The 57,671-nt window shown below is 61.4% G+C and carries 52 protein-coding genes (2 of these 52 cut by a window edge); 18 read left to right on the forward strand and 34 right to left on the reverse strand.

The window, feature by feature from the left end; all coding sequences use genetic code 11:
- The 11 genes from tssB to O5O48_RS16180 all read left to right on the forward strand — a co-directional run.
- Positions 1-76, forward strand: partial view of a type VI secretion system contractile sheath small subunit gene (gene tssB / locus O5O48_RS16130; protein WP_228246242.1) — the end only. 419 nt of this gene lie to the left of the window's left edge; 76 of the gene's 495 nt are visible here — the last part of the coding sequence; the start codon falls outside the window, past its left edge; the stop codon is at positions 74-76.
- A 23-nt stretch (positions 77-99) separates the two neighbouring features.
- On the forward strand, positions 100-1,575 hold the full coding sequence (gene tssC, locus O5O48_RS16135; protein ID WP_228246241.1) for a type VI secretion system contractile sheath large subunit: 1,476 nt from the start codon (positions 100-102) through the stop codon (positions 1,573-1,575).
- Positions 1,575-2,012: a type VI secretion system baseplate subunit TssE gene (tssE, locus tag O5O48_RS16140; protein ID WP_269687602.1), complete on the forward strand. Its 438-nt coding sequence runs from the start codon at positions 1,575-1,577 to the stop codon at positions 2,010-2,012. Before tssC ends, tssE begins: the two co-directional genes overlap by 1 nt.
- Positions 2,013-2,019: 7 nt before the next feature.
- Entirely contained in the window at positions 2,020-3,795 is a 1,776-nt protein-coding gene (gene tssF / locus O5O48_RS16145; RefSeq protein ID WP_269687603.1) for a type VI secretion system baseplate subunit TssF, read from the forward strand.
- Entirely contained in the window at positions 3,759-4,781 is a 1,023-nt protein-coding gene (tssG, locus tag O5O48_RS16150; protein WP_269687604.1) for a type VI secretion system baseplate subunit TssG, read from the forward strand. Before tssF ends, tssG begins: the two co-directional genes overlap by 37 nt.
- Entirely contained in the window at positions 4,768-7,275 is a 2,508-nt protein-coding gene (gene tssH / locus O5O48_RS16155; protein WP_269687605.1) for a type VI secretion system ATPase TssH, read from the forward strand. The genes tssG and tssH overlap by 14 nt, the downstream gene beginning before the upstream one ends.
- 1 nt (position 7,276) lies before the next feature.
- Entirely contained in the window at positions 7,277-8,809 is a 1,533-nt protein-coding gene (locus tag O5O48_RS16160; protein ID WP_269688719.1) for a sigma-54 interaction domain-containing protein, read from the forward strand.
- Between the two features lie 59 nt (positions 8,810-8,868).
- On the forward strand, positions 8,869-9,714 hold the full coding sequence (locus O5O48_RS16165) for a DMT family transporter (protein ID WP_269687606.1): 846 nt from the start codon (positions 8,869-8,871) through the stop codon (positions 9,712-9,714).
- A 104-nt stretch (positions 9,715-9,818) separates the two neighbouring features.
- Entirely contained in the window at positions 9,819-12,212 is a 2,394-nt protein-coding gene (locus tag O5O48_RS16170; protein ID WP_269687607.1) for a fatty acid cis/trans isomerase, read from the forward strand.
- A gap of 115 nt (positions 12,213-12,327) precedes the next feature.
- The gene (locus O5O48_RS16175) at positions 12,328-13,455 is read left to right on the forward strand and encodes a YbaY family lipoprotein (RefSeq protein WP_269687608.1); all 1,128 of its coding nucleotides are present in this window, start codon (positions 12,328-12,330) and stop codon (positions 13,453-13,455) included.
- A 102-nt stretch (positions 13,456-13,557) separates the two neighbouring features.
- Entirely contained in the window at positions 13,558-13,899 is a 342-nt protein-coding gene (locus tag O5O48_RS16180) for a zinc ribbon domain-containing protein YjdM (protein WP_088275314.1), read from the forward strand.
- A 6-nt stretch (positions 13,900-13,905) separates the two neighbouring features.
- Here O5O48_RS16180 and O5O48_RS16185 read toward each other — a convergent pair whose 3' ends face one another.
- From O5O48_RS16185 to O5O48_RS16205, 5 genes are all read right to left on the reverse strand, one after another.
- Positions 13,906-14,907, reverse strand: a complete 1,002-nt coding sequence (locus tag O5O48_RS16185) for a hypothetical protein (protein ID WP_269687609.1) — start codon at positions 14,905-14,907, stop codon at positions 13,906-13,908.
- A gap of 78 nt (positions 14,908-14,985) precedes the next feature.
- The gene (locus tag O5O48_RS16190) at positions 14,986-15,450 is read right to left on the reverse strand and encodes a DUF3429 domain-containing protein (RefSeq protein WP_088275318.1); all 465 of its coding nucleotides are present in this window, start codon (positions 15,448-15,450) and stop codon (positions 14,986-14,988) included.
- A 41-nt stretch (positions 15,451-15,491) separates the two neighbouring features.
- On the reverse strand, positions 15,492-17,501 hold the full coding sequence (locus O5O48_RS16195; protein WP_269687610.1) for a transglutaminase TgpA family protein: 2,010 nt from the start codon (positions 17,499-17,501) through the stop codon (positions 15,492-15,494).
- Entirely contained in the window at positions 17,498-18,499 is a 1,002-nt protein-coding gene (locus O5O48_RS16200) for a DUF58 domain-containing protein (protein WP_373315097.1), read from the reverse strand. Before O5O48_RS16200 ends, O5O48_RS16195 begins: the two co-directional genes overlap by 4 nt.
- On the reverse strand, positions 18,469-19,386 hold the full coding sequence (locus O5O48_RS16205) for an AAA family ATPase (RefSeq protein WP_269687611.1): 918 nt from the start codon (positions 19,384-19,386) through the stop codon (positions 18,469-18,471). The genes O5O48_RS16200 and O5O48_RS16205 overlap by 31 nt, the downstream gene beginning before the upstream one ends.
- 118 nt (positions 19,387-19,504) lie before the next feature.
- On the opposite strand from O5O48_RS16205, the gene O5O48_RS16210 reads away from it, so the two are divergent.
- Positions 19,505-20,416 (forward strand): alpha/beta hydrolase, encoded by a 912-nt coding sequence (locus O5O48_RS16210; RefSeq protein WP_269687612.1) that lies wholly within the window; start codon positions 19,505-19,507, stop codon positions 20,414-20,416.
- 157 nt (positions 20,417-20,573) lie between these two features.
- Here O5O48_RS16210 and O5O48_RS16215 read toward each other — a convergent pair whose 3' ends face one another.
- Genes O5O48_RS16215 through O5O48_RS16250 form a run of 8 tightly spaced genes read right to left on the reverse strand, consistent with a single transcriptional unit; the run spans position 20,574 to position 26,215 of the window.
- The gene (locus O5O48_RS16215) at positions 20,574-21,161 is read right to left on the reverse strand and encodes a HupE/UreJ family protein (protein ID WP_269687613.1); all 588 of its coding nucleotides are present in this window, start codon (positions 21,159-21,161) and stop codon (positions 20,574-20,576) included.
- 1 nt (position 21,162) lies between these two features.
- Positions 21,163-21,807: an urease accessory protein UreG gene (gene ureG / locus O5O48_RS16220; RefSeq protein ID WP_233049441.1), complete on the reverse strand. Its 645-nt coding sequence runs from the start codon at positions 21,805-21,807 to the stop codon at positions 21,163-21,165.
- Between the two features lie 13 nt (positions 21,808-21,820).
- Entirely contained in the window at positions 21,821-22,510 is a 690-nt protein-coding gene (locus O5O48_RS16225) for an urease accessory protein UreF (protein WP_269687614.1), read from the reverse strand.
- Positions 22,503-22,991, reverse strand: coding sequence for an urease accessory protein UreE (ureE, locus tag O5O48_RS16230; RefSeq protein WP_269687615.1), 489 nt, complete (start codon positions 22,989-22,991; stop codon positions 22,503-22,505). The genes O5O48_RS16225 and ureE overlap by 8 nt, the downstream gene beginning before the upstream one ends.
- Positions 22,992-23,001: 10 nt before the next feature.
- On the reverse strand, positions 23,002-24,702 hold the full coding sequence (ureC, locus tag O5O48_RS16235) for an urease subunit alpha (protein WP_269687616.1): 1,701 nt from the start codon (positions 24,700-24,702) through the stop codon (positions 23,002-23,004).
- 21 nt (positions 24,703-24,723) lie between these two features.
- Positions 24,724-25,029: an urease subunit beta gene (locus O5O48_RS16240; protein WP_088275339.1), complete on the reverse strand. Its 306-nt coding sequence runs from the start codon at positions 25,027-25,029 to the stop codon at positions 24,724-24,726.
- Between the two features lie 10 nt (positions 25,030-25,039).
- Positions 25,040-25,342: an urease subunit gamma gene (gene ureA, locus O5O48_RS16245; protein ID WP_088275341.1), complete on the reverse strand. Its 303-nt coding sequence runs from the start codon at positions 25,340-25,342 to the stop codon at positions 25,040-25,042.
- 15 nt (positions 25,343-25,357) lie between these two features.
- Entirely contained in the window at positions 25,358-26,215 is an 858-nt protein-coding gene (locus O5O48_RS16250) for an urease accessory protein UreD (RefSeq protein ID WP_269687617.1), read from the reverse strand.
- A gap of 288 nt (positions 26,216-26,503) precedes the next feature.
- On the opposite strand from O5O48_RS16250, the gene rnk reads away from it, so the two are divergent.
- Complete coding sequence (gene rnk / locus O5O48_RS16255) at positions 26,504-26,911, forward strand: nucleoside diphosphate kinase regulator (RefSeq protein WP_228246225.1); 408 nt, start codon at positions 26,504-26,506, stop codon at positions 26,909-26,911.
- 32 nt (positions 26,912-26,943) lie between these two features.
- On the opposite strand, the gene rmuC is transcribed toward rnk, so the two are convergent.
- A complete protein-coding gene (gene rmuC / locus O5O48_RS16260; RefSeq protein ID WP_228246224.1) occupies positions 26,944-28,518 on the reverse strand; it encodes a DNA recombination protein RmuC in 1,575 nt (524 codons plus the stop codon).
- 57 nt (positions 28,519-28,575) lie between these two features.
- Positions 28,576-30,048 carry a helicase HerA-like domain-containing protein gene (locus O5O48_RS16265; RefSeq protein WP_269687618.1) on the reverse strand — a complete coding sequence of 491 codons (1,473 nt, stop codon included), beginning with the start codon at positions 30,046-30,048 and terminating at the stop codon, positions 28,576-28,578.
- 246 nt (positions 30,049-30,294) lie between these two features.
- Here O5O48_RS16265 and O5O48_RS16270 point away from each other — a divergent pair, with 246 nt between their 5' ends.
- Positions 30,295-32,094, forward strand: coding sequence for a DUF1302 domain-containing protein (locus O5O48_RS16270; RefSeq protein WP_434006947.1), 1,800 nt, complete (start codon positions 30,295-30,297; stop codon positions 32,092-32,094).
- A gap of 18 nt (positions 32,095-32,112) precedes the next feature.
- On the forward strand, positions 32,113-33,486 hold the full coding sequence (locus O5O48_RS16275; RefSeq protein WP_269687619.1) for a DUF1329 domain-containing protein: 1,374 nt from the start codon (positions 32,113-32,115) through the stop codon (positions 33,484-33,486).
- 200 nt (positions 33,487-33,686) lie between these two features.
- On the opposite strand, the gene O5O48_RS16280 is transcribed toward O5O48_RS16275, so the two are convergent.
- The 3 genes from O5O48_RS16280 to O5O48_RS16290 all read right to left on the reverse strand — a co-directional run bounded on the left by O5O48_RS16280 (position 33,687) and on the right by O5O48_RS16290 (position 39,521).
- Complete coding sequence (locus O5O48_RS16280) at positions 33,687-36,392, reverse strand: LuxR C-terminal-related transcriptional regulator (protein WP_269687620.1); 2,706 nt, start codon at positions 36,390-36,392, stop codon at positions 33,687-33,689.
- A gap of 208 nt (positions 36,393-36,600) precedes the next feature.
- Entirely contained in the window at positions 36,601-38,673 is a 2,073-nt protein-coding gene (locus O5O48_RS16285) for a PQQ-dependent dehydrogenase, methanol/ethanol family (protein ID WP_269687621.1), read from the reverse strand.
- Positions 38,674-38,726: 53 nt separating this feature from the next.
- Positions 38,727-39,521, reverse strand: a complete 795-nt coding sequence (locus O5O48_RS16290; RefSeq protein ID WP_269687622.1) for an alpha/beta fold hydrolase — start codon at positions 39,519-39,521, stop codon at positions 38,727-38,729.
- A 91-nt stretch (positions 39,522-39,612) separates the two neighbouring features.
- On the opposite strand from O5O48_RS16290, the gene O5O48_RS16295 reads away from it, so the two are divergent.
- On the forward strand, positions 39,613-39,807 hold the full coding sequence (locus O5O48_RS16295; protein ID WP_269687623.1) for a hypothetical protein: 195 nt from the start codon (positions 39,613-39,615) through the stop codon (positions 39,805-39,807).
- Positions 39,808-39,963: 156 nt separating this feature from the next.
- On the opposite strand, the gene O5O48_RS16300 is transcribed toward O5O48_RS16295, so the two are convergent.
- The 5 genes from O5O48_RS16300 to O5O48_RS16320 form a co-directional block, all read right to left on the reverse strand.
- Positions 39,964-40,662 (reverse strand): TSCPD domain-containing protein, encoded by a 699-nt coding sequence (locus tag O5O48_RS16300; protein WP_088275359.1) that lies wholly within the window; start codon positions 40,660-40,662, stop codon positions 39,964-39,966.
- Between the two features lie 82 nt (positions 40,663-40,744).
- Positions 40,745-42,898 (reverse strand): adenosylcobalamin-dependent ribonucleoside-diphosphate reductase, encoded by a 2,154-nt coding sequence (locus O5O48_RS16305; protein ID WP_088275361.1) that lies wholly within the window; start codon positions 42,896-42,898, stop codon positions 40,745-40,747.
- A 255-nt stretch (positions 42,899-43,153) separates the two neighbouring features.
- Entirely contained in the window at positions 43,154-43,735 is a 582-nt protein-coding gene (locus tag O5O48_RS16310) for a DUF1285 domain-containing protein (RefSeq protein ID WP_269687624.1), read from the reverse strand.
- A 22-nt stretch (positions 43,736-43,757) separates the two neighbouring features.
- Positions 43,758-44,354: a DUF4823 domain-containing protein gene (locus O5O48_RS16315; RefSeq protein ID WP_233049428.1), complete on the reverse strand. Its 597-nt coding sequence runs from the start codon at positions 44,352-44,354 to the stop codon at positions 43,758-43,760.
- An 8-nt stretch (positions 44,355-44,362) separates the two neighbouring features.
- A complete protein-coding gene (locus O5O48_RS16320) occupies positions 44,363-45,262 on the reverse strand; it encodes a radical SAM protein (protein ID WP_269687625.1) in 900 nt (299 codons plus the stop codon).
- Between the two features lie 208 nt (positions 45,263-45,470).
- On the opposite strand from O5O48_RS16320, the gene O5O48_RS16325 reads away from it, so the two are divergent.
- Positions 45,471-47,129 carry a carboxylesterase/lipase family protein gene (locus O5O48_RS16325; protein ID WP_269687626.1) on the forward strand — a complete coding sequence of 553 codons (1,659 nt, stop codon included), beginning with the start codon at positions 45,471-45,473 and terminating at the stop codon, positions 47,127-47,129.
- Here the strand turns inward: O5O48_RS16325 and O5O48_RS16330 are convergent.
- Together O5O48_RS16330 and O5O48_RS16335 are read right to left on the reverse strand one after the other, a co-directional pair.
- Positions 47,096-48,142 (reverse strand): amidohydrolase family protein, encoded by a 1,047-nt coding sequence (locus O5O48_RS16330; protein WP_269688721.1) that lies wholly within the window; start codon positions 48,140-48,142, stop codon positions 47,096-47,098. The two genes, O5O48_RS16325 and O5O48_RS16330, sit on opposite strands and share 34 nt — an antisense overlap.
- Positions 48,143-48,249: 107 nt before the next feature.
- Complete coding sequence (locus O5O48_RS16335) at positions 48,250-48,888, reverse strand: TetR/AcrR family transcriptional regulator (protein ID WP_088275433.1); 639 nt, start codon at positions 48,886-48,888, stop codon at positions 48,250-48,252.
- 188 nt (positions 48,889-49,076) lie between these two features.
- On the opposite strand from O5O48_RS16335, the gene O5O48_RS16340 reads away from it, so the two are divergent.
- The gene (locus tag O5O48_RS16340) at positions 49,077-50,240 is read left to right on the forward strand and encodes an aminotransferase class V-fold PLP-dependent enzyme (RefSeq protein ID WP_269687627.1); all 1,164 of its coding nucleotides are present in this window, start codon (positions 49,077-49,079) and stop codon (positions 50,238-50,240) included.
- A 208-nt stretch (positions 50,241-50,448) separates the two neighbouring features.
- On the opposite strand, the gene O5O48_RS16345 is transcribed toward O5O48_RS16340, so the two are convergent.
- The 9 genes from O5O48_RS16345 to fabG all read right to left on the reverse strand — a co-directional run.
- Entirely contained in the window at positions 50,449-51,228 is a 780-nt protein-coding gene (locus tag O5O48_RS16345) for a TatD family hydrolase (RefSeq protein WP_269687628.1), read from the reverse strand.
- A gap of 5 nt (positions 51,229-51,233) precedes the next feature.
- Positions 51,234-51,590 carry a PilZ domain-containing protein gene (locus tag O5O48_RS16350; RefSeq protein WP_088275375.1) on the reverse strand — a complete coding sequence of 119 codons (357 nt, stop codon included), beginning with the start codon at positions 51,588-51,590 and terminating at the stop codon, positions 51,234-51,236.
- Positions 51,591-51,626: 36 nt separating this feature from the next.
- On the reverse strand, positions 51,627-52,622 hold the full coding sequence (locus O5O48_RS16355) for a DNA polymerase III subunit delta' (protein ID WP_269687629.1): 996 nt from the start codon (positions 52,620-52,622) through the stop codon (positions 51,627-51,629).
- Complete coding sequence (tmk, locus tag O5O48_RS16360; protein ID WP_269687630.1) at positions 52,615-53,247, reverse strand: dTMP kinase; 633 nt, start codon at positions 53,245-53,247, stop codon at positions 52,615-52,617. The genes O5O48_RS16355 and tmk overlap by 8 nt, the downstream gene beginning before the upstream one ends.
- Complete coding sequence (mltG, locus tag O5O48_RS16365; RefSeq protein WP_434006966.1) at positions 53,244-54,269, reverse strand: endolytic transglycosylase MltG; 1,026 nt, start codon at positions 54,267-54,269, stop codon at positions 53,244-53,246. The genes tmk and mltG overlap by 4 nt, the downstream gene beginning before the upstream one ends.
- A gap of 29 nt (positions 54,270-54,298) precedes the next feature.
- Complete coding sequence (gene pabC, locus O5O48_RS16370; protein WP_269687631.1) at positions 54,299-55,111, reverse strand: aminodeoxychorismate lyase; 813 nt, start codon at positions 55,109-55,111, stop codon at positions 54,299-54,301.
- 14 nt (positions 55,112-55,125) lie between these two features.
- Complete coding sequence (gene fabF, locus O5O48_RS16375; RefSeq protein WP_088275382.1) at positions 55,126-56,367, reverse strand: beta-ketoacyl-ACP synthase II; 1,242 nt, start codon at positions 56,365-56,367, stop codon at positions 55,126-55,128.
- 198 nt (positions 56,368-56,565) lie between these two features.
- The gene (acpP, locus tag O5O48_RS16380; protein ID WP_088275384.1) at positions 56,566-56,802 is read right to left on the reverse strand and encodes an acyl carrier protein; all 237 of its coding nucleotides are present in this window, start codon (positions 56,800-56,802) and stop codon (positions 56,566-56,568) included.
- Between the two features lie 173 nt (positions 56,803-56,975).
- Positions 56,976-57,671, reverse strand: the 3' portion of a protein-coding gene (fabG, locus tag O5O48_RS16385; protein WP_088275437.1) for a 3-oxoacyl-ACP reductase FabG. Its footprint extends 45 nt past the window's final position; the window shows 696 of its 741 coding nt (coding positions 46-741); its start codon lies beyond the right edge, outside the window; it ends in the stop codon at positions 56,976-56,978.

Below are 57,671 nucleotides of genomic sequence, written 5' to 3' on the forward strand. Positions count from 1 at the left end.
AATTGAAGCGCTGCTGCGCGACGACCATTCACGTGAACAGATCCTGACCGAACTCGGCCTCCCTCCGACCCCGTGACGCACCCTACAGGAGCCCTCTCCATGCAAAGCCAATCCACCGCTCGGGCAAACAAGCCGGTGACCAACGGCAGTCTGCTCGACCGCGTTATCGCCGAAACCCAGCTGCCCCGGGAGGACGAGTCCTATGCGATCGCCCGCCGGGGCGTGGGCGCCTTCATCAGCGAACTGCTGAAACCACACAACCGCCAGGAGCCAGTCAAGAAGGCACTGGTCGATCGGATGATCGCAGAAATCGACAGCAAGCTGAGCCGTCAGGTTGACGCCATCCTGCACCATCCCGACTTTCAGCAGTTGGAGTCGGCCTGGCGCGGCCTGAAGCTGCTGGTTGCACGCACCGACTTTCGGGAGAACATCCGCATCGAGCTGATCAATGCCTCCAGAGATGATCTGCTGGATGACTTTGAAGACAGCCCGGAACTTGTGCAGTCCGGTCTTTACAAACACGTATACACGGCCGAGTACGGGCAGTTTGGTGGGCAGCCGGTCGGCGCCATGATCGCCAACTACCAGTTTGGTCCGGGTACGCGGGATATTCGCCTGCTGCAACAGGTGGCCGGCGTGGCCGCCATGGCACACGCCCCGTTCATCGCAGCAGCCGGCCCCGCCTTCTTCGGACTCGAGAGCTTCCACGGCCTGCCCGACCTGAAAGACATGCAGGACCATTTCGAGGGCCCGCTTTTCAGCAAGTGGCAGGGGTTCAGGGAGAGCGAGGATGCACGCTATGTCGGTCTGACGCTGCCCCGTTTCCTGCTGCGCACACCCTACGACCCTGAAGACAATCCGGTCCGCAGCTTTGCCTACCGCGAAACGGTCAGCGACAGCCATGAGGACTACCTGTGGGGCAATGCTGCATTCGCCTTCGCCAGCCGCCTGACCGACAGTTTCGCTCGCTATCGCTGGTGCCCCAACATCATCGGTCCGCAGAGCGGTGGCGCCGTTGACGATTTGCCATTGCATCATTTCTCCAGCATGGGCGAGATTGAAACCAAGATCCCCACCGAAGTGCTGGTCTCGGACCGTCGAGAATACGAGCTGGCAGAAGCAGGTTTTATTGCCCTGACCATGCGCAAGGGCAGCGACAATGCGGCGTTCTTCTCCGCAAACTCGGCACAGAAACCCCGCTACTTCGGCAACAGCGCCGAGGGCAAGGCAGCCGAACTCAACTTCAGGCTGGGTACGCAACTGCCTTACCTGTTCATCATCAACCGCCTGGCCCACTATCTGAAAGTGCTGCAACGCGAGCAGATCGGCGCCTGGAAAGAGCGCACCGACCTGGAGTTGGAACTGAACCGCTGGATTCGCCAGTACGTTGCTGACCAGGACAACCCGAGCGCAGAGGTGCGCGGGCGCCGACCACTGCGGGCAGCCTCCATCGGCGTCGAGGATGTTGCCGGCCAGCCGGGCTGGTATCGGGTCAGTCTCAGCGTTCGCCCTCACTTCAAGTACATGGGCGCCGACTTCACGCTGTCGCTGGTCGGCAAGCTGGATCGCGAATGATGACCAGACCCGGATACGGCTCCTTACTGGAGCGCCTCAGCGGCAGCGACCGGTCCCGCTCCGGTCTGCCAGGCGCCGAGGCCGCCAGTGCCTCGGTGATGGCCCAGCTGGCGCGCATGCTCAGCACCCGCGCCGGCAGCGTACAGATGCTGCCCGACTACGGCCTACCCGAACTGAACGATATGCGACTGACGCTGCATGACACCCGGCAGCAGGCACGCGCAACGATAGAGCGCTTCATCAGCCGTTACGAGCCGCGTCTGCGCGAGGTGCGGGTCAGCTGTCAGCATGATGCTAGTGACCCGCTGCGCCTGGCCTTCATCATCAACGCCCGGCTCAACTTGCCGGAGCTGCAGCAGCCAGTCACCTTCAGTGTGCAACTCGACGGCCAGGGCAAGGCTGCAGTGACCCTGCAGCGAGACGACTCCGACATCTGAATCCACCATGACCTTCAATCACTACTTTCAGAGCGAGCTGAGCGCACTGCGTGAGCAGGGACGGCGGTTTGCCGAACATCACCCCGCGCTGGCGCCCTACCTCGCCGGCACCAGCACCGACCCGGATGTAGAGCGGCTGCTTGAGGGCGTTGCCTTTCTTACCGGGCGCCTGAGGCAAAAACTCGATGACGAGCTGCCCGAACTGACCCACTCGCTCATGCATCTGCTTTGGCCCAACTGCATGCGCCCCATGCCGGCACTGGCCATGCTGCAATTCGAACCGTTGCAACGACCGCTCAAGGCACTACCCATTGCACGCGGCACCGGGGTGGAGTCGCGCCCTGCCGACGGTATTCGGTGCCGCTTTCGCACAACCAGTGCGGTGACCTTGCTGCCCGTCGAACTGGCAGGCTGCCGTTACCAGAGCCATGCTACCGGCGCACGCTTGACCCTGACACTGCAGATGACCTGCGAAGGCAGCCTGACAGACCTCGATCTGCGCCGACTGCGCTTGCACCTGAGCGGCAATGCCTATTCAAGCCGTCAGCTGTACCTGCACCTGTGCCGCCATCTGGACGCCATTACCCTGCAGCCGCTCGATGCAGCAGGGCAACCGCTGACTCAACAACCATCACTCACCCTGCCCGCCGACCACCTGCAGCCCTGCGGTTTTGCGACTGAGGAAACCCTGCTGCCGGATACCGATCAGGGGTTCAGCGGCTATCGGCACCTGCAGGACTACTTTGCCTTCGCCGAGAAGTTTCTGTTTGTCGAGCTGAGCGGCCTTGAGCGCGAGGTCACGCCGGACAAACCTCTAATGCAGCAGGCACGCGGGCTGCGCATCGAATTCGACCTGCACCATCCGGACTGCCGCCAACTGACGCCAGACACCGATATGGTGAAGCTTTACTGCACACCTGTCGTCAACCTGTTCAGCCACGACGCCAGCCCGGTCAGACTCGATGGCCGACAGGATCGTTACCTGCTGCGCCCTGCGGGCCTTGCACCAGCCCAGTGCGGCGTCTTTTCGGTCGATCGGGTAACCGGCTGGAAGCCGGGCGGCATGGGTTACCGGACCTACGTTCCGTTCGAATCCTTCGAGCACGACCACACACTCGCAGGCCCCGATGCATCGCCGCACTACAGCTTGCGACAACTGCCGGCTCTGGATGGCGAACATCTGGAAACCCACCTTTGCTTCGGCCTCCAGCAGCAGGATCAGCAGGAAACCCTGTCCATTGAGCTGACCTGCACCAATCAGCAGTGGCCTGGCAAGCTGGCCCAGGGCGATATCTGCCATCCCTGCGAGGGCACGCCCGAGTTTGTGCAGTTTCGCAATATCGGGCGCATTACCCCAAGCTATGCACCGGCGCTGCACCGCCAGGGGTTGTGGCAGTTGATCAGCAGCATGGCGCTCAACTACCAGACGCTGGAGAACATCAGTGCCCTGCGCGAAGCACTCAGCTGTCACGACCTGCCAAGGCACTGCGACCAGAACGCAGCCAGGGTCAGCGAGCGCCGTCTGAACGCGCTGCGCTCGGTGCGGCACCGTCAGACCGACCGTCTGTTTCGAGGGCTGCCGATACGCGGCGTGCAGTCGGAACTGGAGATTGACGCAGAGGGCTGTAACGGCTCCGGGGAACTCTTTCTGTTTGGCTCGGTGCTGAACGAATTTTTCGCGCAGCATGCCGGCATCAACACGTTTCACGCCCTCTCCATCATCAGCTTGCAGGGAGAACGCTACCAATGGGTACCGCGTCTGGGTCACCAGCCCCTGTTCTGATTCGCCTGCAACGGGACATCCAGCATTACAGCCTGTATCAGGCACTGCTATGCCTGCTGGATCAACTGCAGCAGAGCTATCCCGGCGAGACGCCGGAAGCGCACTACCGACGTATCCGTTTTTGTGCCAACCCGGGATTGGGGTTCGCTGCAAGGGACATCGAACAACTGCAGATTGAACACGACGAGCACGGCCTGCATTTCGTCCTGCAGCTGAACCTGATCGCCCTCAGCGGTGCCAGTTCACCCCTGCCTGCCCACCAGGTTGAGCTGGCGCTGGGTGATGATCCGGGCTGCGGCAACGTCAGGGCCCTGTTCGACCTGTGCAATAACCGTCTGCAACGGCTGCTGTTGCCGATCTGGCAGAAGTATCGCTACTACAGCCGCTTTCGCAGCGGCGCCAGCGACCGGTTGTCCGGCAGCCTGCTGGCTCTGGCCGGCTTGCACAATGCGCCCGATAGCGGCCCCCTGCAGGCCCACCGTCTGCTGCCCTGTCTGGGGCTGATCAGCGGCAAGGCTCAGTCGGCCGACAGTATCGCGGCGGTGCTGCGTCAGTACTTCCGCTCTCCCTCAATCACACTGGAACAATGCCTGCCCAGACAGGTTTCCATCCCGGACGAGCAACGCTCGGCGCTCGGCCGCAACAACAGTACTCTCGGTAATGAGCTGATCCTGGGCAGCCATATCATGTCCATCGCCGGTGCATTTCGAGTGCATCTGACGCAGCTCGACTGGAACGACTTCCACCGATTCCTGCCACCCGGACAGGATCACCAGACACTGCATAACCTGCTCGCCTTTCTGCTGCGCACGCCGCTGCAGTACGACCTGCGACTGCAGCTGCAGGCCAGCGAGGTGCGGGCCCTGCAGCTGGGCAGCCGCAACACCTGCCGACTCGGCTGGACAACCTGGCTGGGCAGCCCGGCCGGCGATCCCGCCATTCTTCTCTGTTCCACGACCAAGGACGGTCTGCATGATTGCAATTGATATTCACCAACTTGTCAGCCTGCTCGATAGCGAGGTACACAGCGCCCTTGAGCGCGCCGCCGAACAGTGTCTGCAACGCGGCAGCGCCAACGTGGAGCCGGAAGACCTGATCCGGGCCCTGCTGCAACAGCGCGGCAGCCTGCTGCATCAGGTGCTTGCTGTCAGCGAGATTGACGCCGATGCACTGCTTGCCAGCTGCCATCCACCAACCCAATACCAGCAGAGCGGCCGCAATCCGAGCTTGTCCAGCATGCTGGTCAACTGGCTGCAACAGGCACTACTGGTCGCCACCACCGAGCTGCAGCAGCAACGAATAAACCTGCACGCACTGCTGCTTGGCTGGCTGCGCAACCCTTTGCTGCACCCTGATCCCCTGGCGCCGCTCAACATTGATCAACTGCAGCAGTTGGCCAACGCGCAAGACACCAGCCCTCAGGCCGACACATCACTGCTCAAGTCCTACACCCACGACCTGACAGAACAGGCGGAGGAAGGCGCTCTGGACCCGGTCCTTGGGCGCGAGCGCGAGATCAGGCAACTGGTCGACATTCTCTGCCGACGTCGCAAAAGCAACCCGATCATCATCGGCGATGCCGGGGTTGGCAAAAGCGCACTGGTCGAGGGGCTGGCACAGCGGCTGGTCGCCGGCGGTGTCCCGGATGCGCTGCGCGGCTGGCGACTGCTCAGTCTTGATCTGGGTCTTCTGCAGGCAGGGGCCGGTATGCGCGGTGAGCTCGAACGACGCCTGCAAGGCATACTGGCAGCCGCTGCCGACCCTGATAACCGGGTCATTCTGTTCATCGATGAAGCCCATACGCTGATCGGCCATGGCGGTGATGCCGGTACTGCCGATACCGCCAACCTGCTAAAACCCGCCCTGGCGCGCGGCACGCTCAAGGCCATCGCCGCCACCACCTGGAGCGAGTATCGGCGTCATATCGAAAAGGACCCGGCTCTTGCACGCCGCTTCCAGCCCTTGCAACTGCGCGAGCCCAGCCCATCCGACGCGATAAGCCTGCTGCGCGGACTGGCGCCTCGCTATGCCGAAAGCCACGGACTGCATGTAAGAGACGAGGCGGTTGTGGCGGCGGTCGAGCTGGCAGTCCGCTATCTGGCCGACCGCCAACTGCCTGACAAAGCCCTGGATCTGCTCGATACCGCATGCGCGAGAACGCGGGTAAACCTTGCAGCCGTGCCCGCCGCGCTGGACCACCTGAAGGCACAACAGGCTGACCAGGCACGCCAGCGCGAATCGATCGAGCGCGACCGACAACTCGGACTGCCAACCGACCCTTCCCTGCTTGAACATCTGAACCAGCAACATCAGGCCGGCACCGATACCCTGCAAAATCTGCAGCAGCAGTGGACCGCACAGCGGGAGCTGGCGCTGCAACTGGTCGGCTTGCGTCATCAGCGCGAGGCGCCGCATGCCGAACTGCGCCAGGCGCTGCAAGACCTGCAACAGACGCCGCAACCGCAACTGGTCTGCGCCGAGGTCGATCGCAATGCGATTGTCGAAGTAGTACATGAGTGGACAGGCATCCCGACCGCACAACTGAGCGGGCACTACCACGAACGCATCACCCGTTTCGGGGAACGCCTGCATGAGCGGCTGCATGGTCAGCCCGAGGCGGTAGAGCAACTGAATCGCAGCCTGCGTGCCAGCGCACTGGGCCTGTCCCGCCCGGACCGTCCTGCCGGCGTATTTCTGCTCACCGGTCCGAGCGGCGTAGGCAAGACGGCAACCGCGGAGGCCATTGCCGACCTGTTGTATGGCGGAGACGCGTTTCTTACTGTGATCAACATGGGTGAGTATCAGGAGCGCCATAGCCTGGCCCGGCTGATCGGCGCTCCGCCCGGCTACGTGGGCTACGGTGAAGGCGGCCAGTTGACCGAAGCGGTACGTCGCCGCCCTTACTCGGTGATCCTGCTGGACGAGGTCGAGAAGGCCGATCCGCAGTTGCTCAATCTGTTCTATCAGATCTTCGACAAGGGCCTGGCGAACGACGGTGAGGGTCGTGAAATCGACTTTCGCAACACGCTGATTCTGCTTACCTCCAATCTTGGCAGTGAGCACATTGAACGACTCTGTCGCGACGCTGAACGCCCTACCCCTGAGCAACTGGTCGAAGCCATCCACCCCCATCTGAACGCGCATTTCAAACCGGCGCTACTCGCCCGCATGCGTGTTTTGCCCTACTACCCGCTTGCAGCGCAAAGCCTGCAATCCATCGCCAGTCAGCGCCTTCGCGCGCTGCAGCAGCGTATGCAGGCGCGTGCGATTGGGTGCCGGTTCGATCCCCGGCTGCCTTCACTGATTGCCGAGGCGTGCAGCAATACGGGTGGCGCTCGTCATATTGAGCGCTGGCTTGAAGAGCGTCTGATAAGCCCCATCGCAGATAGGCTGCTGCAGAGCGACGAGCCGAACCACTGTGCACTGAACCTGTACGCCCGGGTTGACAACGAAGGAGAGGTGACCTGTGAGCTCGCGTGAAATGCTGCCGTTCAATGCGGCAGCTGCCGTACCCGATGTGACAAGCGTACTGACCGGACTGAGCGCGCTCGCGCAGTGCCAGAGCGCCGCCGAGCTGCAGCAAAAGCTGGTCGGATGGCTCGCAGAGCTGGGCAACTGCGCGCTGGTTCAGCTGTATCTGCTCGACGCCAGCCATAGCCGGCTGCCGCTGTGTTGCCAGTGGCTGGACGGCCAGCTCGGTGGCGAGCACGGCGAGGATGGCCTGACGGCACCGTTGCTTGCCTACAGCCTGAGCCAGAACACCCCGCTGCAACTGGACGAACTGGATCGCAGCCTGCATGCAACCCCCTTCCTGCCGGCGAGTTCGGCTGCCTGGCGCAGCCTGCTGTGTCAGCCCATTCTGGATCGCAGACAGCAAGTGGGCGGGCTGCTGGTGCTGGCCAGCCGGGCACGGGGTCTCGGCAGAGCACTAACCCTGCCGCTGGACATGGTCGGCAATATTGCGTTGGCGCAACTGCACGCAATGCAACAGGCCGAGCTGGCGCTGCAGGCACCCGATCTGCCACTGCCCGAGCCGGCAACAGCCAGCAAGCTCGGCAGTTTCGGGCTGATCGGTGAGAGCCCCGCCATGCAGCAGGTCTACCGACTGATCAGCAAGGTACTGCACAACCCCGTCACGGTGCTGCTCGGCGGCGAGACCGGTACCGGCAAGGAGCTGGTCGCCCGCGCCATCCACGATTACGGCTCACGCCGCAGCCAGCCCTTTATTGCTCAAAACTGCAGCGCGCTGCCCGAGCAGCTGCTGGAAAGCGAACTGTTCGGCTACCGCAAGGGGGCCTTCACCGGCGCCAACCAGGACCGGGAAGGGCTGTTCGACGCGGCCAATGGCGGGACCTTGTTTCTGGACGAAATCGGCGACATGCCGCTGGCCCTGCAAGCCAAGCTGCTGCGGGTGCTGCAGGAGGGCGAAGTGCGACCGCTTGGCAGCAACCAGAGCCATCGTGTCGACGTCCGTATCGTCGCCGCCACCCACCAGGATCTGTTCAGTCAGGTCGAGCAGGGAGGGTTTCGTGAGGACCTTTACTACCGCTTGAGCCATTTCCCGATTAGCCTGCCGCCGCTGCGCGAGCGCGGCAGCGATATCCGACAGCTTGCCTTGCAGTTTACCCAAGAGACCTGTGCCTTCCTGCAGCGCTCGCACTGCCGCTGGTCAGACACCGCGCTGGCCTACCTCGCGACTCAGCGTTTCCCTGGCAATGTGCGGGAACTCAAGGGATTGATCGCCCGGGCTCTTTTGCTGTGCGACGGCAACCTGCTGCTGCCGGAGCACCTGGACCTGCCCAACACGCCACCCCAGGCTCACCGACTGACGCTGCGCGAACAACTGGAGGCGGTAGAGCGCAACCTGCTCAACGAAGCCCTGCATCAGCACAACGGCAATCAGACCCTGACCGCCCGGATGCTCGGTTTGCCCAGACGGACCCTGCTCTACCGCATGCAGCGGCTCGGCGTAGCGCTGCGGCCACGATCACAGGCTCAATGCCTACCAAAATAGTATTGCACCGTGGGTGTATTCAACGTCTCATGACCTCTGAACCTCGCCATGGAGTAACCATGCAACTGCCCAAGGCAACCCTGCTGACCGCGCTCGCCATGCTGGCTTTTGCCGGCAACTCGGTGCTGTGCCGGCTGGCGCTGGACACAACCGCCATCGACCCGGCCAGTTTCACCAGTCTGCGGCTGATCTCCGGCGCCGCTGTGCTGTGGCTGCTGGTAACGCTGCGCGGCGGCGGCGCCTTCAGCCACGGTAGCTGGCCCTCTGCGCTGGCGCTGTTTGCCTATGCCGCAGGCTTTTCCTGGGCGTATATCCACCTGGATGCGGGCCTGGGCGCGCTGCTGCTGTTCGCCGCGGTACAAGTCACCATGATCGGGACGGGCGTTGCGCGCGGTGAGCGGCTGACGTTGCCGCAGCAGGTGGGTATGACGCTGGCGCTCCTGGGCCTCATTGCCCTGCTGCTGCCCGGTTCCAGCGCCCCGCCCTTGCCAGCAGCGCTGAGCATGCTGGCTGCCGGTATTGCCTGGGGCATTTACTCGCTGCGCGGGCGCGGTGCCAGCAACCCTACCGCGGTGACTGCGGGCAACTTTCTGCGCGCGGCACCGCTGGCCATTCTCCTCAGCCTGGCGCTGCTGCAGAGCCAGAACCTGGACAGCCAGGGGGTGCTCTATGCGCTGGCCTCCGGCGCTGTTACCTCGGGATTGGGCTACGCTATCTGGTACGCCGCACTGCCGCATCTGCGCGCCAGTGTCGCGGCAACCGTACAGCTGAGTGTGCCGGTCATTACCACGCTCGGCGGCGCGCTGTTACTGGCCGAACCGCTGACCCTGAGGCTGCTGCTCGCATCAGCGATGATCCTCGGCGGTATCGCGCTGGTGTTGCGAAAACAGGTGACCAGAGGCTGAACTTAAGGGCATGGCCGTCGTCACAATGCCTGGCATAGAACGTACTGCCTGATGCAAGATGGGCAACCGCCCCGCCCTGTCGCCTGCCTCCGAGGAAGGATTCCATGCAACTACTGTCCCGCCGTGCGACCTGGCGCATCGCATCCGTTACCCTGCTGCTGACCGTCCTGGTTATCGCCTGCAGCGCCGTTCAGACCTACCCGCACGCCGAACCGGTGGTGGCGACGCACCAGAGTTTCGACTATCAGCGCGACATCAGGCCGATTCTGGAAACCAGGTGCATGGCCTGTCACGGCTGCTACGACGCCCCCTGCCAGCTCAAACTGACCAGCGCCGAGGGCATTGAACGCGGTGCGTCCAAGAAGCAGGTCTACGACGGCACGCGAATTGACGACGCCGAGCCGACTCGACTGGGTATTGATGCCGACAGCACCGAAGCCTGGCGGCAAAAGGGGTTTTTCTCGGTATTGCATGACGCCAACGCCGGCGCAGCCCAGCAACTCGACGGATCACTGCTTTACCGCATGATCGAACTTGGCCACCGCAACCCGTTCCCGGCCGACAGCACACTGCCGGAAGCGATCAAGATCGGCACCAAACACACCTTCAGTTGCCCTTCCCCCGGCACCTTTGACGACTACGCCGAAGAGAACCCGCACGGCGGAATGCCCTATGCCACCAGCGGCCTGAGCGATGAGGAATTTGCCACCCTCAGTCGCTGGATCAGTGAAGGCGCGGTCACTGCGCCACAGCCCTGGAACCCATCGGCGCAGGAACAGGCAAGCATCGAGCGCTGGGAAACCTTCTTCAACCAGCGGGGTGCCCGAGAGCAACTGGTCTCACGCTACCTGTTCGAGCACCTGTTTATCGCCCATCTGCACTTCCCCGACATCGCCGGCAGCAGCTTCTATGAGCTGGTGCGCTCCGCAACGCCGCCGGGCCAGCCTGCCGAGCCACTGGCCACAGTGCGCCCCAATGACGATCCGGGCCAGCCGTTCTACTATCGCTTGCGCCCGCTGCGCGAAACGCTGGTCGAAAAGACCCACATCACCTATGCGCTGGATGCTCAGCGCATGGATCGCTGGCAGGAACTGTTCCTGCAGAACGACTGGGCCGTTGCCACCCCGCCCGGTTACGCCTACGCAGAACGCTCCAACCCGTTTATCACCTTTACCGCCATTCCGGCCAGGGCGCGCTATCAGTTCATGCTCGATTCGGCGGAGTACTTCGTTCGCTCCTTTATTCGCGGCCCGGTGTGCCGCGGCCAGATCGCTACCGATGTCATTCGCGACCAGTTCTGGACCGTGTTCGAAGATCCGCAGCAGGAGGCCTACGTCAATGATCCGCTCTATCGCAGCCTGACCACGCCACTGCTCGGCCTGCCCGGGCAGGACAGCGATCTCTCCGCGCTGGGTGCGGCGTGGCTGGAGTACAGCAGCAAACGCAATCAGTATCTGACCCTGCGGCACGACTATTATGCCGAGCGCAAACCCGCCGGGGCCGATATGGCCGAGATCTGGGACGGCGACGGCCACAACCGGGACGCGCTGCTGACCATCTTCCGCCACCACGACAGCGCATCGGTGCGCCGCGGGCTATGGGGCCAGGTGCCGGAGACCATCTGGGTCATGGACTACCCGCTGCTTGAGCGGACCTACTATGAGCTGGTCGTCAACTTCAACGTGTTCGGCAGCCTGTCGCACCAGGCTCAGACCCGGCTGTATTTTGACCTGATTCGCAATGGCGCCGAGCACAATTTCCTGCGTTTTGTCCCGGCACAGGCCCGCAAGGCTCTCTACGAGCAGTGGTATCAGGGCCATGCGCTGCTCAAGGACCGCATTGCCTACGCCGATGTCAGCCTCGATACCCCGGTCGCCATCCGCTACACAGAGGAAGATACCCGCAGCAACCCCGCTGTCATGGCCGCCTTCACCCGACACCTGATGGCCCGTGCAGATAGGGTAGACAGCGGCCCGGACACCCTGAACCGTTGCCCGCAGAACACCTGTCAACGTCCGGAGCTGAGCGACCAGCAGCGCCACATCGATCAGCTCCTGCGCCCGCTCGGGCAGGGCACCGCTGCCAGCGTTCCGGTCATTGCACTGCTGCCGGAGGTCAGTTTCATGCGTATCCATGATGGTAAGCAGCGCTGGGTATACACCCTTGTCCACAACCGCGCCCACAGCAACGTCGCCTTCATGTTCGGTGAAGACGCCCGTCTGCAGCCGGAACGTGACACGCTCACACTGATGCGCGGCACGCTCGGCAGCTATCCCAACTTCAGCTTCGACATTCCCCTGCAGCAACTGCCGGATTTTGTCGCCGCCTTGCGTGCCACACGCGACGAAGCAGGGCTGGGCGCGGTCGCCGCCCGCTGGGGTGTGCGTCGCACCAGCCCCCACTTCTGGGACATCATGGCGGACTTCAGACGCTATGTTGAGGAAACCGATCCGTCCCAGGCAGGTCTATTCGACATCAATCGCTACCAGAACCTGTAAACCCGACATTCCACGCAGCCCCACGGCTGCGTGGATGCGGACAACCGCAAAAACGGGTTTACACTGAGGACACGGCCGGTCGACGAAAACACGGCCACACAGAAGAGGATTCTCCATGCTGCTTTCCCCGTCACGTCTGCTGCTTGCTGCAGCCTTCGGCTGGCTGCTGGCGGGCTGCGCCCATAACGCCGCCCCGGAAGACGACAGCACGCCCGCCACCAAGGCAGAACAGCAAGTAGTGCCACAGACCCGGCAGGTGAGCGGAGCGATAAGCTACCGCGAGCGTATTGCCCTGCCGCCGGGCAGCGTCGCCCACGTCCGACTGCTGGATGTGTCACGCGCTGACGCCCCGGCCACCGTGCTGGCCGAACAGAAAACCACGCTGATCGGCATGTCGGTTCCGGTGCCGTTCGAGCTCAAGGTGGAACCCCGCATGTTTCTGCAGCAGGCGACCTACACCGTGTCCGGCCAGATTCGCGGGACCGACGCAAAGCTGCTGTGGACTACCGACACCCACTACCCCATTGACCTCAGTCAGGCGATCAACGACCTGGGCACCCTGATGATGATCAAGGTCAGCGGGCGGGTGCCTGACGACGCCGAGGTGATTGATGTCAGCACCCTGCTGCCACTGCAGGCACGGGGTAACGAGCCCGGCTGGATGCTGACCATCGACAGCGAACGGATGCGCCTGACCCGTCAGGACAGCAGCGCCGCCCAACTTACACCGACGCCGACAGCAACCCGTCAGGGCGACACCATACGCCTTGATGCCGGGACGACACATCAGATGGTTGTCGAGATAACCCCGGCGCTGTGCCACGACAGCATGACCGGCATGCCATACCCCTACCGGGTTCGGGTTCAGCGCGAAGCGACGGAGCTGACCGGCTGCGGCGGTGCGCCGGAAGCCCTGCTGACCAAACACACCTGGAAAGTGCAGCATATCGATGACAAGGCAGTGCAAAGCGACACCCCGGTAACCCTCAGCTTCACCGCGGACGGGCGTATGGGTGGTCAGGGTGCCTGCAACGGCTTTTCCTCCGGCTATCAATTAACCGGAGAGAACCTCACCACCAGCGCGATTGCAGCCACCCAGAAAGCCTGCATGGATGAGCTGATGGCTCAGGATCAGGCGTTGTTCGACGTGTTGCAGCAGCTGTCGCGCTTCGATATCGATGCGCAGGGCCATCTTCTGCTGATAACGGCAGATGGCCGCAAGATCGTCGCTGAAGCCCTATAACATCAGCTGCAGCATGGACAGTCAGGCCGCTATCGGGCATTATGCCGGGCGCCAATGACCCTGTACTCCGCAGGGTCAATCCCGCCATACCGAGGTACCCGCATGAGTGATCTGCCCCAATGCCCTGCCTGTCAGTCCCCCTACACCTACCAGGACGGCTTGATGTTCATCTGCCCGGAATGCGCCCATGAATGGTCGGCAGAGACAGCAGACGCACAAGCCTCCAACGACTCGGGTATCAGGGATGCAAACGGCAATCCGCTGCAGGACGGCGACACAGTGACCGTTATCAAGGACCTCAAGGTCAAGGGCTCATCGCTGGTGGTCAAGGTCGGCACCAAGGTCAAGAATATTCGCCTGGTCGATGGTGATCACGACATCGCCTGCAAGATCGACGGTATCGGCGCGATGAACCTCAAGTCAGAGTTCGTCAAAAAGGTCTGAGGCCGGTCAGCGGCGAAAGCGTACGTACTGACGTAACGGGCTTTCGCCGCGCCAGACAAACCCTTCCCAGTAATAGTGCATGAACGAAATCAGCAGGATTGCGATCCCGATGAAGGCATGCTGCTGATAGCTGTTAAGAAGCCAGGCAATCAGGATCGACGCTGCAGGCAGCACCACGAACGGCGTCATACCGGCAGATGGCAGCCAGCGATACAGCCAGCCTGCTGACGTTCTCACCTGCCGGTTGCGGTCATGGGTGATGTAAACGCTGAATGCCGTCAGGTCATGTATCAGGCGCGGCATCAGGATCACCAGCAAGGTGTACCCCAACTGATTGATCATCAGTGCACTGACCAGCAGCGCACCATTGGCCCAGATAAACCAGCACCCGAGGCGCCCTTCGCAAGCCCCCGCCAACCGCCAGGTCAACAGCAGCAAGATCACACAAAGGGCACCAGCCAACCCGGCCAGCAACGCATAGACATCCGTGCCGGCGACCCGAAAATGCCCCAGATACTGCCTCCCATAAACGTTCAGATAGATCGCCAGACCCGCGGCGATGGCTACCCACTTCCAGAAACGAAACAGGCGTCCTGGCCTGCGCCCGCTCAGCACAAGGGCAATGCCCAGCTGCTGCGACAGCACATGCAAGACGGTAAAGCCGGCAAAGAACACAAACAGCAACTGATAGCTCAGCGGTTGCGGACCATACCATCCGATCAGACAGATCAGCAGAAACGCCAGCAATGCCGGTAGCAGTTGCCGACGGTAATGCCGCAGGTAGGCGCGATCCGACAGCGTCAGTGCGCTGGCGATGATATGCGGCAGGCCGAACAGCAGCGCCCACAGTGCCCAGTCATTGGGGTCGTCCGGCAGCAGGTTGTGCAGCAGTGCTCGCTGCAACACCAGCGCATCGAACGTGATGACGGCAAACGAAAGCGGGATAACCGCATAGAGCGCCAGCAGCCAGCGCCCATCAACGTAATGGAAAGACAGATCGGATTGCACGGCAGGCCCGCATGAACAAGTGTGCGACCTACTTGATCACACCCTGCCCTGCGCGCCCATCACCCGAAACAGTGAGCCTCAGCCCACCACCAGCGTTGCCAGCCAGGCAACCAGCAGCGAACAGACCACGATAATCGTCAGCGGCTTGCGCAGCGCCGGGTACCAAACCGGCGCGACCCCGTGATTGACCGCCCAGATGTCGGCAAAATACAACGCTGCAAAGGCGACCAGAATGACCGGCAGCCCGAGGACGTTAGGCAATGCCAAGGCTACCCATCCGAGCAGCGGCGGGATGACCGAAAGCCCCAGCTGAACAGGAGCCTTGTCGCTGTTCTCCTCGGCGCGCATCGCCAGGCCCCAGTGAATGGCGCCCATGAAGGCCAGAATGATGGCGGCATAGGCCAGCAGCTCCTCGAGCACCCTGTCGCGCCAGGCCTCGGGGGTGAGCCAAAGGCCCAATGCCCCGGTTACAAAGGGAATGAGCCCCGCCAGGCCAAGTCCTAACGCCAGACGAGGGGGACGCGTTGCGCCGAATGGATGCATGCAAACTCCGCTGCCAACTATGCCGGGATAGGCCCAATCGATTATAAGAGTCGACGCTTGACTGGCAAGCCCGCCGAACGCCGCCGTGGCAGATTGCGCAGCAACCGCTTGAGGTGCGCGCGCAGCAGCGCCGCATCAGCGTTACCACCCGCATACTGCTGGGCAACGAAGCAGTCAAAAAACGCTGCCAGCAGGTCAGTCTGCGAGGGCAGTGCGCACCCAATACGCTGCTGCCAGTCCCGCGGCCCCTCCCCGGCCTGCGCGCCAAGGCCAAGCGGGCGCAGACGCCGATCAAGCTGCTGCCAGGCGCGTTGCGCCGGTGTGCCGGTACGCCGGGCGGGCCGCAGCCAGAAAAACGCCTGCACTGCCATCAGGGTAAACACCAGCGCCAGCACAATCACACCGATCCGCTGCCAGTCGGCAGTGCCAAGCCAGCGTCGGAACAGGGCCAGCTGCTCCTCCGAACGAAAATTCAGCACCCGCCGCTGCCACTGATAGTTCAGATCATCCCAGCTAAGGCGCAGGCTGTTGAGCCAACTGACGCCGCGGTAGCGCGCTCCTGACAGCGGCGCATCTGCAAGGAAGCTGCCTTCCTCGCGCATGGCCTCTTCCAGTCCGCGCTCGATGCGCGTGGGGGCAACCTGAAAAGTCGGATCAAAGGCGGTCCACCCGGTTCCCGGCAGCCACGCCTCAACCCAGGCATGGGCATCAAACTGATGTACCAGTAAATATCCACCCCTGGGATTCAGCTCGCCGCCCTGATAGCCGGTGACGATACGAGCCGGAATCCCGGCCGCACGCAGAACGAATGCCATGGCACCGGCGTAGTGCTCACAGAAACCACGGCGGGAATCGAAGAGGAACTCGTCATTGGCATGCTGGCCAAGCGGCGACGGCTGCAGCGTGTAATAGAACGGCTGTTCGGAAAAATGCGCCAGCACCGCCTGGATCAGTTGCGCATCACTGCCATACTCGGCACGCAGCTGTCGGGCCCAGGCACGGGCACGCGGGTCACCGCTGGGCGGCAGTTGCAGCTCACGGCGACGCTCACTGACCGAGAGCCCTTCCGGTTGCAGCAGGGCATCGCTATGGGCCGTGGCCGTATAGGCGAAGGTACCGCTGAGCGGCCGCAAGGCGCGCAAGGTGTCATCGGCCAGCCGGTTGACCTGGGGCGTACTGCTGACGCTCCCGCTTAAGCTATAAAGCCAGTTGCGACCGCTGGGCTCGGCAACCACCTGATAAACGAGCGCAGCGCCTGCCGTACTAAGGGGTGGCACGGTACGCTGTTCCAGACGCTGATCGTAGGACCAGGTGCGCCCATCAAAGCGACTGAGTGTCAGGGCCCGCCAGTACAGGGTCGATGCCGGCGGCACCTGTCCGTCGAACTCAACCCGAAAGGCCAGCTCCGGCGACTGCGCCAGATTGGCGATGTCCGCCGGCGCCATACTCTCGGACAGGCCGGTGCGGGCGCTGCTGCCGGGTACATTGACCGACCACAGCGGTGCCAGCCGGGGAAAGAACAGAAACAGCACCAGCATCAACGGCAGCGCCTGCAAGACCATAGCGCCGGCCCGGCGCAACGCGGCGGCCGGATCATTGCGCGCCGGGCTCTGCTGCAGGCCTACAAGCGCCGCTACCAGAATCAGCGCGCAGAATCCCTGGTAAAGGGCCAGCGGAATGCCCTGATCAAACAGAAACGCGGTCGCGATAATGAAGAAGCCGAGGTAAATCACCACCAGCGCGTCACGCGGGCTGCGCATTTCCAGCAGCTTGAGCATGAACAGCAGGAGCAGCAGCATCACGGTGGCATCCAGCCCGATCAGCGTGCCCTGGGAGAGATACACCGCCAGCCCGGTCAACAGCAGACCGCCTGCGCGCAGCAGACGCCCGGGATAGCCCCAGCGCATACGCTGAATCTGCACCCGCCAAAGTGCACAACCCAGCCAGAGCACCGCGATCCACCAGGGCAGGCGGGGCAAATGCGGCACCAGTACCACCAGTTGGGCAATCAACAGCCAGGCAAGGCTGTTACGCGGAATCAACGCGGTCATCGCTGCGGCTCCAGACCATACAGCGCCAACGCCCGCAGGCACTGCTCACGATGCGCAGGGCCGAGCGCCGGTTCGATACGCTGGCCGGGCAGCCTCAGTCCGTAGGCGCGGCGAGCGTTCTCCAGCGCCAGCACCCAACCGGTCATTACCCCGAGCCGTTCCTCCAGATCACGACCGACCGCGCTGGTCAGGTCAAGCCACAGACTCTGCTGCTGCGGCTCGGCGAATATTTTGCTGTGCAAACCCTGGCCGCGCGACCAGGCGCGCCAATCGAGACGCCTGCGCGAATCACCCGGCTGATAGGCGCGCAGGCCCTGAAAATCGTCCACCCCTTCGACCAGCGCCTGATCCTGATCGTGCTCCGCGCCCTCCGGCGCACTGCCGCGCGGCAACGGGCGGCTGACCGGTCTGGGGTAGACCAGCACCTGCCAGTCCAGATCGACCAGACTCCAGGCCTGAAACCAGCCAAGCGGAAAGCGCGTCTCGACCCTCAGCCGCTCAAGTGTTAACCAGCCTCGATGATCGGTCGGGTAATACAGGGTCAGTGCCTGCTCGCCGCCGGCGGGCACATCAACCGTATGCAAGCCAGCCTTCGGCCAGCTCAGACGCAGTGCCTGATGTTCCCGCCGCGAGCTGCTGAGCACCAGGCCCAGCGGGGCCTGCTCCCCCGCAAACACCGGCCTGCCACCGGTTGCCCTGAGCTGCACCCCGGCCAGATTGCGGTAAGTATGATGCAGGGCCACCCAGAACAGGCTGAGCAGCGTGAAGGTCAGGCCGTATACCAGGCTGTTCTGATAGTTGATAGCGCCTACCAGCATGATCGCCAGCAGCAATAGAAAGCCAGCGCCGGCCTTGCCCGGAATAATGAAAATACGCCGGTGATCGAGCCGAATCTGCTGCGCGGGCGGTATGCGGCGGCGCAACCAGCCACGGTGCCACTGGCGCAGGCGCTCACGTATTGCGTCGCTCACACCGGCGACACCTCGCTCAGCAACCAGCGCGCCAGACTGTCGCCGCCATGCCCGGCCGGATCGTGGGTGGCGCGCAGACGATGGCTGACCACGGCAGGCAATACCGCCTGCACGTCTTCGGGAATGACGTAATTGCGCTGTTCCAGCAGTGCCCAGGCGCGGGCTGCGGCCAGCAGGCCCAAACTGGCCCGTGGCGACAGCCCCCAGGCACACGCGTCACTGTTGCGGGTGTGGTTGACCAGCCGCAGGATGTAGTCGATCAGCGCTTCACTGGCGGTAACCTGCGGCACCAGCGCCTGCAGTGCACAGAGCTGCTCACGACCAAGCACGGTCCTGATGGCGTCCAGGCGGACCCGACGTGCATCGCCCTGCAGCAGGCTCTTCTCGGCCGCCTCGCTGGGGTAACCGAGCGACAGACGCATCAGAAACCGATCCAACTGCGACTCGGGCAGCGCGAAGGTGCCGGACTGGGAAACAGGGTTCTGGGTGGCGATCACGAAAAACGGATCGGGCAGCGGGCGGGTCGCCCCGTCAACCGTCACCTGGCCTTCCTCCATTGCTTCAAGCAAGGCGCTCTGGCTCTTCGGGGTCGCACGGTTGATCTCGTCGGCCAGCACCAGCTCGGCAAAGATGGGCCCGGGATGAAACACAAACTGGGCGGTATTGCGGTCAAATACCGAGGTGCCGAGGATGTCACCGGGCAGCAGGTCACTGGTGAACTGAATACGCTGGTAACTCATGCCCAGTACCCGGGCCAGCGCCTGCGACAGCGTTGTCTTGCCCATGCCGGGCAGATCCTCGATCAGCAGATGCCCTTTGGCCAGAATGCAGGCCAGCGCCAGCTTGATCGCCTGGGATTTGCCCAGCAGCACCTCACCTATGGCGTCCTGCGCCGCACTCAACACATCCTTCATGCTTACCTCTTCTCCGGGCTACCATGCCATGGTAGGTGCAAGCGCTGTTACGCGAAAGCCAAATGCAATAGCTTGTAACAGCCTGCACATCACCCATCAGGAAATCCGAGGGGGTTGAATGTCACTGTTTCGCACGATGGTCCTGCTGCTGACAAGCCTGCTGGGCGGCTGCTCGGCGCTGGCCCCGGTCAATTGGCTGGTGCCTGAAAACGGCTACAAAACCCTCACCGATCTGCCCTACGGTGACTTGCCACGCCAGCGGCTCGACGTATACCTGCCGACGGACCTGAAAGCCAACTCCCCGGTGGTGGTGTTCTATTACGGTGGTAGCTGGCGCAACGGCGAACGCGCAGACTACCGGTTTGTCGGCCAGGCGTTGGCCAGTCGCGGCATTATCACCGTGATCCCGGACTACCGGCTGTATCCCGAGGTCCGCTATCCCGATTTTTTGCGCGACAGCGCCAAGGCACTGGCCTGGACCCAGGCCAACCGCAGCAACTGGCAAAGCCCTGCCGGTCCGCTGTTCGTCATGGGCCACAGTGCCGGCGCCTACAACGCCGCCATGCTCGCGCTAGATCCGCGCTGGCTGGCACAGGAACAACTTGCCCCCGAGGTGCTCAGTGGCTGGATCGGTCTCGCCGGGCCCTATGACTTTCTGCCGATCATCAACCCCAATGTGCAGCCGGTTTTCTATCACCCGCAAACGCCGGTCGACTCCCAGCCGCTGGTCCACGCCAGTGCTGCCAGCCCGCCGGCCCTGCTGCTTGCCGGAGCCGATGACAGCCTGGTTGACCCGCAGCGCAACACCCGGCAACTCGCCGAGGCCCTGAGCGACTATCAGGTTGCCACGCAAAGCGCGATTCTGAGCGACATGGGGCACATCAAAATTCTGCTCACACTGGCAGCGCCCTTTCAGGACCGGGCTCCAGTGATTGAGCAGATCACCGGCTTCATAAGTCGGCACGGCAAGCGGGATGGCGGGCAGCAAGTCAGCACGGATCCGGCTGTCGCCTCATCCCGAACCAACTAGGAAAGAACGGCACAAGCAAGGGAAGTCAGGGCAACGCCGTCAACCGGACAAACCGAAAAACCCGAGAAGGCCGGGTGATGCTGGAAGGAAAGAGAACGAAGAGGTTAAGCGCAGAGACGCGGTACCGGCGGGTCAACGCCGCCGGTACCGCAGCCGATTACATGCCGACGGCCATACCGACGCCAGCCAGACTGATCAGGGCGCCCAGGCTGCCCATCACGACGCGCGCGGCCTTGCGCTCCTGCAGCCACAGGCCGCCAAACAGACCGGCTGCGTGCAATGCTGCGGTAGCGACCGCGAAGCCCAGCGCGTAGCTCAGCGCACCTGCAGCAGCAGGCATTTCAGCACCGTGGGCGTAGCCGTGGAACAGCGAGAAGCCAGCCACCAGCAGCGCCACCGGCGCAGTCTGGCCACGCTGCACAACAACCAGCAGCGCGCCCAGTACGATGACCGACCCGACGATGCCCAGTTCAACGCCCGGCAGGTGAACACCGGCCATCGCCAACGCCCCGCCAACCAGCATCACGGAGACGAACAGCAGCGGCAGCAGCCAGCGGGCAGCACCACCCAGCTTGGCGCCGCACAGACCAACCGCCACCATCGCCAGCAGGTGATCCATGCCCATCAACGGGTGCGTGATCCCGGCGGCCAGTCCCGAGACATCCTGGCCGGGGTGCGCCTGTGCCAGTCCGGGCAGCAGGGCAAGAGTGGCAATCAAGCCAAGGCGTTTGTTCAGTTGTGTCATGTCAGGCTCCTTGTTGCTGTGCAGTTTCCGGCAGAGCCTTGAGCATGCCCTGACGAACGATGAATTCGATGATCTGGTCCACGCCCTGACCGCTTTTGAGGTTGGAGAATACGAACGGACGCTCGCCACGCATCTTCTTGGCGTCACGGTCCATGACACCCAGATCGGCACCGACCAGCGGGGCCAGGTCGGTCTTGTTGATGATCAGCAGATCGGAGCGGGTGATGCCCGGGCCGCCCTTGCGTGGAATCTTGTCGCCGGCAGACACGTCGATCACGTAGAGGGTCAGGTCAGACAGCTCCGGGCTGAAGGTCGCAGCCAGGTTGTCACCGCCGCTCTCCACCAGCACCAGTTCCATGTCCGGAAAGCGCTCCTGCAGCTCGGCCACCGCGGCCAGGTTCATGGACGCGTCTTCGCGAATCGCGGTGTGCGGGCAGCCGCCGGTTTCTACCCCCAGAATGCGATCTTCCGGCAGCGCCTGATGGCGCAGCAGAAAATCGGCGTCTTCGCGGGTGTAGATGTCGTTGGTAATCACGCCCAGGTTGTAGTGCGGATACAGGCGCTCGCAAAGGGTGCGAACCAGCGCGGTCTTGCCGGACCCGACCGGTCCGCCGATGCCTACCCGCAGTGCAGGTCTGGAAGTCATGTGTCAGTGCTCCTTATGATCGAAACAATCGGGTGTATTGATGTTCATGGCGGGCGCTGGCAAAGGCCAGGCCCGGTAATCCTGCGCCGAGATCATCGGCGGACAGTGTGGCGGCGGTATCCACCACCGCAGGCAGATCGGGCAGCATGCGATCCAGCAACCGCTGGGCGTCGGTCTGCCCGAGCGGAATCAGCTTGGTAGCGGCGCCGGTCTGGTTTTCCAGCCAGCTCCAGAGCGCACCCAGCGCCAGCGCGCGAGCGCCGGTCTGCCAATGCTGGCCGGCCATTGCCAGTGCGGTCATCAGCGCAATCGGCTCGCCCTGCGGCCATTCGATCGCCGCCGGCACGGCCAGTGACTTGAGCAGACGCAGCAGCGCCCCACCCTGCTGGCTGTCTTCCAGATAAAGCTCAGCGGTTTCCCGGTTGGCCAGCAGCCAGTCATTCCAGGAGAACAGCGCGCCTTCGTCGTCGCGCTCCAGCGCGTCGTACTGGCGCAGCAGCAGCGGAATATCCAGCCGCGCCAGCGAGTGACCCAGCAAGCCGCCCAGCCAGTGCGCGGCGCTGTCGATGTCGGTTACCCAGTTCTGCTCGATGGCGTACTCCAACCCTTGCGAGTAGGCGTAGGCGCCAATCGGCAGCGCCGGACTGGCCAGCTGCAGCACACGCAACAGGGCCAGATCGGCGACTGGGTTCAGCTCAGTCATGGGCGTGCCCAGCAAGGCGCAGCAGCGGCGCGGCCGGCGTGGCTACGCTGTGGCTGTGGTTGTGATAGGCGCCCTTCTCCGGGTTGAACGGTGCGGTGATCTGCTCGACCTCCAACCCGAAGCCGACCAGCATGGCGTCCAGCACGTGATCGCACTGGTAGCGCAGTTCGGTGGCGTGCACCTCCAGCGCTACGTGGCGGTTACCCATGTGATAGGCCGCGCGGGCCAGTTTAAGGGTGTCGTCACAGACGACGCGCGAGAGTTTTTCCGGCGCGGCGGCAATCATCAGCACGCTGCCGTCGAGGCACTGCAAGCGGTCGCCCTGCGCCAGCACGCGGCCACGCGGCAGAAACAGACCCACTTCATCACCGGCGACCGTCTTGGCGCGCAGGCGGCTGCGGGTACGCAGCTCGTAGGCCAGCTCCAGTACGTGGTCATGGGGGCCAGACTCATCTTCCAGCCAGGCATGACATTCCAGCATCGTGCTCTCCTTAAAACAGGTAGTAACGCTGCGCCAATGGCAGCTCGTCAGCCGGCTCGCAGAGCAGCTCAACGCCGTCGGCCTTGACCACGTAGGTCTGCGGATCGACGCTGATGTCCGGCTGATAGTCGTTCAGTTTCATGTCGGCCTTGCTGATATTGCGAGTGTTGCGCACCGCTTCGAGGCGACGCTTCAGGCCCAGCTTTTCCGCCACGCCAGCATCAATCGCCGCCTGCGAGACGAAGGTCAGGCAGGTGGTGTCCATGCCCCGCCCGAAGGCGCCAAACATCGGCCGGTAATGCACCGGTTGCGGTGTCGGGATGGAGGCGTTCGGATCACCCATCGGCGCAGCCGCGATGGCGCCGCCCTTGAGAATCAGGCTCGGCTTGGTGCCGAAGAAGGCAGGCTTCCACAGCACCAGATCCGCCAGCTTGCCGACCTCAATCGAGCCGACCACATGACCGACGCCCATGGTGATGGCCGGGTTGATGGTGTACTTGGCGATATAGCGTTTGACCCGCGCGTTGTCAGACCAGTCGTCGTCCCCTTCCAGCGGGCCGCGCTGCACTTTCATCTTGTGCGCGGTTTGCCAGGTACGGGTAATTACCTCACCGACGCGGCCCATGGCCTGGGAGTCGGAGGAGATCATGCAGAAGGCGCCCAGGTCATGCAGGATGTCTTCGGCGGCGATGGTCTCGCGGCGAATGCGCGAGTCGGCAAAGGCCACGTCTTCAGCAATGGCCGGATCAAGGTGGTGGCAGACCATCAGCATGTCGAGGTGCTCGTCGACCGTGTTGATGGTGTAGGGCCGCGTCGGGTTGGTCGAGGACGGCAGCACGTTGGATTCGCCGCAGGCCTTGATGATGTCTGGCGCGTGACCGCCACCGGCACCCTCGGTGTGGTAGGTGTGAATTACCCGACCGTTGATGGCCGCCAGGGTATCTTCAACAAAGCCGGATTCGTTCAGGGTGTCGGTATGGATCGCCACCTGCACGTCGAAGGCATCGGCCACGCTCAGGCAGCAGTCAATCGCCGCCGGAGTGGTGCCCCAGTCTTCGTGCAGTTTCATGCCCATGGCACCGGCCTGAATCTGCTCTTCCAGCGGGTCCGGCAGACTGGCGTTGCCCTTACCGAGAAAGCCCAGATTCATCGGGAAGCATTCGGCCGACTGCAGCATCTTGCCGATATGCCAGGCACCCGGGGTACAGGTGGTTGCGTTGGTGCCGGTGGCCGGGCCGGTGCCGCCACCGATCATGGTGGTCACACCGGACATCAGCGCCTCATCAATCTGCTGCGGGCAGATAAAGTGAATATGCGCGTCGATGCCACCGGCGGTAAGGATCATGCCCTCACCGGCGATGACTTCGGTGCTCGGGCCGACGATGATATCGATTCCGGGCTGAATGTCCGGGTTGCCGGCCTTGCCGATGGCCTGGATGTTGCCATCCTTGATCGCCACGTCGGCCTTGATAATGCCCCACCAGTCAACGATCAGGGCATTGGTGATGACGGTATCCGGCGTCTCGGCGCGGGTACGCTGGCTCTGGCCCATGCCATCACGGATGACCTTGCCACCACCGAATTTCACTTCTTCGCCGTAGCGGGTCAGGTCCTTCTCGACGCTGATCCACAGTTCGGTATCACCGAGGCGAACGCGGTCGCCGGTGGTTGGGCCGTACATTTCCGCATAGGCCTGTCTGCTGATTTCCATTGTTCGCTTCTCCCAATCTGCTCAGAGACTGCCCATGACGTCGCCACGGAAGCCATACACCTTGCGCTCACCTGCCAGCGCTACCAGTTCTACCTCGCGGCTCTGCCCCGGCTCAAAACGCACCGCGGTACCGGCGGCGATGTTGAGACGAAAGCCTCGCGCCGCATCGCGATCAAACTGCAGCGCCGGATTGGTCTCGGCAAAGTGGTAATGGGAGCCGACCTGCACCGGACGATCACCGCTGTTGGCCACACTGATCACCAGCGTTTCGCGTCCTTCATTCAGTTGCAGCACGCCGGGGCGGGTCTGCACTTCTCCTGGAATCATGACGAGCTCCTCAGGGAATCGGGTTATGAACGGTGACCAGCTTGGTGCCGTCCGGGAAGGTGGCTTCGATCTGGACCTCGGCGAGCAGCTCCGGCACACCGGGCATCACCTGCTCGCGGGTCAGCAGCGTGCGGCCATAACTCATCATCTCGGCTACGCTGCGACCATCGCGCGCGCCTTCCATGATGGCAGCGCTGATATAGGCCATCGACTCGGGGTAATTCAGCTTTACGCCACGGGCCAGCCGGCGCTCGGCCAGCAGCGCGGCGGTAAACAACAGCAGCTTGTCTTTCTCGCGGGGGGTCAGCTCCATGAAGAGGGCTCCATCTCAAGTGTTCCAGATGCGTGGTGCGCAGGGTTCCCGCCCGTTGATCAACGGACGCAACTGCCGCCACAGACGAATAAAGGTATTGCGCGCATGCTCGGCATGCAGGCCAAGATAACGGCCGATCAGCAGCCCGTTGCGCTGGGTCAGCGCCAGCTCCGGGCAGTCGGTCAGGCTGTCACGCAGATCATCCATCTGCTGGCGGTCCAGCTGCACGGTCGCCAGCCAGGTACCACTGACGCCACAGCCGCCAAGCCCCCAGCGGGCTTCCAGCAGCGGGTCGCCACCAATGAACTGGTTGCGCTCGATATAGATCGGCCGGCCATCGCGCCAGACATCCAGCCGCTGGTCTACCTGACCATAGCTGAAGCCCTCTCCCGCTGCAGGGCGGCCCAAACAGAGCAGATCCCAAGCCACGCAGCGAGCGTCCACGGCGAGATCGATGCGGGTGATCATGCGCGCGTGGCAGCCCTCGAAGGCGATGGTGTCCTGCGGCAGATACTCCAGACTGCTGCCAGCCGCCAACGTAAAGCGATTGTGCTGTACCTGCAGGGTGCCGTTATCACGGGCACGGTAGAACTTGCCGGAGGATGGCGTAGTCAGGACAGCACAAGCGTTCTCCTGCATGTCGGCCTGCAGACGCAGATTGTCACCACTGACCAGCCCACCCGGCGGATGCAGAATATACAGATGCGGGCAGTCCAACCCTTCCGGGGTAAACGGACGCTGCACGCGCAGCGGGCCTCGATGACTGGTATGGGCAAGTTGTGTACGCGCACCGGAACGCACAAAGCCCAGCCGCAAACCGGCCTGCCAGTTCAAAGCGCTGTCATGCTGCTCCAGGTGCCAGGCGTGTGTCATGCGTGCTCATTCCCAATCAATAATCCCGATTTACAGAGCAAGTGCCATGCCACATAAGGAGTCCCGGGTTCCGGGGGACGCACGAGGACAGCGCAGCCATCAGCGCACCAATATGGATCACTGACCATTTGGACAGCTTTTACATGCACCATGATGAAGCACAATTAGAAACACTCACCGCCTTGCAACTGCGCGCCAATCTGGTAGGGTCGACGGGTCGGCGTCCTGTCGACGTTTTCCCTTACCTCATTTTTACCCAACTCTGATCAAGGAGTAGTGCCGTTCGCCATGAACAAATCCCCTGCAATCGTCCTGACCCGTCTGGATGTTCAACGCCTGGAAAAGGTAATGGCCGATATACCGGCCCCGCTGGAAATGCTCGAAGCGCTGGAGGACGAACTGCTGCGCGCACGCGTCATCAGCCACAAGCAGATCCCCAAGGACGTGGTTACGATGAACTCGACGGTGCGTTTCATTGACGAGGCCAGCGATCGGGAGTTTGTGCTGACCCTGGTCTACCCGGATCAGGCGGGCCGTCCCGGCACCATTTCCGTGCTGGCACCGGTTGGCATGGCGCTGCTCGGCCTGAAGATCGGCCAGAGCATCAACTGGCAGGGTCCGGCCGGCCGCCCCCTGCGCCTGAAGATCATTGATGTGCTCTATCAGCCGGAAGCCAACGGTGACTTCCACCTCTGAGTGATTGCCCCTGACCGGGGCAATGCACCGTATCAGGGCATTTCTTCGCTGCGTTCATGGGACAACTCGAGCGCAGCGCGATCGGTCCACTCTTCACTGAGTTCCGCCTTGACCGAGACGCCCAGTTCCTTGAACTCGTTGACCTGCTTGACCAGGTTGCCGCGTCCGTCGACCAGCTGGTCCCGCGCCTTGCGATAGGCCTGCGAGGCCTTGTCCAGACTGCTTTCAATGCCGTCCATGCTGGACAGAAAGGTGCGCAGCTTGTCGTGAATCTTACCGGCCCGGTCGGCCAGCTCCGCGGTGTGCCGGTTCTGGTCTTCAAAGCGCCACAGCTGGCGCACGATATTCAGACTGGTCAGCAACGTGGTTGGAGTCGCCACCAGCACATTCTGTTCAATCGCCTTCTGGAACAGGCTCTCATCCGCCTTCAGCGCCTCAACAAAGGCCGATTCGATGGGGATGAACATAAACACCATCTCCGGCGCATTCAGCCCCGGCAGCTCAAAGTAGTTGCGATCCGACAGCTCACGAATACGATCACTGACCGACTGCACGTGCTCACCCAGGGCAATGCGCCGCTCGGCCTCGTCCTCGCTGTTGATATAGCGGGTGTAGGCGTTGAGCGACACCTTGGCGTCGATGATCAGGTGTTTGTCCTGCGGCAGATAGACCAGCACGTCCGGGCGCTGGCGTTTGCCTTCGGCGTTGTTGATGCTGACCTCACGCTGGAAGTCCTTGCCGGCACGCAGCCCCGAGCGTTCCAGCACGTTCTCCAGAATCAGCTCACCCCAGTTACCCTGAGTCTTTTTCTGGCCGCGCAGCGCGGTGCTGAGATCATGCGCTTCCTGGGTAATCTGACGGTTCAGTTCCTTGAGATGATTGAGCTCTGCCGCCAGGGTGGCCTGCTGCTGGGTGTCCTTGTGATGAATGTCCTCGACCTTGGCGCGAAACTGGTCGATCTGCTCACGGAAGGGTTTCAGCAGCGCATCCAGCGACTGCTGACTGGTCTGGGAAAAGGCCTGCCCCTTGGCTTCGAAGATCTTGCCCGCCAGCTGTTCGAACTCCATCTTCAGCTGCTCACGGCTGTCCTTGAGCAGTTGCTGTTGCTCGGCAAAGTGCTGCTGGCGCTGCTCGAGGGAGCTTTCGAGGGTCGAGTGACGAACCTTGAGGTCTTCATACTCACTCTGCACTGCATCCAAACGGCCCTGCAGACGCTGACGCTCGCTGCGCAGCTCATCCAGCTGACGCCCCTGCTCTGCCCCCAGCGTCTGTGCGCGCTCGGCCTGAAGTTGCCAGTGCTGCTGCTGGGCCTGCTGTTCGCTGAGCCTTGATTGCAGCAACTTTTGCTGCTCACGCAGCTCGGCCAGGGACTCCTGAAGATGCTCAATGCGAGTCAGCTGCGCGCCGCGCTCACTGCCCTGCTGATGCAGCTCCAGCTGGGCCTGCTGCGCGGTAATCTGCGCCTCCCCGAGCTGCGCCTGCACCTCGGCAAGCTGCTCCTGCAGCGCGCTGCTGCGGCGCATCAACAGCCAGGCTGTGAGCCCCCAGCCAGCCAGCAATGCGAGGGAAAGCACAGGTAACAACAGAGTCAGATCAAGCGCGGGCATGCAATTCTCCTTTAACTGCCGCCATTATCCCTGCGCGCGCACTGGAATGTAACCGCCTTAGCGGCTGCGCAGCGACCCCAGCAGCCCGCGCACAATCTGTCGACCAAGCTGAGTGCCGATGGAACGCATGGCGCTGCGGCCAAACGACGTGATCATGTCCGTCACTTCATCGGCCATGCTCTTTTCACGCCGGCTGCGCGTGGTGCCCTGCTTGCGCGTTTCCGGCTTTTCTTCTGACAACGAACGCGCGGCCTGCTGTTGCAGCAATTCATAGGCAGATTCGCGATCAACCGGCTCGTCGTACACTCCCTTGAGCGGTGAGGCGGCGAGCATGGCCGCGCGCTCGGCGTCCGTAATCGGCCCCATCTGGCTGTCCGGAGGTCGCACCCAGATCTGCTGCACGATGGACGGCGAGCCTTTTTCATCCAGCACCGAGACCAGCGCCTCACCCACGCCCAGTGCAGTGATCACGGCTTCGGTATCCAGATCCGGGTTGGTGCGGAAAGTCTGGGCCGCAGCACGGACTGCCTTCTGATCACGCGGGGTAAACGCGCGCAGCGCGTGCTGCACCCGGTTGCCTAGCTGCGCTAGCACGGCATCCGGCAGGTCGAGCGGGCTTTGAGTCACGAAGTACACGCCCACACCCTTGGAGCGGATCAGCCGCACGACCTGTTCAATCCGATCCAGCAGCGCCTTGGGGGTGTCATTGAACAGCAGGTGCGCCTCATCAAAGAACAGCACAAACCGGGGCTTGTCGGCATCACCAACCTCCGGCAGCTGCTCAAACAGCTCGGACAGCAGCCACAGAAGGACACAGGCATAGCCGAGCGGGCTCTCCCGATACAGGCGCTCGGCATGCAGGATATTGACCACGCCCTGACCGTGCTCGTCGACCTGGAGAAAGTCATCCAGCGAGACGGCAGGCTCGCCAAACAACGGCTCCCCGCCCTGCTGTTCCAGACGCAGCAACGAGCGCTGGATAGCGCCGACGCTGGCCGGTGAGATATTGCCGTAACGCGGCCCCAGTTCGGCACGGTGCTCGTGGACATGATTGAGCATCGCCCGCAGGTCTTTCATGTCGAGCAGCAGCCAGCCCTGATCATCAGCGACCCGAAACAGAATATCGATGATGCCGCTCTGGGTTTCATTCAGCCCCAACAACCGCGACAGCAGTTGCGGGCCAAGCTCGGAAATGGTCAGGCGCAGCGGATGCCCCTTCTCGCCATACACATCCCAAAACACCACCGGCGCACCCTTTGGCTCCAGAGCGTCAATACCTACACGCAGGGCGCGCTGCTGCAGCTTTTCCGATACCACACCCGGTTTCGCGATGCCCGAGAAGTCACCCTTGATATCGGGCACCAGCACCGGGACACCCAGTTGCGAAAAGGCCTGTGCCAACACCTGCAGCGTAATGGTCTTACCGGTGCCGGTCGCGCCCGCAATCAACCCGTGACGATTGGCCATGCGCGGCTCAATCGCCACGCCGCCAGCCTGATTGCCACCTATCAGCAGCGGGGAAATAGTCATCAGCCTCTCTCCTGGTAACCGGGACGGACGCCCCGCAGGCATTATGAACCAGGTCGCCAGCGACGCAAGCTGACCTACCCGTTGCAGGCCGAACGCACCTCGCCCCACGCCCCATCACCCCCCATTAGGGGGGGTATAAACACGAAACCTATCGGACTACATTGAGATCCTGCGGCAGAACGGCGTCCCGTCACTGCTGCGAGCCTGGGATCCTCAATAACAACAAGCGCCCGGCGCGAGGACAACATGAAGAACATAACAACAAGAACGTTTCTGACCTGCAGCCTCAAACCCATGGTTGTCGCCATCGCAATGGCTTCCGCACTGCCTGCGCATGCGGTGCGATTCGACATCGGTGAAATCGAAGGCCAATTCGACTCCAGCATTTCCATAGGCTCCAGCTGGGCAACCGCCAGCCCGGACAAGGACCTGATCTGGGCCAACAACGGTGGCAACGCCAACGCCGCCAACACCGACGACAATCGCCTGAACTTCGACAAGGGCGATGCCTTCTCGACCATTTTCAAAGGCATCCACGACCTGTCATTGCAATACGGTAATACCGGCGTCTTCCTGCGCGGCAAATACTGGTACGACTTCGAGCTCAAGGACGGGCACCAGGATCTGTACGACATCGACGATGACAATCGCAAGACCGCGGCCCAGGCCTCCGGCGTGCAGCTGCTCGATGCGTTCCTCTACCACAACTATGCCATTGGCGACATGCCGGGCTCGGTCCGCATCGGCAGGCAGGTGGTGAGCTGGGGTGAAAGTACCTTCATTCAGAATGGCATCAACAGCATCAACCCGATCGACGCGGCCGCCTTCCGTCGACCCGGCGCGGAGATCAAGGAAGGCCTTATTCCGGTCAACATGCTCTACCTGTCCCAGAGCCTGACTGAAAATCTCGGGATGGAAGCCTTCTACCAGTTGGAGTGGGATCAGACGGTCATCGACAACTGCGGTACCTTCTTCGCGCCGAGCGATACCCTGGCTGACGGTTGCTACCAGGTCGGTGTTGGGGGAAGCCAAAATGGTGCCAACGGCGATCCAACCTTTGTCTATGTACCGCGCGCCGGCGACGTAGACGCCAGGGACGACGGACAATTTGGCGTATCGTTCCGCTACTACGCGGAGGAGTTGAATCAGACCGAGTTCGGCCTGTACTTCATGAACATTCACAGCCGCCTGCCAACCTATAACACTATCGCAGCTGGCGGCCAGACGGTCATTGGTGCAGAGCCCAATTCCCAGACCGGGCAAGTTGACGTGGCCCTGTTGGGTAACTATTTCCTCGCCTACCCGGAGGACATCCGGATCTACGGTGTCAGCTTCCAGACCAACGTTGGCGGTACTGCGCTGTCAGGTGAGCTCAGCTACCGACCAAACCAGCCAGTCCAGATCAGCTCCAACGATCTGACCGGTGCAGCCCTCGGTAACGCCGTTACGCCGCTGAACACCAGTGGCCACGTGCCCGGAGCTGTTCTCGGCGTAGCCATTCCCCCCGGCACCATCATTCAGGGCTACAAGCGTTTGCCCGTTACCCAGGCGCAGGTTACGGCTGTCCGTATCTTTGACAACATCCTCGGCGCACGCAGCATGACCGTCATTGGCGAGGTTGGTTACAACCATGTCAGCGGCATCAAGAAAGGCCTGGATGAACTGCGCTACGGCCGTGACTCACTGTATGGCTCCGGGCCGTTGCCATTTGGAGCGTGCGAGGGCGCACTTAACACAGCCAACCCGTCCGACTGTACCTACGACGGCTTCTACACCAGCAGCTCCTGGGGTTACCGCGCACTGGTCAACATGGAATACGAAGGCTTCGCGGGGGTGGCGCTCAAGCCCAGCTTCGCGTTTTCACACGATGTTGACGGCACCGGTCCGAACTTTGTTGAAGGCTCCATGGCCGCCAGCGTCGGCCTGACCGGGGTGTACAACAACAAGTACAACGCCAGCATCAACTACACCAACTTCTTCGGTGGCGACTACAACCCCAACACTGACCGCGACTTCGTTGCTGTCAGCGTCGGCGTTAACTTCTAATAAGAAACGGAGCAAGCGATGAAACCGATTCACAAACGATCCCTGCAGATTCTCGGTGGCGCCATGCTCAGCGCCCTTGCGCTGTCGGTCAGCGCAGCCGTCTCCCCGGAAGAGGCGGCCAAGCTGCAGACCACCCTGACCCCGATGGGCGCCGAACGTGCCGGCAACGCCAGCGGCACCATTCCCGCCTGGACCGGCGGCATGGCAACCGATGCGGCGCCGGTCGACGCCGACGGTTTTTTTGGCGACCCCTTCGCCGGCGAGCAGCCGCAATACACCATCACTGCGGCGAATATGGATCAGTATGCGGACATGCTGACCGAAGGCCAGAAGGCCATGCTCAGACGCTACCCCGATACCTATCGCATGCGGGTCTTCCAAACCAACCGCAGCGCTACCGTGCCGCAAGAGGTGTTTGACGCGGTCGCCCGCAACGCCGTCAATACACAACTGGCCGAGGGTGGAAACGGCCTGGAAAACTTCGACACGGCCTATCCTTTCCCGATTCCGCAAAACGGTGTTGAGGTTATCTGGAACCACATCACCCGTTATCGCGGTGGCAGCTTTACCCGCGTTATCGCTCAGGCAACCCCGCAGGCCAATGGTTCGAACACCATGGTGATTCTGCAGGACGCATTCAGCTTTGCGACTGCGCTGACCGATTACGGCCCGAAGATCTCCGATAACCTGATGTTCTACTTCACCCAGCGCATCCTGTCGCCCTCACGCCTGGCCGGTGACGTGCTGCTGGTGCACGAGAACATCAACCAGTTCAAGGAGCCGCGCGCCGCATGGATCTACAACGCCGGCCAACGTCGCGTTCGTCGCGCGCCTCAGGTAGCGTACGACGGTCCGGCCTTCAGTGCAGACGGCACCCGGGTCTCCGATAACTACGACCTGTATAACGGCTCACCCGACCGTTACGACTGGAAACTGGTTGGCAAGCGTGAACTGCTGATCCCGTACAACAACTTCGCTCTTGCCTCACGCGAGTTGAAGTACGATGACATCATCCAGGCGGGCCATATCAACCAGGATCTGGTGCGCTACGAAGTGCACCGCGTCTGGGAAGTGGAAGCCACCCTCAAGGAAGGCCAGCGTCACGTCTACGCCAAGCGCCACTTCTTTATCGACGAGGATAACTGGCAAGCTGGCGCTATCGACCACTACGATGGCCGCGGGGGATTGTGGCGCGTAGCAGAAGCGATGGCCCTGCAACGCTTCGATCTGAAAATCCCCGGATACGCTCTGGAAACGCTGTACGACCTGCAGAACGGACGCTACATGGCGCTGGGCATGACCAACGAAGAACGCAAGAACTACGACTTCAGCTTCAAGGCGTCGTCTGCCGACTTCACTCCCAACGCACTGCGCGCCTCGGGTATCCGCTGATACCCACCCTCTCCCCCTGTCGTTTCCGCTGCTCCGGGCGACAGGGGGCTCCTCTGGGAGCTGCAAGCCGCCAGTTTCAAGTGGCAAGCTGATCGCCTCCACTCCACTCCACCGCACTGCTCCTGCTGCCAGCCACCGCTGCCGGCTTTTTGCTTCTGCTTCTGCTTTTGCTTGCGGCTTGCGGCTTGCGGCTGTCGCCACTAAGCCTGCTGCACCATCACCGCAGCCTGGGCGCGATTGTCGACCTTGAGTTTGGCGAAGATGTTCTTCATGTGTGACTTGATCGTCTCGGGTGTGACGTTGAGATCACGCGCTATCTGCTTGTTCGACTTGCCTTCGGCCACCAACTGAATAACCTGCCGCTCCTTGACGGTCAGCGTCAGCAACGCACCGCTTCCGCCGCCTTCCTCCTCCGGCGTATCCAGCCCAAGCATGTCGGCAAGCTGAAGCTGCAGATCAGGCGGGCAGTAACGCGCGAACAAAGCGCCAATATCATGCCCGGGCAGGTCGCCAAGCAGACTGACCATTCCCGTGTCCCTGACAATACCAACGACCGACTCCAGCAGCGCAGCGGCACTGGCGATACCGCGCTCGCGGCTCAACAGCACGCCAGTAACGATGCCCAGTTCAACGTAATACATCCAGATCTCGCTGGTGCGCATTTGCTGCAGCATAGCCAGCGCCTCATCCAACAGCGCGGGTTCACAACGTTCCAGATCCAGCGCCAGCCAGAGACGCGACAATAATGCAAAGTAGGCTCGATCAACCCATTGGTCGGGCCAATCGAGCCGCGCAAGTTGCTGCAGCATGGCACTGCAGACATTGGCCTCACGCGGCTTGCGCTCAATCAGGTGCAGTCTGACCCGCTCCAGCAGCGCACGCGCCTGCAGCCTGGGCCAGCGACGCTCCAATGCCAGCGACTCAAGCTCATCCAGCACCCGCCGAGCCTGGGCAAAACGCGACTGATGAGCCAGCAGCCGAACCTGCGTCATGCAGGCAAATGCGGTGCACTCGATAAAGCTGCCGGTCTTGATGTAAGGCAACGCCTCCTGCAGCTTTATGTCTGCTTCTGCATACTCTGCGCGCAGGTAATGACCGAAGGCTCCCAACCCCTTGGGCAATGCAGTCAATACCGGATTGGGCCGACGCAAATCCGGGGCGAATAACTCGTCGGCCTGCTCCAGCAGTCCGTCCAGCGTCGCCATGCCCTGAACGATGCGTCCTTGATAGAACTCACTCAGGGCGTACAGCGATTTGCGGTAGCACTCATGCAGGAAGTAGCCACCATTTCCCTGCTGCAGGAGTTGGGTCGGGGGCAATGCGTATAACTGGTCCCAGCGGCAGGCGCGCATGTGCGCGCCACAGAGGATATTGAGCAACACGTTGCGAGCCCACGGGCTGCCAAGGCCTGACCTGATGCAGGCATCGGCAACCGGCGCAGCCAGTCCGTAGCGATCGTCGAGCGCCCAGAGCATGGCCTTGATCGCTTGTACTTCCCAATGCAGCGCCGACGCGTCCTCTCCCGTCTCAAGCTGCTGAATCTCTGCCTCCAGCTCCTCGGCAATACGCATGGCCGACGCGTATTCCAGCGCCAGCCCCATGGCCCACGCACGGGTTACCTTGAGTGCCAGCGAGCTGTTACCCGACTGCATCTTCCAGCGTTTTTCCATCAGTACCAGGGTGCTGAAGTCACCCTGTTCCATCAGGGTGGTAGCACATTCCTGAATCCATTCTCGCAGTTGCTCCACATCGCCGCTCAACATCCCAAGCTGGATCGCATCAAACCAGAGCTGGCGCTCGGCGAACCATCGGGCTGCGCCAAGCAGGAACTGCCGCGCCGCAACGTCATCCCGGGCCAGACAGGCGCTGCGCAGGTGCTCACGAAATAACGGGTGCAGGCTGAACCAGCTGTCCTGTTCATCCAGCACATTGAGGAATAATTGACGTCGCCGCAAAAGCTGCAGGAGCGCCTCTGCCGCAGAGTCACCCAGCAGGCTGCGCAGCAACGGCAGGCTGAACTTCTCCAGCAGCCCGATCGAGCACAACGCACGGCAGGTGCCAGCATCCAACTGGCCAAGCAGCTCGTCGAACAGATTGCTGATACTGCGCGGTATATAGCGCCCGCTACCCGGTGCCGGCGCCAGCAGGTACGCTCGCAATGCCGCTATCCAGCCATCAGCGGCCTGCTGGATGCTGCACAGGTCACCGCCCTGCTCGGGCTGCAGTCCGCCCTTGCGCAGCAGATCGCGGGTTTCATCGCTATCGAACCGCAGCAGCGCCGCGTCGATATCCAGCCGATCATCGGCATAACAATGCTCGACTATCGCCTCCGGCAAATCCTTGCGACCAATAAACACCAGATGAACGTGCTCGGGCGCGCGCTGAACCAGAAAACGCAGCGCCTCGATCAGCACATCATCCGCAATGCAGTGATAATCATCGACAAAGATCGTCAGCGGTTGCGCATGCTGCTCCAGATCGGCGAGCAGCAGGCTTGCCAGACACTGCGCACTGCAGGTTGAGAGGGGGGCAGCGCACGCCAGACAGTGATTGGCAATCGACGGGAACACATGATTGATAGCGCCACACAGGTAATACAGCAGACGGTGGGCGCTGTTGTCTTCGGTATCCAGCGACAACCAGGCAACCCCATGACCCAGACCGCTGAGACGCTCGGCCCAGATGCCGGCTAGCGTGGTTTTCCCGTACCCCGGTGGCGCTTCGACAATGGCGACGCGACGCTCGGTCAGTCGCTCGGCAAGCTGCTCAAGACGTGGGCGAGGAAGAACGCCTCGGCCACGACGCGGTGGGGTGATTTTGGTCGTCAGCAACACCGGTAGATCGTTGCCCCCGTCCTGCCCGGGGGAGGATTGCGGAGCAATCCATTCCACGCGATTCCTATTCATGAATTCGATCCATGCCGAGCACGGGCTGCCTGCGACAGCCTCTTTTTGTTATTCCACTACCTACCCTAGCAGAGCGGCAGCACAGCGCACGGCAACAGCGCCAGAGAGAAGGGGTGACCGCCATTGCCGGCCACCCCATCATACGAACGGCACTGTTTAGAGTAAATACTCAATCAGCATCACCAGTCACAGACTGAACGCCAACGGCTCACTCGGTTTCGACCTGAGTGGTTGGCAAGGCGCTCTCGTATTCACGCTGCATCACGTACAGCTTGATCTGGCGGGCCTGCTCTGCTGACAGGCTGTCCGCAAACGAGGCCATACCCTTGCCGCTGAACGCACCCTGCAAAACGATGGCTTCCCAGGCATCGCGAACGGCGTCGGAAGAATGACGCAGATCCGGGATGACGCCGCCGCCAACTGCTCCAGCGCCGTGACAGACCATGCAGTAAGTGGCATACAGGTCGGCCCCTGCGCTGATGTCAGTGGCGGCAGCGACCACCGGCTGCGGGACCCGATCGACCTGCTGCTGCAGCGGTGCCGGCGACAACGCGGCCTTGCCACCCAGCTTGAACACCAGCATGCGACTGACGTTCCGCGTGCCGACAGCAACGGCTGCATCGCCACCAAACAACGCCGCAGCGCCGCCCCATCCTGCCATCAGGGCAATGTACTGTTCGCCGTTGTGACGATAGGTCATGGGCGCGGCAATGACGCCGGTCTGTGTAGAGAATTGCCAAAGCGGCTGCCCCGCGTCAGCACTGTAGGCCTCAAGTTGACCTGCCGAGGTACCCTGAAAAACCAGATTACCTGCGGTCACCAGAGTGCCACCGTTCCAGTGGTTGGGCCGTTCCACCCGCCAGGCTGGTGCCTGTTTGACCGGGTCCCAGGCAATCAGGGCACCGGTTGCATACTCGCGCGGAAGCCCCCGGTTTTCCAGGCCGGCACCGGTGTTGAAGGCATTACGTACAACGAAGTTTCCGCCCTCGTTGGCGTAGGTCGCAGGTATCTCCTGATAGGGCAGATACACCAGTCCGGTGAGCGGGCTGTAGGACATCGAATGCCAGTTGTGTGCGCCGAAAGGGCTTGGCCAGATCAGTGCCGGCTCGGTTTCGTAACGCGCATTTGGCGCCTCGACAGGACGCCCGGTTGCCATGTCAATACGCTCTGCCCAAGTCACCTTGCCGAACTTCTCGGCAGACAGCAGCTCTCCGGTCGCCCGGTCAAGCACATAGAAAAAGCCGTTCTTCGGGGCCTGCATGATGACCTGACGCGGCTTGCCGTCGATCTCCAGCTCGGCAAGGGTCAATTGCTGGGTTGCGGTATAGTCCCAGCTATCCCCCGGGGTAGTCTGGTAGTGCCATACCAGTTCGCCTGTCTCGGGGCGCAGGGCCAGGATGGATGACAGATACAGATTGTCGCCGCCGCCAGGGCTGCGAACCTCGCGATTCCACGGAGAGCCATTGCCGGTGCCCACATACAGCAGATTCAATGCCGGATCATAGGCCATGCTGTCCCAGGCGGTGCCGCCGCCACCGAGATCCCAGCGGGTTTTCTCGCTCCAGGTCGGCAGCGCCTTTTCCAGCGCAGGCGAGGCTTGCGGCCCCTGGGCCGGGTCTGCCGGTACGGTGTAGAAACGCCAGCGCATGTCGCCGGTCGCCGCATCATAGGCCGAGAAATAGCCGCGCACACCAAACTCTGCGCCACCGTTGCCGATCAGGACCATATCATTGAGTACACGGGGCGCGCCGGTAATGGTGTAGGGCTTCTCCCTGTCGACTGTTTCCCGGGTCCAGACCGGCTTACCGGTTTTGGCATCCAGCGCGATCAACCTGCCGTCGAGCGTACCGACGTATACCTTGCCCTTCCACAGTGCGACGCCGCGATTGACCGCGTCACAGCACGCCTGGCGCCCCCGTGCACGGTCTACGCCGGGATCATAGCTCCACAGAATGCTGCCGTTCTCGGCATCCACCGCCATTACTCGACTCCAGGAGAGCGACGTGTACAGCACGCCATCGTGATACAGCGGTGTCGCCTCCAGCCCGCGGGTATTGTCCAGATCAATGGACCACGCCAGCCCAAGCTGATCAACATTGCCGGTATTGATCTGCTGCAGCGGGCTGAAGCGCTGCTGCGACCAGGTCCGATCGTAGCTCAACCACTCACTGCCATCGGTTTCTACCGTCAGCATCGCGGCGTTATCCACTGTAACCGCGGGTGCGGCAGTCGCCAGCACACATAATGACGCCACCAGGGGAAAGGCAATCAACTTCTTCATGGGCATGACTCTTCTGTTGTCGTTATTGTTGTCGTAGATCTGTTTATTGACGTTCAGACGGCATCGGCAGCGAACTGGCGAATCGCATCGGCAACCTGTGCCGGCTGCTCCAGCGCCAGCGAGTGACCGGCCGCCGAAATCACCCTGCACTGCCCGCGCCCACTGCGTTCGACTATCTGCTCGGATAGCGCCGTGCTGTAGGCATGGTCTTCAGCGCCAGCCAGGACCAGCAGCGGCACACGCAGGCCGGCAAGTTCATCGAGTACGGAGGCGCGATGGATGACCTCCCTGGCAGCTACGCCGATATCCGGCCCCAACTTGCGCATGTGCGTACGCCACCGAGCGCACAGCGCCGCGTGCTCGGGGCTGCGCAGGGTCTGATCCCCGAACATGATGTACATCAGGGTATCGACCTGATCGGCGGCACCTTCGGCAGCCAGCTGATTGACCAGCGGCTCGAACTCGGCCAGTTGGTGCTCCCGATCGGCGCTGCTGCCCATCACTATGCACCCCGCCAGACGCTCGGGATAACGGGCAGCAAGGCGCAAGGCAACGAAGCCCCCCATGGAATTGCCTGCAACGTAACAGGGCGCAAGGTCAAGAAGATCGATGAGAGCTGCCACATCCTCGGTGAGCGAATCCATGTCGAGCGGCCCGCTGCGACTACTCAAGCCCTGCCCCCGGTGATCGTAGGCAATGATCTCGAAATACGGGTGCAGCAACTCGATCAGCGGCTCAAACATCCGCCAGTCAAAAAACAGTGAATGGCTCAGAACCAGAACCGGCTTGCCCGGCTGGGGGAAGCGCTCGAAGTGCAGACGAACGTTATTTACCGTCAGGTAAGCCATGACCAGACCCCGCGTTGAATGTCGGAGCCTGATGCTAGGGTCAGGAACCCTGCAGGTTCAGCCCCCCTGTTGGGGGATATGGGGAGGATGAATGGATGGCTACAGCGGCAAGCGGCTGAGGCTAGCTGCAAGCTGCAAGCTGCAAGCGACAAGCGACAAGCGACAAGCAAAAACAGGCTGGAAGCTGGAAGCTGGAAGCTGGAAGCTGGAAGCTGGAAGCCAAGAGTTTGCGTTTGTGGTTGCGGAGAGAGCAAGACCTTACCGCCTGTTGCGCGGCAGACCCTGACTTGCAGCGTAGGCTGCACCCGATGGCAGGGGTGTAACTTCTAGCTTCTAGCTTCTAGCTTCTAGCTTCTAGCTTCTAGCTTCTAGCTTATGGCTTGCGGCTCAAAAAAAAACGCGCCCCGGAGGGCGCATTTTCAGACACTGCGAGCGGGCTTGCTCAGCCGCACTTGCTGTCGCCGCAAGCCAGGCAGGTCAGGCAGCCGTCCATCTGGATCGCAGCCTTGGTGTGGCACTTGCCGCACATCTGCGAACCTTCAGGATAGGCGTTGGCGCTGTCGTCGCAGTCGGCTTCAGTTTGCGCCTGGGGCTTGAGATTGGCGAACTCGGCGCGCTTCTGCTCAAGGTACGCCTGCTGGTGATCGTCCATCTCGTCCTTGATCATGCCGATGCGCTTGAGGTGCTGGTCCAGCACGTCGCCAATTTCAGCGACGAGCGAGGGGCTCCAGCGGCCACCGCGCTTCATATAACCACCCTTGGGGTCAAACACGCTGCGCAGCTCTTCAACCAGGAAGGTGCAGTCACCGCCCTTGCGGAACACAGCAGAGATAATCAGCGTCAGGGCTGAAATCCACTGATAGTGCTCCATGTTCTTGGAGTTGATGAAGATTTCGAAGGGACGACGACTCTCGTGGTCGCTGCCGGAGTTGAGCACGACGTCATTGATGGTGACATAGATAGCGTGCTCCGAGGTCGGAGTCTTGATCTTGTAGGTCGAGCCCTCAAGAAACTCGGGGCGCTTGAGCTTCTCGTGCATTTCCTCGATCGCCGGAGCAGCCTTGGCTTCCGGGGCCTTGGCCGGTTCATCGGGTTTGACTACAGCATAGTCGACAATCTTGCTGTTGATCTTCAGTGCCATGTCTTTCACTTCCTCGCCACGCCTGAGCGTGGCCGGTTCATCAGGTTTGCGAACTACCGTGTGCCGCCGCAGCGGCACGGGTTCAGAATTTGCCGTAGTAGCCTTCTTTCAGGGCGTCATACAGGTTGGCGGCGGTGTGCAGCTCGCCATCATACTCGATCTCGTCGCCACCCTTAGCCTCGATGAAGGTGCCATCGTCCAGCTTGAAGCGGTAGGTGGTGTTGGCCAGATCCTGTTCCTTGACCAGTACGCCCTGGAATGCTTCCGGGTTGAAACGGAAGGTCGTGCAACCCTTCAGCCCCTTGTGGAAGGCGTACATGTAGATGTCCTTGAAGGACTCATACGGGTAGTCGGTCGGCACGTTCGCCGTCTTGGAGATCGACGAGTCAATCCACTTCTGGGCCGCGGCCTGGACGTCAACGTGCTGAGTCGGGGACACGTCATCAGCGGCGATGAAGTACTCCGGCAGGTTGCGCGACTCGGCGTCCATGCTCGGCAGCGCATCAGCATTGATGAAATGACGGTACGCCAGCAGTTCAAAGCTGAACACGTCAACTTTCTCTTTCGACTTCTTGCCTTCGCGGATCACATTGCGGAAATAGTGGTGCGCGAAGCTCGGCTCGATACCGTTGGAAGCATTATTGGCCAGCGACAGCGAGATAGTACCGGTAGGCGCGATAGAGCTGTGGTGGGTAAAGCGCGAACCTTTCTCGGCCAGTGCAGCGGCCAGCTCGGCATCTTCGCCTGCCACCTGCTGCATATAGCGGCTGTACTTGGCCCACAGCACCTTGCCAGCGACCTTGTCACCGGCCTTGATACCGTCAGCAACCATTTCCGGACGCTTGGCCAGCATCGCCTCGGTCACCACAAACTCTTCGTCCATGATCGGCGCGGCGCCCTTTTCCTCTGCCAGCGCCAGACCGGTACGCCAGCCCTGCATGGCCATCTCGCGGGACACCTGCTCGGTGAACTCGAGGGAGGCGGCCTCACCGTATTTCATGCGTAGCATGGTCATGGCCGAGCCAAGGCCCAGGAAGCCCATACCGTGACGGCGCTTGCGGTAGATCTCGTTGCGCTGCTGCTCCAGCGGCAGGCCGTTGATCTCGACCACGTTGTCCAGCATACGGGTGAAGATGTCGACAACGCGACGGTACTCGTCCCAGTCAAACCGGGCCTTTTCAGTGAACGGATCACGAACGAACAGCGTCAGATTGATCGAACCCAGCAGGCAGGCGCCATAGGGCGGCAGCGGCTGTTCACCACAGGGGTTGGTTGCGCGAATCTCCTCGCAGAACCAGTTGTTGTTCATCTCGTTGACACGGTCAATCAGGATGAAGCCAGGCTCGGCGAAGTCGTAGGTGGAACTCATGATCATGTCCCAGATACGACGCGCTTTCATGGTGCGGAAGATACGGCAGGCAACCAGGCCATCCGCGCGGCTGACATAGCGCTCGTTGCTCGGCCACTCGCGCCAGATCACCTGTTCCGCATCGTTGACGTCAACGCCATCGGCTTCCATCTCGGCCTGATTCAGCGGGAACGCCAGCTGCCAGTCGGCATCGGCCTCAACCGCCTTCATGAACTCTTCAGTGATCAGCAATGACAGGTTGAACTGGCGCAGACGGCCGCCTTCGCGCTTGGCGCGAATAAAGTCCATCACGTCCGGATGACCGACATCGAATGTCGCCATCTGGGCTCCACGACGGCCACCGGCAGAGGATACGGTGAAGCACATCTTGTCGTAGATATCCATGAACGACAGCGGGCCCGAGGTATAGGCACCGGCGCCGGAGACGTAGGCGCCCTTCGGACGCAGGGTGGAGAACTCGTAACCGATACCGCAACCGGCCTTGAGAGTCAGACCCGCTTCGTGCAGCTTGGCGAGAATGTCGTCCATCGAATCGCCGATGGTCGCCGACACGGTGCAGTTGATCGTCGAGGTCGCCGGCTTGTGCTCAAGTGCCCCGGCGTTGGAGGTAATACGGCCAGCCGGAATCGCGCCGTGACGCAGTGCCCAGAGAAACTTTTCGTACCACTCCTCGCGCAGCTCCGGTGCTTCCACCTCGGACAGGGCACGAGCGACACGCTGAAACGTCTCGTCAACCGACTTGTCGATGGCTTTGCCATCCTTGGTCTTGAGGCGGTATTTGGTATCCCAAATGTCTTCTGACGCGGGCTGCAAAGGGATGCTGGTCACCACATTATGCAGGCGCTGCACCTTGGCTGTTTGACTCATTTCTGTCTCCTGAAAACGCGACCTGAACCACCATCTAGGGCTTGACGCAAAGGCTTTTGACCTGTACGCATCCCGGCCGACAAAACACTATTTGTTGTGCATTCCGGGCAATGCTAGACCCACATATGGTAAATATCAACATCAAAAAAACACGCTTTTTTGTGTTTTCCGGGTTGACAACCAGGCAGAGCGTTAACAACAGGAGAGTACTGTCCCGGCGTGCCCTGTACTGGCACGCCGGCGCAGATCGCGCACCTAATCGGCGCCGTCTATCGGAAAGAAGCGGCCACCACTCCATACACCGATTCGCTGCACACCTGCGACTTCGGCCTCAACCGCCAGGTCGGCCAATTCGTAGAACACCGTGCGACTTATCAGTGCGTCCAGATTGGCGCGAACTCTGATGTAGGGAGACGGCTCCCCGGATTGCGGATCAAGCTCAACGCGCAATGGATGCTCCCCATCAAGCGGGACCTCATCCTCGAGGCTAGTATGAAACAGCAGTTGCTGCTGCTCACCCTCGCCACTGACAGACAGGCGGACGGCGACAAAGGGCGCGTCGTCGACCTGGATCGCCCAGCGCTCCACCGGCGTTACCAGGTAGTAGCGCGCGTCTTCGTCAAGCCTGAGGATGGTTGAGAACAGCTGCGCCAGCGCCAGGCGCCGGATCGGATCACCCTCGTGATACCAGGTGCCGTCACGGGCGATACGCATATCCATCTCGCCACTGAGCGGCGGATTCCACAAATGCACGGGCGCAGGCTCACGGCGCTGCAACTCTCCGCGCTGCGGCAGACTATTGAGCAGCGACTGCGGCGGCGGTGCACGATCGGACATTTTTCCTCCTGACCGGACGCCCTCAGCGTCCCAGCAGTTGACCGGTATAATCCTGCAGCGGCGGGCGCAGCAGGTCTTCGGGCGAGGCCTTGTAAAACTGCAGGAAGCCACCGCGTGTCTCGATACGGGCAAAATCGACCAGGTGGCGAGTACCGACCTCCAGCAGCATCAGTTGCAGCACGCCCCGATCCAGCCCGAGATCCCCCCACTGGCCGGACTCTTCCCACTCTTCGATACTGCCCACGGCATCATCTGCTGCGGCAAACCGTGTGTAGAGCAGGTAGTCGTATCCGAAACTGCGAGCCTCGGCCAGCGCCTCCTCCAGCCCCAGCGGCTGCTGGGCACGGCGCACAACAGGAAAGACTTCGACGGCTGCGGCAAAGGCTTCCTCGGCAACCACATTGGGACGGGCATAGGGATTGCCGACGGGCAGGAAATGCCCCTGGGCAATATAGAGCTTGGAGTCGGATTGAATAACCCAGGTGCTGCTGCGCTTGATGCGGTAATGGTTGAGCACGCCGGCATCACCCAGATAGTAGCCGGCCTGATCCTGCAGATCGGAGGGCTTCATGCAGCCCGACAGTAGCAACACTGCCAACAGCATCAATGCGTAGCGCATAGCATCTCCTAGAGTCCGCGCATCCATTCTGGACGCAGGCCCGCCTGATCAGGCCGACTGATGGCGTGATCGATCTGCGCCAGCAACCGGTCCTTGTCCTGCCCCAGCTCGCCCTTCAAGACCAGGGCATTGGATGCATGGTCGCTGCGAAACGTGCTGTTGTCCAGCGCCAGCTCGGCAACGAACTGGCGCAGCTCGGAGAACAGTTGCTGCTGATTCAACTCGACAAAATCCGGATAACGCTCACGGAATCGCTCCATCCCCTGGGGGAAACTGACGACCAGCGTCGACACGAACTCCGGCTGGGTCTGGTTCAGCAATTTGGCGGAGTTCAGCGCGTGCTGCTTGCTAAGCGACAGACCGCCTAGGCCATTGAGGATCATCACCGAACGCTTCAAGCCAGCTTCCCCCGCCTTGATCAAGGCATCGGCTGTCGAAGCGGCTGTCTCGCCCTTGTTAACCCGCTCAAGCACCTCGTCATCGCCTGACTCGGCACCGACATACAGCATCGCCAGGCCGGCCTCACGCAACTCTTTCAGCTCTTCAACCGATTTGCGCTTGAGATTGCGCGGCAGGCAGTACGAGGTCACCCGCTCGACGCTCGGGATGTGCTCGGCAATGGCTTCGAGAATCCGCAGCAAACGATGGGTCGGCAGGACCATCGCATCCCCGTCGGCGAGAAAAATGCGATTCACGATATAGCGCTCGCCAACCCGGCGAATCTCGTCCAGCACTTCGGCCTCGTCGCGGGCACGAAACTTCTTCTGCGGCGCCGTGTACATTTCACAGAACGTGCACTTGTTCCACGAACAGCCGTTGGTCACCGGCAAAATCAGCGAATGCGCCTCACTCGGCGGGCGGAAAACCGGCTCGATATAACTGACCGGAAACGCCTCTTGCATAGCCATGCCCCTCTCCTCTGTACCCGGCGCTGAGCCGCACAAAACCGCACATCATAGCCAGTCTGACTGGCGAAGCAAACCACCCGGACGTGTTTAGCTCTGCGTGACAGAGTTCACATATAGTTTCTACGCATACGCATAACTCGCATTCGCCCTGAGGCCGGATCACTTTCAGCATATGCCTCAATCTTTTAAACAGTACAGGACAACAATAATGAGTACTGCTCGCCTGACGCCGACCTCGGCATCAACACTCAAGCTACTTTCCGTCGCCGTCGCGGCACTCACGCTATCCGCCTGCCTGTCAGGTGGCGGCGGTGGCGGTGCCGACGGCCCCAACCCCCTGGCGATTGAAACCAGCGAGGGCAAAGTCGTCGGTATCAGCAACGACGGCATCCGCGTCTTCCGTGGCATTCCCTACGCCGCGCCGCCGGTTGGCGACCTGCGCCTCGCCCCGCCGCAGCCACCCGCCAGCAGAAGTGAAACACTCAGACTGAGCGAAGAGTTCGGCAACAGCTGCCCGCAGTCCGATCTGACCACTGGCCAGCAGGTAGGCAACGAGGACTGCCTGTACCTGAACGTTTATGCGCCCGCTGAAGCGGAGGATCTGCCGGTGATGGTCTGGATCCATGGTGGCGCCTTCGTGTTTGGTAACGGCGGCGGTGAGTACGACCCGACGCGCCTGGTCGAACAGGACGTTATCGTCGTGACCCTCAATTATCGCCTTGGCAATCTCGGTTTTCTGGCCCACCCTGCCCTGGAATCCGACGCCGGTAACTTTGCCCTGATGGATCAGCAGCTGGCGCTGGCCTGGGTCAAGGAAAACATCACTGCCTTTGGCGGTGATCCGGCCAATGTCACAATCTTCGGCGAGTCCGCCGGTGGCCACAGCGTGATGAGCCACATAGTCTCGCCTCGGGCTGAAGAGGCGGACCTGTTCCAGCGCGCCATTGTCCAGAGCGGCTCCTACGCGCCCTTCCAGATGCCCAAGGCAACAGCGCAGTTCCTCGGCACATCGGTAGCCAATGGACTCGGCTGCACCGACCCGGAGACCGCTGCAAGCTGCCTACGCTCCTTGCCGGTATCGGCGTTCCTGGCGGCCCAGGGCTCGCAGTCAATCCCGGTTGTGGATCCGGACGACGACTTGCTGCCCAAGTCCATTCAGCAGGCACTGGCCGACGGCGACTTCAACAGCTCGCTCGACATCATGATCGGCAGCAACCAGAACGAGGGCACCCTGTTCGTCGCGCTGGATGAAGTAGGAGGCGATCCTATTGATGGCGAGGCGGAATACCGTGAGCGCGTTGCCGAGTTCTTCCAGCCCTACCAGGCGAGTATCCCCTTCGACGACGACCAGATCGCCACCGATTATCTGGACTTTGTTGACGGTGAGGCAAAACCCTTCGAGGCAGCCCTGTCCGGTATCTGGACCGACTTCATGTTCGCCTGCAACGCCTACTCGCAGGCCAGCACCTTTGCCGGCGCCAGCATGAATACCTTCCAGTACTGGTTCCGTGACGAGGACGCCCCCTGGACCCTGGTGCCGCCATTTGCTGTGAGCTTCCCGCTGGGGGCCACCCACGCCGGGGAAATCCCTTACGTACTCTACCCACAGGCCATCATGGAGCAGCGCTATACCGGCGATCCGGATGACCTGAACAGTCTGGCCGGCGAGATGGTCGACTACTGGACCCAGTTCGCCAAAACCGGCGACCCCAACACCACCGACGGGGTCGCAGCAGCCTGGCAGCAGGCAGCGACCGGAAACCTGATGACGCTGGACGTACCCAACGCAAGCAACGCAAATACGCTTGGCTTCCTGGGCTATCACCACTGCAGCTACTGGGCTGACCCGCCGCTGGTATTGCCCTGATCGACCAGATCGGCCTCGCCCGGCGGGGCCGATCGCCACTCGGCGCTCGGCAAGATAGCGAGAAAGTTATCCCGTGCAACCCCACGCGCTACCGTTTCCGGTAACGCATCAAGAAACGGCTCAAACCCGCGCATATATTTTCCGATACTGCCGAACTGCCCCACCACATCCGAGCCGAGCATAAAGCGCTCGGGGAAATCCTCGACCAGAGCAACCCAGTCAGGGTCCGGCTTGCCTTCCGAGTCAAGAAGATAGGGCTCGCGCAGCGTCCAGGACAGATCAATATACAGATTCGGGTAGGCGGTCAGCAGCCGGCGCAACGTCGGCAATAAAAACGGCAATTGTGTCTGATGGCGATGAATTTCCATGCTGGTGCCGGCATGCGCCCAGATAAAGCGTACCCGCGGATGGTTGCGCAGCGGCTCTTCCATTTCGGCCAGATAGAGCGGATTACGCTCACGCTGCGAGGTGATATTGCTGTGCACCAGCACCGGCAGATCATACTCCGCGGCCAGCGCATAGACCCGGTGCATGGCCTCGCTGTTGGCCCGCGGTGGTTCACCATGGATCAGCGCTGTCAGATCGTCGTGCCGGGTAAATACCTCGCCTATTCCCTGCCAAAAGCCGGGATACAGCTCGAGCATGCGACGGATGTGGGCATCTGCGTTCTTGTCGTTCGGATTGAAGCCGGATAGAAAGGGATGAAACCGCCGACGCTGGTCCGCCGGCATCGACGCGATCGCATCAGCGACCAGCACATCGGTTGCACTGAACCAGTAGGCGCCGCCATCGTCACCAGCGTAATAGCGCGGGCGCTTGGGCTCATTCTCGTGCCATTGCTTGGCGACAGGCACACCACTGATCATGGCATGATCGACACCGGCGGCGTCCATCGCCTGAATAAGCGCGCCCGCCCCTTCTGACTCCTGAAAGAAATCAACGTAATGCAGGTGGGCGTCGGTGTATCGATAGTCCCGCGCCTGGGCGGGGTTGCCTGCCAACGTGCCCAGCATGAGCACGCCCACAGCAAGTATGCGAAAGATGGGCAAGGTCTGACTCCTGACATGGCTGCCCAGTTTGAGACTGCCGGTCAAATCAGGAGTTCAGCACCAGGCTCGGGCTAGGCTTCCTCACCGTCCTTACGGCGTTTGAATCGATTGCCCATTCGCACGCCTACATCCATCAAAAATTGCATGTAGCCCTCCTGATCCTTGATCACGTCCTGCCAGAACGGCGAGTGGTACATGGCCATCGCGCCGTGCACCAGCGCCCATGCTGCACAGTAATGGAAGTAGGCAGGAACATCTTCCAGCTTGCCATCATCGATACGGGACTGAATCACACCGGTGATGTGATTGAAATTGGAGGTCCGGATCTTGTGCAACTCTTCGACCATGGCCGGCAACTGGTTCGACTTGACCACCTTTTCTTCCAGCCGGTCAAACAACCGATAGCGCTCAGGGTCGCTCATGCGAAACGCGAAGTACTCCCGCGAGAGGGCCGCCTTGTCGCGCTCGATGGACTCCGAATGCAGCAAATCAGCCAGATCTCGCTCATAGTCGAGCATCAACCGCAGATAAATCTCTGCCTTGGACTTGAAATGCTTGTAGATGGTCCCTTTGCCGATGCCGACCTCGTCTGCGATCATCTCGACGGTTACACTGTCTTCACCCTGCTCAAGGAACAGGCGCAGCGCGCTATCGAGAATTTCCTGCTCACGACGACGAAATTCGCGAACTTTACGTGACTCTTTCTGCATCAAGGTACCCGGATTCAAATTGGCAAAGTGCCCCATTATGCCAAGTTGATGACTCGCTGCCCAGATTTGCTTACAAGCTGACTATCCGGTTCAAATGTGTCTAAATATGGGGAAAAAGGCCCGTTAAGGCATCACCGCGCGTGCCAGTCCGATCTTTGGCCAAAATGGCACCACACATGAGGCTCGACATGGATCTCAACCAGCAATGGCAGCATGAATTCCCGCAGGATCCGAAACTCTGCTACCTGAATCATGCCGCGGTGGCTCCCTGGCCGAAGCGGGCAGCGGACGCCGTCAGCGCCTTCGCCCGCGAAAACCTGCATCAGGGTGCGCGCGACTATCCGCGCTGGAGCCGGACCGAAAAACACCTGCGTGAGCAACTTAAAGCCCTGCTTAATGCCCCCGCTGCCAGCGACATCGCGCTGGTCAAGAACACCTCCGAAGCCCTGTCCTTTGTCGCCCAGGGATTATCCTGGGCACCCGGCGATGAAGTTCTGATCAGCGATCAGGAGTTTCCCTCAAACCGCATTCCCTGGGAGGCATTGGCAGACCAGGGCGTTCGGGTTCGCAGCGTGGCGCTGGGCAACCAGCCGGAACAGGCGCTGATCAACGCGATGACGCCGCGCACCCGCCTGCTGAGCATCAGCTCCGTGCAATACGGCAGCGGACTGCGCATGGATCTGGAACGCCTTGGGCAAGCCTGCCGCGAACGCGGCGTCCTGTTCTGCGTGGACGCCATACAGACCCTCGGCGCGCAGCCACTGGATGTCCAGACGATTGACTGCGATTTTGCCATGGCTGACGGCCACAAATGGCTACTCGGCCCGGAAGGCCTTGGTGTGTTCTATTGCCACGGTCGAGTACGGGATCAACTGAAGCTGACCCAGCACGGCTGGCATATGGTTGAGGCGATGGGCGATTATGATCGCTGCGACTGGCAGCCGGCCCGTTCGGCGCGGCGATTCGAGGCCGGCAGCCCAAACACCCTGGCTCAACAAGCTCTGTCAGCCAGCCTGTCGCTGCTGCTTGAGATCGGCATGGATACCGTCGCTGCCGAACTCGACCGCCGCATCTGCCTGCTTGCCAGTTTGCTGGAGGCGATCCCGGGCGTGCGCATACTTAGCAGTCTGAGCAACGAACGACGATCGGGCATTCTGACGTTTTCAGTTGAGGGCGTTACGCTAAAAGAGCTGCATCGCCAGTTAATGGATCAGGGCGTGATCTGCGCGCTGCGCGGCGGTGGTATTCGCTGGTCACCCCATTTCTACACCAGCAGCGCTTGCCTGCGGCGGGCGGTCGAACAGCTGGAAGCACTGATTGCCTCGCAAAGAGATAACAACACTTCACGATAAAATACGCAGAGCGTATTCCAAATCAGTTTATAAACGCGGGAAATGAAGCTGGAAAGCAGGGCAATTTCGACAATACTGAAGTTATCAGGAACGACATACCCCCCAAGTGTTGATCCTGTGCTGGCAGGCACTGCCCTGCCTCTGTATCACTCCTAATGGTCTTAACCCGAATTCCTCCCCCAGAATTCGGGTTTTTTTTGCCTCGAAATCAGCTTTGCGCCAGAGGAAACAAGCGATGGAAGTTATCGGTAGTTTGCTCACGGAAATGTTCCAGAGCCTCACCGCGCAACTCGGCCAGAAATGCCGCCACTTCACAGACAAACTGTGGTTCGTTCGACTTTCCGCGATGGGGAACCGGCGCCAGATAGGGAGAATCGGTCTCAACCAGCAAGCGGTCAGCAGGAACCTGACGCGCCACCTCGCGCAATGCGTCGGCATTGCGAAAGGTCACCATGCCCGACAGCGAAATGTAATAGCCCATATCCAGCGCGGCCCGGGCCATCTCCCAGTCTTCGGTAAAGCAATGCAGCACACCGGCATTGGCAAGGTCTGCCTCGCGCAGCATCTCCAGCGTATCCTGGCGTGCCGCGCGGGTATGAATCACCACCGGCTTCCCCGTCTGCTTCGCCGCCTCAAGATGAATGGCGAAGGACGCTTTCTGCTGCTCGGCCAACTCGGGCTGGTAGTGATAGTCGAGCCCGGTTTCGCCGATGGCTACAGTGCGCGGATGCTGCAGTCGCTCGAGTAGCCAGACCAGATCGGTCGCCTTGCCATCCTTGAGATCGAGCGGATGAATACCGACGCTGCAGAACACATCTGCATGGCTGTCGGCCAGTTGCTGCACGGTAGCAGCGTTGTCGGCATCGACCCCGATACAGAGAAACTTGCCGACACCGCGGCCGCGAGCTGCATCCAGCAACGCATCAAGGGAGCCGTTGTAGGGCGTTAAATCAAGACGATCCAGATGACAGTGCGAATCAATAAGCATGAAGACTACATGGTGTGGGTCGGCCGATCCGATTGCAGCGCACCGGCCAGATAGGTTTCGATTTTGCTGCGCGCGGTATTATCCTGATCACTGAACTGGACACCGATACCTGCCGCGCGATTGCCCTGGGCACCCTTCGGGGTTACCCAGATAACCTTGCCGGCAACCGGGATCTTCTCCGGCTCGTCCATCAGATTCAGCAGCATGAACACCTCGTCACCGAGGCGGTAATTCTTGTTGGTCGGAATGAACAGCCCGCCATGCTTGACGAACGGCATGTAGGCCGCATAAAGCACCGACTTGTCCTTGATCGTCAGCGACAGAATACCGTTGCGAGGCCCCGGAGCCGTGGGATTAGTCATTGATCATTCCTTTCACTCAACGCGATGGCCGCCAGATTAACGTCTTTCGGCCAGCATTTTCCAGCGCGCAAGCAGCTTTTCGAGGAACAGCTGGCGATTGAGGTTGGCCTTGTTGTCGAATTGCCGACGGTGCTGCAACAGCCAATCCTGCCAATCGAGCAGCTCGCTTGCCTGAATCCGCGATGCCAAGTAGCCCAGAACCTTGTCCATATCGGCGCTGCTTGCCGCCTCCTGCGCCCCCTGATTCAGTTTCAGCAACTCCAGCGTCCAGGCGGCAAACCAGTCCAGCAGCAAATCAAGGGCGATGCTATTCCACTGCTCGGCCAGCCTGGGCGCGGATATCTGTCCCTTCAGCAGCGCCTTGACACCTTCAACCACCTTTTCCCGGTGGGCAACGGCCCCCTGCTGATGCAAGTCCAGCGCTCGCAACGGTGCGCCCATTGCCATCTGCAGCAGAAGCGTACGCTGAATGTCATCCGCATCCGGCAACTCGGAATCCAGCCAGCCCTGCGCCTGCTGCAGACCCGGCAAACCCAGGGGTTGCACCCGGCACCGACTGCGGATGGTTGGCAGCAACCGGCTGGGCTGATCACTGATCAGCAGCAGATAGGTCTCGGCCGTTGGCTCCTCAAGCGACTTGAGCAGCGCATTGGCGGCGTTCTGGTTCATTGCTTCAGCCGGATGCAGCACAACCACCTTGCGCCCGCCCTGCTGGGCGGTTTGACTAATGAAGCCAACCAGCTGACGGATGGCGTCAACGCGGATTGCCTTACCCTCCTCCTCCGGCTCGATCAGCAGCAGATCGGGATGACTGCCGGCCTGGCGCAGCAAACAGCTGCGACACTGCTGGCATGGGCCTTGAGGTCCAGGCTGATCACACATCAGCCAGCCGGCGAATGCTGCAGCGAAACGACGCTTGCCTGCACCTGCCGGCCCACAGAACAGATAGGCATGGGCAAACTGTGACTGACCAACCAGAGCAGCCCAAAGCGTCTCGTGCCAAGGTAAGGGAGTACGGGCCTGCTCAAGCACGCCAGTACTCCAGAATCTGCGCAATAACCGGCTCCAGATTACGCTGCACCTGGTCCAGTTCACCGCTGGCATCAACAACCCGATAACGTGCCGGATGATCTGCCGCACGCTGCAAATAGGTCTCACGCACCGCGTCGAAGAACGCCCGCTGCTCGCTTTCAAAGCGGTCAAGTGCGCTGCGCGCCCGCGCCCGCGCCATACCAACCTCAACCGGTACATCCAGCACCAGCGTCAAGTCCGGGCGCAAACTGCCCTGAGTCCAGTTTTCAAGCGCAGCAATGCGAGCAGCTTCGATCCCCCGCCCGCCGCCCTGATAGGCGTAGGTCGCATCGGTAAAGCGATCACTGATGACTACACGCCCCTGCGCCAACGCCGGCTTGATCACCCGATTCAGATGCTGGGCGCGCGCAGCAAAAACCAGCAACAACTCCGCATCCGGGTCCATCGGCTCTTCATGGTGCTCGAGCAGAATGCCGCGCATCCGCTCGGCAATCGGCGTACCACCCGGCTCACGGGTCAACAGCGGTTCACAGCCTGCGCGGCGCAATGCGTCGGCAACATAACCGAGGTTGGTTGACTTGCCTGCACCCTCAGGCCCCTCCAGGGTGACAAATACACCTGTCATTGTGCGCTCTCCGGTGCAGGGCTGGATCGATAGTCGCTGCGGCGCTTGAGCTGAAACGCACGTACCGCCCGATTATGCTCAGCCAGGGTATTGGAGAACACGTGCGAGCCATCCCCCCTGGCAACAAAATACAGGCTCTTGCCGTCAGCCGGATGCACAGCAGCTTCGATCGCCTCGCGCCCGGGCATGGCAATCGGCGTCGGCGGCAGACCATCAATCACATAGGTGTTGTAAGGTGTCGCCTGCTGCAGGTGGCGACGACGTATATTGCCCTGATAGTCCGTCCCCATGCCGTAAATCACGGTCGGATCGGTCTGCAACCGCATGCCGATGCGCAGCCGACGGGTAAATACACCAGCTATTTCGGCCCGCTCGGACGGTACTCCGGTTTCCTTCTCCACGATCGACGCGAGAATCAGTGCCTCGTACGCAGACTTGATCGGCAATCCCTCATCACGCTCTGCCCAAACCTCCGCCAGTACCTGCGCCATACGCTCGTGCGCGCGCTGCAGGATGTCCCGATCACTCATGCCCAGCGTGTACTGATAGGTATCCGGGAAAAAACGTCCCTCCGGATGTTCACCCTCATACCCCAGAGCCGCCATGACCTCGGCATCGCTCAGGTCTGGCGACAAGGTCTGCTCCAGGTGTTCGGCCGCACGCAGCGCCTGGCGCACCTGATTGAAATTCCAGCCTTCAACCAGTGTGAGGGTACGTTGAACAACCTCTCCGCGCTCCATCATGTGCAGCAGCTCGGCCGCCGTCATCTCGGGCTGCAGTGCGTACTCACCCACATGCAGCACGGCCCCCTTCATTTGCCACTGCCAATATCGACGCAGCCAGCCTGCGCCCTCAAGCACACCCTGCTGCTCAAGACGCGCAAAGACCCGCCCCGGAGTGCTGCCGGCCTCAACCACCAGCGTGCTCGGTTCCGTCAGCTGCAACGGCTGATGCAGCGCACGCTGCAGGGTGAGAAAGCCCCACACACCGCCGGCCAGACCAATGACACAAACCAGAAACAGTGAAACAACCAGAAACTTGGCAAAAATCTTCACAGATAAACCTGTTCAGCCAGGGATTGCAGCAGCCGGGTTTCGCCCCCGACCTGCCAGACCTGATCGTCCAGCCCTACAACCGGCCAGACCCCTATCAAACTATTGCAGCAAAATACCTCATCCGCCTGGTACAACGCGTCGCGACTGAGCCGTGCTACACGTGCCGGCTGCCCTCGCTCGGCCAGCTGGGCGAGAAGGTATTCGCGCATCACCCCCTGGACACCACAGCGGCCGAGATCTGGCGTAACCCATTGCCCTGCCACACGCGCAAACAGATTGCTCATGGTGCATTCGATCACCGCTCCCTGCTGATCGCACACCAGACCCTCGGCAAACGCCGGATCCTGCCATTCGCTGCGCGCCAGCACCTGCTCCAGCCGATTGAGATGCTTGATGCCCGCCAGCAGCGGCTGATCGGCCAACCGTGTTGTACAGGCAAACAGATGGACGCCATCACGCCGGTCAGACGGATACAGAGGCAAGGGGGAAATCGATATTACCCGCGACGGCGTTGCGTCAACCGGCATGGCATAGCCACGCTGACCGGTGCCGCGGGTCAGTATCAGCTTGACCACCCCGTCGCCGACCCTGGCTGCTGCGTTGTTCAGCTCGGCGGCAATCAACTCCGCCTGAAAGGGTATTCGCAGCGCGGCACAACCTCGCTGCAGACGTGCCAGATGCAACGCCTGCAACGGCAGTGTACCGCGGCAGGCACGCAGGGTTTCGAACAAACCATCACCGTAGGCAAGGCCGCGATCAGTGACAGGCAGGTTATCAGCAACCCGCCCGTTTACCCATGTCGTAGCCACCGGTGTGGGCTGGCTCATTCGCAGCGACGGAATACCAGGCTGCCGTTGGTACCGCCAAAACCGAAGGAGTTGGACAGCGTGACCTCAATCTTGCGCTGCTGCGCCTGGTGCGCAACGTAGTTCAGATCACACCCCTCGTCCGGGTTATCAAGATTGATGGTTGGCGGCGCCACCTGATCACGCAGTGCAAGGACACTGAATACCGCCTCTACCGCGCCGGCAGCGCCCAGCAGGTGTCCTGTCATCGACTTGGTCGAGCTGATGGCCAGATCACGGGCATGGGAGCCAAACACAGACTTGACCGCACAGGTTTCGGCAATGTCACCAGCAGGAGTCGAGGTGCCATGGGCGTTGATATAATCAACATCCTCCGGGTTCAGACCGGCATCCCTGAGCGCATTGACCATGCACTTGGCTCCGCCACGCCCGTCTTCCGGCGGTGCAGTCATGTGATAGGCGTCACCACTCATGCCAAAACCAACCAGCTCGGCATAAATGCGCGCACCGCGAGCCTTGGCGTGTTCGTACTCTTCCAGCACCATGGCGCCAGCGCCGTCGGACAGCACGAAGCCGTCCCGCTCACGATCCCAGGGGCGGCTCGCGCCCTGCGGGTCATCGTTGCGGGTCGACATGGCACGGGCCGCGGCAAAACCGCCCAGCCCCAGACCGGTAGTCGCCATCTCGGAACCACCAGCCACCATGACATCGGCTTCGCCATAGGCAATGTTGCGCGCGGCCATACCGATGCTGTGCGTGCCAGTGGTGCAAGCAGTGGTCAGCGCGTAGTTCGGCCCCTGAAGACCGTACTGAATAGACAGGTAACCTGCGACCATGTTGATGATCGAGCCGGGCACAAAGAACGGAGAGATGCGACGCGGGCCGCTGTTCAGCAACTGCTCACAGTTCTTCTCGATGTTGGTCAGACCACCAATACCCGACCCCATGACCACACCAATGCGGTCGCGATTCTCGTCGGTGACTTCGAGACCCGAGTCCTGAAGCGACTGAATACAGGCCGCCAGACCGTATTGAATAAACAGGTCCAGCTTGCGCGCTTCCTTGGCCGCCATGTACAGCTCGACGTCAAAGTCGCGAACCGAGCCGCCGATGCGGGTTGAGAACGCACTGACATCCATATGTTCGATCGGACCGATACCGCTTTTGCCCGCCAGGGCCGCCTGCCAACTGCTCTCAACCGAATTACCCAGCGGCGACAGCATACCCAGACCAGTTACAACAACGCGTCTGCGCGACACGGCACACTCCTTATTCAACTCGTGAAAACCGCTACAGGCCCGCGAGCCTGCGCAAAATCGCCCTATTGTCCGTGCAAATGCCGCTTGCGGCAACACGAACCGCGGCACAACCGACAGGTGCAAATAGCCGGATGCAAAAAAGCCGCAGCCTGGAAACCAGTACTGCGGCTTTTTTCGTCCTGCAAGCAGGCTACGTGATTACTTCTGGTGAGCGTTCACGTAGTCGATAGCTTCCTGAACGGTGGTGATCTTCTCGGCTTCTTCATCCGGAATCTCGGTCTCGAATTCTTCTTCGAGAGCCATCACCAGCTCCACGGTGTCCAGGGAGTCAGCGCCAAGATCTTCAACAAAAGAAGCACTGTTGGTTACTTCTTCTTCTTTGACACCGAGCTGCTCGGCAACGATTTTCTTGACGCGTTCTTCGATGGTACTCATACCTTGTTCTCACTCCTATTTGCAGTTCCGAGAAGCCGGACTGCGGGTAGTTTATAGAAACAATTCTCTTGGTTTCAAGCGCGAATCGTCTCTGACGCAAAGAGGTCAAAGCCTGCGGCTTCCACCCAATGAAACTCAAGCCAATATCGACCCCGGTCGATACCGGCAGTGAATTACATGTACATGCCACCGTTGACCGGCAGTGTAGCACCGGTGATGTAGCCAGCATTTTCGCTCGCCAGGAACGCAACAGCGGCAGCAATTTCCTCTGCCTGCCCCAGACGACCGAGCGGAATTTGCTCCAGCATGACCGAACGCTGGCTGTCATTAAGCGCACGCGTCATGTCGGTGTCAATAAAGCCAGGTGCCACCGCGTTCACAGTAATGGCTCGCGAACCGACTTCTCGCGCCAGCGCGCGGGTAAACCCTTCCATACCCGCCTTGGCCGCAGCGTAGTTCGACTGACCGGCGTTACCCATGCAGCCGACCACGGAACTGATGTTGATGATACGCCCCCAGCGGCCCTTGGTCATGCCCCGCAGGACTGCCTTGGACAAACGGTAGACCGAGCTGAGATTGGTGCCGATCACATCATCCCACTCTTCATCTTTCATGCGCATCAGCAGATTATCGGCGGTGATACCTGCATTATTGACCAGGATGGCCGGCGCACCGTAGGCCTCGGTAATGGCCGACAAAACAGCACTGACAGACTCGGCATCACGCACATCCAGCTTCATGCCGGTACCCTTGTAGCCCGCCTCTGCCAGCTTGTCAGCGATCGCCTGAGCGCCCGCATCGCTGGTAGCCGTGCCGACGACCACTGCACCCTGAGCGGCCAGCGCATGCGCAATTGCCTGCCCAATCCC

Origin of the sequence: Halopseudomonas sp. MFKK-1 (assembly GCF_027474385.1) — a bacterium.
Lineage (GTDB): Bacteria > Pseudomonadota > Gammaproteobacteria > Pseudomonadales > Pseudomonadaceae > Halopseudomonas > Halopseudomonas aestusnigri.

Coding starts and splice junctions, on each gene's coding strand:
- tssC (WP_228246241.1), top strand. CDS start 100: ATGCAAAGCCAATCCACCGCTCGGGCAAACAAGCCGGTGACCAACGGC.
- tssE (WP_269687602.1), top strand. CDS start 1,575: ATGACCAGACCCGGATACGGCTCCTTACTGGAGCGCCTCAGCGGCAGC.
- tssF (WP_269687603.1), top strand. CDS start 2,020: ATGACCTTCAATCACTACTTTCAGAGCGAGCTGAGCGCACTGCGTGAG.
- tssG (WP_269687604.1), top strand. CDS start 3,759: ATGGGTACCGCGTCTGGGTCACCAGCCCCTGTTCTGATTCGCCTGCAA.
- tssH (WP_269687605.1), top strand. CDS start 4,768: ATGATTGCAATTGATATTCACCAACTTGTCAGCCTGCTCGATAGCGAG.
- O5O48_RS16160 (WP_269688719.1), top strand. CDS start 7,277: ATGCTGCCGTTCAATGCGGCAGCTGCCGTACCCGATGTGACAAGCGTA.
- O5O48_RS16165 (WP_269687606.1), top strand. CDS start 8,869: ATGCAACTGCCCAAGGCAACCCTGCTGACCGCGCTCGCCATGCTGGCT.
- O5O48_RS16170 (WP_269687607.1), top strand. CDS start 9,819: ATGCAACTACTGTCCCGCCGTGCGACCTGGCGCATCGCATCCGTTACC.
- O5O48_RS16175 (WP_269687608.1), top strand. CDS start 12,328: ATGCTGCTTTCCCCGTCACGTCTGCTGCTTGCTGCAGCCTTCGGCTGG.
- O5O48_RS16180 (WP_088275314.1), top strand. CDS start 13,558: ATGAGTGATCTGCCCCAATGCCCTGCCTGTCAGTCCCCCTACACCTAC.
- O5O48_RS16190 (WP_088275318.1), bottom strand. CDS start 15,450: ATGCATCCATTCGGCGCAACGCGTCCCCCTCGTCTGGCGTTAGGACTT.
- O5O48_RS16195 (WP_269687610.1), bottom strand. CDS start 17,501: ATGACCGCGTTGATTCCGCGTAACAGCCTTGCCTGGCTGTTGATTGCC.
- O5O48_RS16205 (WP_269687611.1), bottom strand. CDS start 19,386: ATGAAGGATGTGTTGAGTGCGGCGCAGGACGCCATAGGTGAGGTGCTG.
- O5O48_RS16210 (WP_269687612.1), top strand. CDS start 19,505: ATGTCACTGTTTCGCACGATGGTCCTGCTGCTGACAAGCCTGCTGGGC.
- O5O48_RS16215 (WP_269687613.1), bottom strand. CDS start 21,161: ATGACACAACTGAACAAACGCCTTGGCTTGATTGCCACTCTTGCCCTG.
- ureG (WP_233049441.1), bottom strand. CDS start 21,807: ATGACTTCCAGACCTGCACTGCGGGTAGGCATCGGCGGACCGGTCGGG.
- O5O48_RS16225 (WP_269687614.1), bottom strand. CDS start 22,510: ATGACTGAGCTGAACCCAGTCGCCGATCTGGCCCTGTTGCGTGTGCTG.
- ureE (WP_269687615.1), bottom strand. CDS start 22,991: ATGCTGGAATGTCATGCCTGGCTGGAAGATGAGTCTGGCCCCCATGAC.
- ureC (WP_269687616.1), bottom strand. CDS start 24,702: ATGGAAATCAGCAGACAGGCCTATGCGGAAATGTACGGCCCAACCACC.
- O5O48_RS16240 (WP_088275339.1), bottom strand. CDS start 25,029: ATGATTCCAGGAGAAGTGCAGACCCGCCCCGGCGTGCTGCAACTGAAT.
- ureA (WP_088275341.1), bottom strand. CDS start 25,342: ATGGAGCTGACCCCCCGCGAGAAAGACAAGCTGCTGTTGTTTACCGCC.
- O5O48_RS16250 (WP_269687617.1), bottom strand. CDS start 26,215: ATGACACACGCCTGGCACCTGGAGCAGCATGACAGCGCTTTGAACTGG.
- rnk (WP_228246225.1), top strand. CDS start 26,504: ATGAACAAATCCCCTGCAATCGTCCTGACCCGTCTGGATGTTCAACGC.
- rmuC (WP_228246224.1), bottom strand. CDS start 28,518: ATGCCCGCGCTTGATCTGACTCTGTTGTTACCTGTGCTTTCCCTCGCA.
- O5O48_RS16265 (WP_269687618.1), bottom strand. CDS start 30,048: ATGACTATTTCCCCGCTGCTGATAGGTGGCAATCAGGCTGGCGGCGTG.
- O5O48_RS16270 (WP_434006947.1), top strand. CDS start 30,295: ATGAAGAACATAACAACAAGAACGTTTCTGACCTGCAGCCTCAAACCC.
- O5O48_RS16275 (WP_269687619.1), top strand. CDS start 32,113: ATGAAACCGATTCACAAACGATCCCTGCAGATTCTCGGTGGCGCCATG.
- O5O48_RS16280 (WP_269687620.1), bottom strand. CDS start 36,392: ATGAATAGGAATCGCGTGGAATGGATTGCTCCGCAATCCTCCCCCGGG.
- O5O48_RS16285 (WP_269687621.1), bottom strand. CDS start 38,673: ATGAAGAAGTTGATTGCCTTTCCCCTGGTGGCGTCATTATGTGTGCTG.
- O5O48_RS16290 (WP_269687622.1), bottom strand. CDS start 39,521: ATGGCTTACCTGACGGTAAATAACGTTCGTCTGCACTTCGAGCGCTTC.
- O5O48_RS16295 (WP_269687623.1), top strand. CDS start 39,613: ATGGATGGCTACAGCGGCAAGCGGCTGAGGCTAGCTGCAAGCTGCAAG.
- O5O48_RS16300 (WP_088275359.1), bottom strand. CDS start 40,662: ATGGCACTGAAGATCAACAGCAAGATTGTCGACTATGCTGTAGTCAAA.
- O5O48_RS16305 (WP_088275361.1), bottom strand. CDS start 42,898: ATGAGTCAAACAGCCAAGGTGCAGCGCCTGCATAATGTGGTGACCAGC.
- O5O48_RS16310 (WP_269687624.1), bottom strand. CDS start 43,735: ATGTCCGATCGTGCACCGCCGCCGCAGTCGCTGCTCAATAGTCTGCCG.
- O5O48_RS16315 (WP_233049428.1), bottom strand. CDS start 44,354: ATGCGCTACGCATTGATGCTGTTGGCAGTGTTGCTACTGTCGGGCTGC.
- O5O48_RS16320 (WP_269687625.1), bottom strand. CDS start 45,262: ATGGCTATGCAAGAGGCGTTTCCGGTCAGTTATATCGAGCCGGTTTTC.
- O5O48_RS16325 (WP_269687626.1), top strand. CDS start 45,471: ATGAGTACTGCTCGCCTGACGCCGACCTCGGCATCAACACTCAAGCTA.
- O5O48_RS16330 (WP_269688721.1), bottom strand. CDS start 48,142: ATGCTGGGCACGTTGGCAGGCAACCCCGCCCAGGCGCGGGACTATCGA.
- O5O48_RS16335 (WP_088275433.1), bottom strand. CDS start 48,888: ATGCAGAAAGAGTCACGTAAAGTTCGCGAATTTCGTCGTCGTGAGCAG.
- O5O48_RS16340 (WP_269687627.1), top strand. CDS start 49,077: ATGGATCTCAACCAGCAATGGCAGCATGAATTCCCGCAGGATCCGAAA.
- O5O48_RS16345 (WP_269687628.1), bottom strand. CDS start 51,228: ATGCTTATTGATTCGCACTGTCATCTGGATCGTCTTGATTTAACGCCC.
- O5O48_RS16350 (WP_088275375.1), bottom strand. CDS start 51,590: ATGACTAATCCCACGGCTCCGGGGCCTCGCAACGGTATTCTGTCGCTG.
- tmk (WP_269687630.1), bottom strand. CDS start 53,247: ATGACAGGTGTATTTGTCACCCTGGAGGGGCCTGAGGGTGCAGGCAAG.
- acpP (WP_088275384.1), bottom strand. CDS start 56,802: ATGAGTACCATCGAAGAACGCGTCAAGAAAATCGTTGCCGAGCAGCTC.